The sequence below is a fragment of the Kiloniella litopenaei genome, from assembly GCF_000982415.1.
GTDB classification, from domain to species: Bacteria; Pseudomonadota; Alphaproteobacteria; order Kiloniellales; family Kiloniellaceae; genus Kiloniella; species Kiloniella litopenaei.
Map to the genome: position 1 here is coordinate 114,351 of NZ_LANI01000002.1, position 57,671 is coordinate 172,021.

The window sequence follows — 57,671 nt, forward strand, 5'->3', positions numbered from 1 at the left end:
CCCATAGTTCAGAATTTTATCCCTATTCGTTATCAATATGCGGATAAAACATTTAATCCGATCTTGAGGGGAAGTCCCGCCCTGTTCCCACTGTGACAGCATCTTGCGGGTTTTATCCAAGCGCGCACTGATCACAGCATCAAGAATTTCATCCTTGGTCTTGAAGTGATAATAAAAATTTCCGCGTGAGATCTTTACGTCATCTGCAATATGGGCAAAAGACGTATGCTCATACCCCTGCTGATAAAATAGCTGGTCCGCAGCCTCTATAATATGATCGCGTGTTTTCTGTTTTTTCATATTAACAAGCCCATGAAAACATCAAGAACAGATGGAATATAGTGACCATTCCTTCACCATAAACAAAAATTAGGACAGTCGCCCTATTTTTTTAGGACACTTGTCCCATCCTGTCAAACAGATTGACCAACACAAAGAAATGATTTTCAAAATAAGTTTTACGTATACGTTATAATATGCAAATGTAAGCTCAATAACGCCCGCAAAAAAATCAAAAAAACACACGTTATTCTGATTCAGGTAAATTGGGTAGGTATGAAAGAAGTAAAATCATTGAACGATAACAAAACACCAAAAGACATTGATAATGCGATGCTAGAATTGGAAAAAGCATATCTTCAGATTTCAGAAAACCTGAAGATGGATCCGAAAAACAAACAGGTTTACGAGAGAAGTATCGCAGCTATTCAGGATGCTAAAAATATAATCGAAAAAATGAAAGATCATTATGGCGTCGCCAGATATTACCCCAAAGAACAGGACTGACGCCAAGGACAGATTAACCCCAGTAATAATGCTCCCCAAGAATAAACAGCCCCTGAGAACAGGGAAACGCTGAGAACTGGCTAACCCAGAAACAAATCTAAACAACACAGCCATATTGTATCTGCTTTTATCTCCGCTGCGTCTGGGTATCCCAAACCTCGTCCTAATAAATGTGCAAAAATCAATAAATCCATAAAAAGAAAAAAAATCTGTCACACATTGCTTTCTTTTGCTGTCTAACTAAGTAGAACAACAAAATGAGACATTGGTGAAATGCACAAGACGTTAGAACAACTGGTTTCAACTGCTCAGGCAGGGGATCAGCCAGCTTTGAGAGAGCTGATACAAGAAATACAGGATCAAATCCATCATTTGGCCATGCGCATGCTGGTCAATCCAGAGGACGCAAAAGAGGCAACACAGGAAATTCTTATCCTGGTGGTCACCAAGCTTTCTACCTTCCAAGGGAAAAGTGCTTTTAGGACATGGGTTTATCGTGTTGCCGCCAACTATCTGATCAATGCAAAAAAGATCCGTGACAAAGAACTTGGCTTGACCTTTGACATCTTCAAACAAGACCTGGAAACGGGTCTTGCCCCCGACGTTTTATCGCCAGGTTCCTCGCTATCCGACCAAACAACAGGCGAAGACAAGATCTGGCTCAACGAATTGCGCGTTTCCTGTACCATGGCCATGCTTCTTTGCCTGGACCTGAAACATCGCCTTGCCTATGTTCTTGGTGACATTTTGGATTTTCCGCAATCAGAAGCCGCAGAAATACTGGACCTCAGTCCCGCAAACTATCGAAAACGCCTGTCCCGCGCCCGCAGCGACGTTGTTGACTTTACCTCCCGTAATTGCGGAATTGCCAACAGCAGAGCAAAATGCAGCTGTCCGCGGCGTCTGCCCGCCGCACGCAAAATGGGGCGTATCCCTGAAAAAGGATCGGGAATATCCCCGGCCTTTGCTCTTCAGGATGCACCTGACTACATCGCGGTTATCAACGATGTAAAGGCACTGGAAAAAGAATTGCAAACCATCAAATTGCAGCGCGCCACGCCGACCTTTTCCTGTCCCCGTGACGTTGCAACCCGACTTGCCACCATTCTCACCCCGAAATTTGCACAGGGTCCGACACCAGGCAAACAAACACACGACCCATTCCATTAACAACCAGACTTAATTAACACCTCAACGTTTCAGGAGTAGCCCATGTTGAAGAAACCCTTTCTTCCGACAGCCTGTTCGCATGCCCAATTCCCAAAGCTGCTTTCGATAGTAGCTCTGTGCCTGAGCTTGCTTTCTTTCCCGCTTTTTGCGGCATCACCAAACCAACCAAAAGGATCAAAACCGATGACAACACTTAATACCTCTGATCAAGATGTAACGACACAAAAACAGAATGTTCTTTCACTCATTCAAAAAATGACATCAAACTTTGAACAGGGAAACCTGGACATCGTCATGTCCACCTATGAAAAAGACGCCGCGATCATGTTTGAACCGGGTACAGCTGTGACGGATGCGGAAGTATCGAAACAGATTTTTGCCGAATTCAAGTCGCTCAATCCCGAATTTTCCTATAGCGGTCACGAGGTCATTGTTACAGGTGATATTGCCTTACACATCGCCCCATGGACCATGCATGGCCAAACCCCAGACGGGCAGGATATTACCGAAACCGGGTTATCTGTCGCGGTCCTGCGCCAACAAGCGGATGGTGGCTGGAAAATGGTCATCGACAATCCCCATGGAAGCTATCTGTTGAATAACTAGTGACATAGGCCGGATCTATTCCAAAGGTCCGGCTTATATCTTTGCCTTTGGCCTTGGGGCACTTGAATTTAGGTCGAAAATATTTGGTCTAAATCATATTTTGAGACTATTTTTACATTATTATACTCAGAGGGGGACGATACTAAGGGGGCGTTCACAGGATTTTTTTACATCACGTTCAAGACGTCGCGCCCTTATATTTACGCAAGATTGCTTCTATCACCCCTTTGTTGTGTAAACTCTTCACACCGGCCACAATCTTTTCCACAATCTCTGGCGTTATATTTTTGGATTTATGAGATACCTGAACCCAAGCAGAACTGTAACTCAAAAAGAATTCTTCCCCTAAAATATCGGGTGATTGCTTTTGTTCGTGCAAATAGTAACTGATGGATATTTCGGGTCCAGCGACCAAATCAACCCGATCTGCCAAAAGCTGGCTAACCGCAGAGGAAAAACCCCTGACATAAACTTTTTTCAACCGATGATCATCATCAAACTTGTCATAATACCTTGTTCCGGCCGGGACAGAGATTGTGTATCCCAAAAGGTCACTGTACCACAGCAAATCTATGCCCGATTTACCGACAACAATATTTCGCAGGGTATAAATCCGGGCTTTGGATGACGCTACTGTTTCGCTTTTTGCTGAACGAAAGAAAATTGCCAAGTCGCTATCGCCCGTTTCAAGCTCATAGTACATACGCTTGTAGGGAACGACCTTTTTCTCAAAGGAAAGTCCAGTTTCCTGTTCAATTTCAGCCAGTATTTCGGGAATAATGCCAACAATGTTGCCTTCGTCATCACGCCCTCCAAAGGGCGGAAGATCAAAAACACTTACCTGTAATGGTGCAGCAAAGCTCACCTCGCCCCACAGCAACAGCAAGATGCTACACATCAAAAGACAAAATGATTTAAAACTCAAAGCGTTAATGTGACATTTCTTTCTTTAGAACAAGATCAAGCCAAACCACACTTTATTACCACTATAAGTGTTAATACTTCACAGAGTATTAACTCAACAAAAAACTATCCCCGCATTACGAAAGACCCTAGCACTCTGTAGCCCAGAATTCCCGCTACCATCGCGATCAAAAACAGATAGATTTCGGTCGATCCGATCAAAAGCCCGGTAAGGGCGGGTCCTGGGCAAAGGCCCGTAATACCCCAACCAATACCGAAGAACACCGCACCAAAGACAAGTTTTTTATCAATATCCAGCGTTTTTGGCAGTTTAAAATCTGTAGAAAATAACGGGCGTTCTTTGGATAATACCAGCCTGTAACCAATCCCCGTTGTTAAAAGCGCAGCCCCCATAACAAGTATCAGGCTTGGGTCCCAATTTCCCGACACATCCAGAAATGCCAATATTTTGGCCGGGTTAATCATCTGCGACACCACCAAACCAAGGCCAAAAATTAGCCCGGCGATCCCAGAGATCAAAACAACTAAAGTTTGTTTCATAATTTAATCCAAAATCAACAAGCTAATAATCAACCGCCCAGAACGTGACGGAATAAGAAAACAGTAACACCCGCTGTCACCATAAAAATCAACGTGGCGGTGATAGAACGAAGGGATAAACGCGAAATACCACAAACCCCGTGACCACTGGTACAGCCGCTACCCAATTGGGTACCAACACCCACCAACAGCCCCCCGATAATGAGCAACGGGGTCGAGGTAGAAAAGGTTATCTCAAGATTTTCATCCCGGAATAAACCATACAAAAGCGGCGAAAGAACCAGACCAGCCACAAACGCGATCCGCCACGGAATATCCCCTGTTTTAGAGGAAAAACACCCCCCCAAAATGCCACTAATCCCCGCAATACGGCCATTAAACAGCATAAGAATAACCGCGGCACTACCGATCAGCCCCCCCCCAATCAATGCTGATACAGGTGTAAAATTTTCCATAACACTCCCCTGTCTGGACAGATAAAACTAGGGAATCGCGGTAAAAGCCCTTTAGCTATCATTTTGTTTTATAGACACCCGACACCCACTAATTCGATGCCCTAAAATGACCTAAACACATACAAAATCACATGAGCATTCGAACATGTATATAGATAGGCAAGTTCAGCAATCCATCAGATTATTCTATCAGGGAGAACAAAATCGACACAATGATATTGATCAAGAAATCTTTTTCTTAAGTTGTGTTAGTGATCCTGTTTTTTCAGGGTCTTTCAAAGGTACGGTTCGCTCTTTTGGGAAGATAACACTGACAATAGTTCCTTCCCCAAACTTGCTTTCCAAAATAAAACGGGCTTGATGCAGGTTACATAAGTCATTCACAATAGAAAGCCCCAGGCCAATCCCATCATTTACGCGACTTAAACTAGATTCAACCTGCCCAAACCGTGTCACAACTTCCGGGATTCTGCTTTCTTCAATACCTATGCCCGTGTCCTCTACCTTAATGACAATTTCTTGCTTCGCCGCACCGCTAATAAAAACCCGGACAACGCCGCCATCCTTATTAAATTTTATCGCATTCGAAACCAAATTTGATAAAATCTGTTTAACCCGTACTTTATCAGCATAGAGAAGAGGTAAATCAGGGGAAATTTCGGAAATTAACTGTAGTTTTTTTCTGTTTGCAGAAAAAGATAACATAGAAAAAACGTCATTTAAGACATGACTCAATCTGATAGGCTCTTCGTACAAGATAATATCTTTTGTCTCTATTTGGGAAACATCCAGAATGTTGTTAATGAGCCCCAATAAATGCGAACCTGATTTATAGATATCCTCGATATATTCACGATATTTAACATTACCCAAAGATCCAAAAACTTCTGACTGCATCATTTGGGAAAACCCGATAATTGCATTCAAAGGTGTTCTTAGTTCATGGCTCATGTTTGCGAGGAATGCACTCTTTGATGAATCTGCAATCTCTGCCTTTTCTTTAGCTGAAACCAGCTCTTTTGTTCGCTCGACAACACGATCTTCCAAAAAGCGATTAAAATTCTCCAGCTCTTCTGTTTTTTCTTGAACCAGCTTTTCCAGTTTTTTCTCACGTTTTAGATTATGCGCACATCTTATCCAATGAATGGCATAAATAAGCCCCGCGACAAAAAGACCAAAAAATACTTTTGCAACGACAGTATCCCACCACGGCGGGGTGATAATAACAGCCAATGACGTGCCTTGATCATTCCAGACCCCGTCATTATTCGCTGCCTTAACCTTGAACACATAATCACCGGGATCTAGGTTTCTGTATCGGGCTCGTCGATCATCACTCCCCACGACATTCCAGTCTTGATCAACCCCTTCTAGCATGTATTTAAATTGATTTTTCTCAGGCGCACTAAAATCCAATGCCGTAAATTTAAAAGCAACATCCCGCTGTTCATGCGATAATTGTATTTCCGTCAAAAAGCTGATTTTTTCAGGAAAAATTCCTTCATTCGAAACAGAGACAGGTTTTTGAAAGAGTTCCAAGTCAGTAATTTCAACCTTGGGAACTCTGTTATTTTTATAATAGTACTCTGGGTTAAAGATATTCAGACCTTTAGTTCCGCCAAAATAGAGAGTTCCGTCTTTGGATTTAAGGTGACTAAACCGATTAAACTCCCACCCCTGAAGTCCGTCAGAAACACCAAAATTCTCAACCCTTTTTGTTTTTGGGTCAAACTTGCTTAGGCCTTTTCGAGTGCCTAACCAGAACCTCCCCTTATCATCCACTTCTATCCCTGTGATAAAGTTATCTGGCAGACCTTGTTTCACCCCATAGACCTCTTTTCTATGAGTCTCTGGATCATACCCAACCAACCCCTCGGAAGTTGCAAACCATAACACCCCGTCATCCGTTTCACTGACGGCATAAATGTCATTCTGTATGTTCAAATTAACTGAACTTACTTGCATCTTGGCTGGGTCAAACATCTCTAGCCCGTCATGCCCCCCAACCCACAAACGTCCTTTTTTATCCTTGTGTTGCAGATTAATATGCCGATTTTTTAGGTTGAAAGATGCTTTGTCATTATCAAGGCTATGATCGGTGAATGCCTCAATAACCGGATCAAAACGCTGCAATCCCTTATCCCAGACGCTGAGCCATAAAACACCTTGATCATCTATGCGAATATCAAAAATATTATTACCTGAAAGACCACCTTTATTCAGACCGTCACTTTTATAGTGAATAAAGCTTTCATGAACCGGATCGTATTTATTAAGCCCCCCGCCCCATGTGCCAAACCATAGAATACCATCGTTACTTTCGGCTATACTGATAACAGAATTACTACTTAAACTATTGCGATTATCCGGATTGTGTTTCAAATGGCGAAATGACTGGCTTTCGGGATCAAAAATACTTATCCCGCCACCATCTGTCGCGATCCAGATCAGACCATTTTTATCTTCGTGTATATCCAGAAGGTTATCAAAGGCAGGTCCTTTTTCAGGTGCGGTAGGCTTCGATTGATAAATCTGAAACTTAAGATCATGTATACTAAAACGGCACACTCCACTATTGAAAACACTTAGCCATAACGCTCCGTTCATGTCTTCTTTGATATCAAAGATAGCACCATTGGGAATCAGGTTGCGCCCAGTACCAGACTGATAGTGTTCAAAATTGTCAGTTGCAGGAACATACTTATTCACCCCCGCTTTATCAGTACCAATCCAGATATTTCCCTGACTATCCTCAAACACAGACCATACATCATTTGTCGCAATCGATTTGGGATCGAATTTTGAATATTGGTAATGGGCCCAGCTATTTATTTCAGGATCCAAAACAACAACACCTTCTGCTGTCGCAAGCCAGAGTTTGCCTTTGGAATCTAATAGAAGGTCCCGTACATAATTACCTGAAACACCAATAAGAGAATTTCTCAAAGAGAAATGAGAAAACTCCCCTGTCGCAATATTAAAATGTTCCAGACCTTTATCTGTCGCCAGCCATAAATCATTGTTTTGTCCGTTAACAATACGATGAATTGTATTACTAACAATCGAATTTCCATTGGCAGGTTCATTAATAAAAACCTGAAGCAATTCACCTGTCTCAGGGTTGATTTTCCGCAAACCAAATCCGACACCTCCAATCCAAAGCAGCCCTGAACGGTCTTGATGAATTGTATAGATGCTATTTTGACTGGAAACGTCAAAATTCTGAAAAACTTCTTTTTTATGATCATATCGGCTAAGTTTGCGTGACCCGACCCAGATGCGTCCCTCTCGATCTGTCATTGTGCTCCGCGCAAGCGTGCCGCCCAAACTGTTTGGGTTTCCAGTATCGTGGGTAAAAACCTTAAAATCATAGCCATCATAACGGTTTAAGCCATTTGAACTGGCAATCCACAAATAACCGTCATGATCAAAGGTTTTCTCTGACACTAAACTCGAAGACAGACCTTCCCCTACGGAAAAGCATCTTAAATTGGATTGACCGCTCGCAGAATGGGTTGCATTGGAAATACTACCGCCCAAACAAACAAAGAAACACCCAAGAGAACAAAGCCCTTTGAACCAACTCATATAAACAAGACTTCCCCCGCCAAACCACTTGAAACTAAAGCAGTTCAGTTATTTATCTTAACATTACGCCTTTATTATTACGTACTTTTATAAAGTACTTTTTCACCTGTTAGGTGCATAATGAACAGAGGAGGTAAGTAAAAGGTTAATTTCAACGAACGGTAATATTTATTTCAACTATCTATATCTTTTTTGGCTTATTTAACAAAAAACAGGCCCACAGCAATGAAACTGCGGGCCTGATCTACACCGAACTACAGAAAAACTAATCCCCCAGAACGGTGCCTTCACGACGGGTGTCTGCGCCACCGACAAGCTCGCCATTAAGGATCTGGATCGCGTGAAGGCCGGAATTCAGATCACGCACATTGATCTCGTGCCCCTTGGCTTCTAACGCCGGGATCATGGCAACGGCATCTGTCCCCTCTTCCACATCTGTCGCGCCATTACGGTTAACCACGTGTGGCTGGCTGATCGCAACTTGCGGGTCCATGCCAAAGTCCAGAATACCAATGATGGATTGTGCCACATAGTTGATAATCCGCGATCCGCCCGGTGATCCGATTGCAAGCACAGGCTTGCCATCTTTCAAAACAATCGTCGGCGCCATAGATGATCTTGGGCGTTTACCCCCTTCGACACGGTTGGCAATCGGCTTGCCGTCCTTTTCCGGTGCGCGAGAGAAATCAGTCAATTCATTATTCAACAAGAAGCCGTTGCTCATAACCCGAGACCCGAAACCTGTTTCAATGGTTGTGGTCATGGAAATGACGTTGCCCTCGGCGTCCACAATAGAAAAGTGACTGGTTCCCGGACGTTCCAGTTGTGTATCTGGCGCATATATACTTGCTTCTTTCCACGGCGGCGTGCCCGCCTCTGCCTTGCCCATAGTTTTTGCCGGATCAATCAAAGCAGCACGTTCTTTCAGATAGTTCTGGTCCAACAACCCTTCGGGCATCTTCACAAAGTCACTGTCTGCCATATAAAGCCCGCGATCAGCATAGGCCAGCTTGGCAGCCTCCAGATAAAGGTGGGTACTCTCGGCACCCGGCCCCATCGCCGGAAGATCATAGTTGGACAGAACGGAAAGAATTTGCCCGACAGTCAGCGCGCCGGACGAAGGTGGCCCCATACCGCAAACTTCATATCCCCGATAGGGTGCACAGGTCGGCTTACGTTCCACAACTTCATAAGCCTTCATATCTTCCAATGTCAGAATGCCACCATTTTCTTCGGTCTTTACGGCCTCGACAATGTCTTTGGCAATCTGTCCTTCATAGAAAACCTTAGAGCCTTCTTTCTGGATCATCGCAAGTGCAGCCGCAAATTCAGGGTTACGTAGCAGGGTTCCCTCTTTCAACGGCGCACCATTCTTGTCAAAGAAATAAGCCCGCGTATGCGGCATAGCTTCCAGCTTGCGCTTGCCAGTTGCGTTGGCAATGGAATTGGCCATGCGGTGGGAAACCTGAAAGCCACCCTGTGCCAAGGCACGGGCCGGTTCAATCAATTCAGCCCAATCCTGATTACCATAACGCTGGTGCACCGTTTCAATCAGTTTTAGCGTTCCCGGCACCCCGACCGATCTGCCACCGACAACCGCGTCGAACCAGCCAACAGGCTGCCCGTCAGTCCCCAACCAATAGTCCGGCGTTGCTGCCATTGGTGCTTTTTCACGCCCGTCAAAGGTCGTCAGGCTTTTGTTTTTGGCATCCCAATAAACCATAAAGGCACCGCCCCCAATGCCCGAGCTTTGTGGTTCAACTAGGTTGAGCATCAACTGTACGGCAACGGCGGCATCCGCCGCTGTCCCACCGCGTTCCAGCACTTCATAACCAGCCTGGGTCGCAATCGGATTGGCAGATGCCACCATAAATTTTTTGGATTTAACCGCCTGCTTTTCAACAATGGCATGGGTTGCCTCTGGCTGAACCGCTTCCTGGGCCATCACCGGACTTGCGAGAGAATAAAATGGTAACGTGGTCGCGAAAGCCAACGCGACCCTTTTCGGACTAATCGACATAAATTTCTTCCCTGTGATCATATTTGTTTTCTGTAACAAACAGGTCTTGTGCAAAACCAATAGTGTAATTTTATTTATGCGCTTAAAGGCCAGCATCAAGTCTGTGAGAAAAGGGTAACATCAACAAACCACTATTAGTGCCAGTTAACACCCTGTTTTCACATCAGATAACAGTAACTTCTTTGTACTGCGCTCAACACCTTAACAATTGGCCTTACAAACCCATAGGTTGTTTTAAAGCATAGCGTGCTTTTATTTCCTATGGCAACGCCGCCAATATTTTATCACCCAGTATTTTATCATAAGAAAATTTTATACGAGCCAAAGTCCGGAAAAATCTCACAAGAAAAACCAGCTAAAATAGCAGAAGAAAATCCCCCCGAAAAGAAAGGTAACTTGTTCAGTTGAACCCGCTTGAGGCTTTTATCACAGAGATAGAAGAGGAAGGATTTAAAGACCTAGATGTATTATACAATTTACAAACTGACATCCCGATATGTTGTAAAACTAGTTATTCATCAAATTATTTTTCATTTCTAAGATAATACAACCTTAAGAATTAAGCCCTGTATTGAGTTGTTTTTTTTGAAAGTTCAAATAATCCTAGTTTATATAACGCTTTTTCAACCGCCTCTGTTGCCGTAGACACATCACAAGAAAATACTTCTCCTATTGGAGCAAGCCTATCAAGGTAATCTTCTAAATATTGATGTGAAAGTAACTCGACCTGCTCGGCAGCCTTTGTATAATAGGCAAAACGAAACTTCCAAAACCCTGGTAGGGGAGAATAATGACGATATTTATTAATACGCTTTTCAAGAGTATTGATCATTCTCGTTACTGATCCTTTTTCACTCCCGTTAAGCTCAGGCAAACGACCCATGAGACTATTTTTGTAAGAAACAGCATGCTCAATATCTTTCTCAAGTGGAAGCTTATTTCCACCGGCACAACTCTTCCCACTTACTATATGGCTAGGTAAAAGCCCCATAAAATTTACCAAGCGACCGCCGCAGATTTGACATGTGACTTTTCTTTCCTGCCATATATCATTCACATCATTGAGCCGATCTTCTACTTTACTTATAGTCATCCCTATCTTTACACGCTTAGCTTCGCTATTCTCAAGAATATATACAGCGCCATTTAAATAGCGAAACTCAGTCAAATTACTCATTCCTCTTTGATTTACCTTAAGTTACTTTACAACTATTAACTACAGACTTGAACAAAAACATACCTTATCTTTTTTTCTTTTCTTCATCTCAAAAGCACACCTTCCAAACTTCCAGATCTTAGGGGCCAGACTCACGAACGTCATGGCTTTCGCCCGTATGTTTTTTATCGGCGTAATTTTTTCCAGTGTTACTTTTGCCAGTTTATTTTTGCCAGTTTATTTTTGCCCGTAATATTTTTGTCTGCGATATCTTAGTGGGCATGTTGATTGCTGCGACGCCAACCACAGCGGCTAGGATTCCTATCGCCACGATAAAGGAAATCTCTTCCCCCAGAAAAATCACCCCAAGCATAACCCCAAAACCAGCGCGTAAATATGCCTGACTGGCAACGCCCAGTGAGCCAAGAGTTTTGATCAACCTGAAATAAATCAAAAGTGCAACCCCGGTACAAAAAATCGACAAGACGGCCAAAGCCCCCATTGCCTGAACAGACGGTGTTAACGTCCAAGGCCGATCAACAATCAAACTGACAGGCACCAGAACAACCGTCGCCCAAAGCATTGTCCCCGTGGCAATGACCGAGGAACTAAGATGCGTAAATCGTTTGCCATAAATTGCGGCACAGCCATAAAGAAAGGCGCCCCCAACGGCACAGACTTGCCCCAGAACTTCCTTTCCCAGACCATTCAAAGCATCTACACCAACGATGAAGACCACCCCCAAGAGACCAAGTGTTGCACCAAATAACTTGAGGCCCGTTATCGTTTCATGGCGCGTGAAAAGCAGTGTAATAAAAAAAACAAAAATCGGGGATGTTGAATTAAGCACGCTGGCCAGTGCGCTATCCACATACTGTTGCCCCCATGCCAGAATAGTCCATGCGGCAATAGAACTCAGAACCGATTGAACAAAGAGCATACGCCAGCTTCGTCCATCCCTCGGCAATGGTTCCCGTTTCAACGCAATGACAATCACCAGTAAAATGGCTGCCCCACCGACACGTACAGCAACCAAAGTCAGGGGCGGAATTTCTGTGACCGCCACCTTGGCGAACAAATAAGATGATCCCCATAACAATGCCAACAGGCACAGAAATCCCAATTCAATAAAAAGAACAGGTTGCTTTTGTTTCACCACGTTAATCGACCTTTATTTTATTCAGCAACAACATAGTTGCATTCCATAAGAATAAGGAAGAATAGATGATTTCGCCACACAATGCTTCGCTACGGAACGAACAATAAACCCCTAACACCCCCCCAAGAACGTTAATAAACACCCCTACAGGCAACGACACCTAACCCTGTTAGTAAAAAAGTCGCATTTTCTTCTTCTTTGAGTTATGGTTACCAAATTGTTACCAAAAAACTGGCAACAAACGATCTACGGATCCAAAAGCAAAAACACTAAGCAGGGGGGCTTCGCAGTAGTGTTCTTAGCCCCGAACTAAACAGTAAAAACCAGAGGGGAATTGTATGTCCGCTACATTGATTGTAGGGCTTGACGGCACAGAGTCCGGTAACCGTGCCCTCGCCTATGCTAAGAAATTAGCCAGCCTTATTGGCAACTGTGAATTGCTTGTGGTCTATGTCATTGAATGGTCACCCTATTCATTCCAGACTGCCGAAGAAAACTCTCAACGACACAAACGGCGCGAAGAAGAAATTTCAATGGCCATGGAAAGAGTCATTGAACCTGCTGTTGCATCGCTAAAGGCCGATGGCCTCAATGCACGTGGCATTGTGCGTCATGGTGACGTTGCAGAGTTGATCGACGCTGTCGCCGTAGAAGAAAAAGCGGAACAGATTATTGTCGCGCGGTCATCCGAAGGTGGCTTTGTAAAGCGGGTATTTGGCACAGCAACGGCCAACCTTGTAATGCACGCAAGTGTTCCCGTCACAGTGGTCGGATAAGGAGAGCAATCATGAATAAGATTTTTAAAATTCTCATGCCTGTGCTCGCCTTGCTGAGCATAACAACAACCGCTCTCGCCCAAGATGGCGGGGGACTTGACGCAACCATTAACCAAGGCTTTGCCGCCGCAACAGGATGGTTTGTCAATTTCATCTTTGCCCCCTTCCCCGGGACCAGTTTCCCCTGGATTGTTATGTGGCTCGTTATCGCAGCCTCTGTTTTCACGCTCTATTTCGCCTTTATTCAGTTTCGTCTTTTCGGACACGCAATCTCGCTGGTCAAAGGTGACTATTCTGACCCGAATGATGCGGGTGAAGTCAGTCACTTTCAGGCGCTGGCAACTGCTTTGTCCGGGACTGTCGGACTGGGTAACATCGCGGGTGTTGCCGTTGCGATCGGCATTGGTGGCCCCGGTGCAACCTTTTGGATGATTCTTGCTGGCCTTTTGGGGATGGCATCTAAATTTACCGAATGTACCCTGGGCGTTAAATACAGAAACGAATACGAAGATGGCACCGTTTCAGGTGGCCCCATGTATTACATTTCCAAGGGTTTCACAGAACGTGGTTTACCCGGCGGCAAGTTCCTGGCCGTTCTGTTTGCCGTGTTCTGTATTTTGGGCGCTTTGGGCGGTGGAAACATGTTCCAGGCCAATCAGGCACATGCGCAAATCGCGGGTATTCTTGGTGACTATCCCGGCTGGATCACTGGTTTGATTTTTGCCGGTGTTGTTTTTGCGGTGATCGTCGGTGGTATCAAATCAATTGCCAATGTTACGGAAAAGGTTGTTCCTTTCATGGGCATTCTCTACGTAGCGGCAGCCTTGGTGATCCTGATCATGAACGCCGGGCAAATCGCCTGGGCCTTTGGTCAGATTTTCGAAGGTGCTTTCACGGGTCTGGGCGTTGCCGGTGGTCTGGTCGGTGCATTGATTCAGGGCTTCAAGCGGGCTGCTTTCTCAAACGAAGCCGGTGTTGGCTCTGCTGCGATTGCGCACTCTGCCGTACGAACAAAAGAGCCAGTGACAGAGGGCGTGGTTTCTCTGTTGGAACCTTTCATCGATACAGTTGTTATCTGTACAATGACGGCCCTTGTCATCATCATTACCGGACAACTTACGATCAATCCTGAAACAGGGAACTACATTGTAGAAGGTGGTTCAATCGTGACAGCAACGGGTGCATCCGGCGTTGCCCTGACATCTGCGGCCTTTGCCTCTGCCTTTGACTGGTTCCCATATGTTCTGGCCATTGCCGTTATTCTTTTCGCTTTTTCCACCATGCTTTCCTGGTCCTACTATGGCCTGAAAGCCTGGACGTTCCTGTTCGGGGAAGGAAAAGGCGCAGAGCTAACCTTTAAAATTATCTTCTGTATCTTTGTAGTTATCGGTGCTGCGGCCAGCCTTGGCCCCGTGATCGATTTCTCTGATGCAGCGATATTTGCCATGGCCGTGGTAAACATCACCGGTCTTTACTTCCTGATGCCAATCGTCAAACGGGAACTGAATAGTTACCTGAGCCGATTAAAATCTGGGGAAATCAAAAAATTCTCTGGTCAAGAAAGCAAAAGCGCTGCTGAATAAAAAGCAGGGAAATTGAACCAGAACTTTAAAAGCGGGCGACACAACAGTCGCCCGCTTTTTCTTACTAACAACGTGTCTGAACATAACAAGGCATATTATTTTCAACCATCAAAACAAAATAGCTATACACATCCTTATCTTTGCACTACGCAGTGATAATTAGAATTTTATTCAGAGAAACTTTCTTGACCATCAATAACCTGTTAAAATGATAGCGGACTGCATGGCTATGAAGACAAAAAAACGAAAGATCATTGAAATCGGGTGGCGTGAATATGTCAGCCTGCCAGAATTTCAAATAGAGCACGTAAAGGCCAAGATAGATTCAGGCGCAAGAACATCTGCACTACACGCCGAAGAAATCACCCCTTTTGATCAAGACGGGATCAGTTTTGTTTCTTTTCTCATACCCTTTATAGGCTGTGAAAAAGGAATGCGATGTTCTGCAAAAATTGTTGATCGACGTCCGATAAAAAACACGGGTGGCGTTGCTGAGGAACGCTACATTGTCAAAACCCCGCTGATCTTGGGAAACGAACACTGGCCCGTCGAAGTTTCCCTGACCAGTCGACAGTCCATGCGGTTTCCCCTCATCATCGGGCGTACTGCGATCAGGGAAAAAGGCTTTCTGCTAAACCCCGGCCGTTCTTATCTGTCAGGGCGCCCCGGTTACATATCACCCCAACCGGAATAAGACGACAGAGAATCATTTCATCTGGCACCAGCCTCAAAAAGACACCCTAAATCCATATCATATTAATGGAGAGAAACTATGAAAATTGCGATGTTGGCACGGAATGCCAACCTCTATACGCACCAGCGCTTGAAATCAGCAGCTGAAGAACGCGGACACGAGCTGGATATCATCAATACCCTGCGGTGTTACATGAATATCGCATCCCGCCGCCCCGAAGTTTATTACAATGGCGAAAAGCTAACGGGTTATGATGCTGTTATTCCCCGTATTGGTGCCTCGGTAACCTATTACGGTACCGCAGTTCTCAGACAGTTTGAAATGATGGGTGTCTTTCCCCTGAATGAATCCGTTGCCATCGGACGATCACGGGACAAACTGCGTTCCATGCAGCTTTTGGCCCGTGATGGCATTGGCCTCCCCGTGACAACATTTGCCCACGACCCCAAACAGACAGATGAAGTTCTCAAGCTTGCAGGCGGCGCCCCTCTGGTGATCAAACTTCTGGAAGGAACCCAGGGCATCGGTGTTGTTCTGGCAGATAGTGATAGATCCGCGACCTCTGTCATCGAAGCATTCCGGGGCGTAAAAGTGAACATTCTCGTCCAGGAATTTATCAAGGAAGCCGGGGGAACCGATATTCGTGCGCTGGTCGTTGGCGGCAAAGTGGTGGCCGCCATGCAACGTACCGGGGCCGAAGGTGACTTTAGGTCCAACCTCCACCGAGGTGGCAGTGCAAAACCAATTAAGATTTCTCCGGAAGAGCGTTCCACGGCCATTCGCGCAGCAAAAGCCATGGGCCTCAATGTCTGTGGCGTTGACATGTTGCGTGCCAACCACGGTCCAGTTGTGATGGAAGTCAACTCGTCCCCGGGTCTTGAGGGTGTTGAAAAGGCAACAGGTATTGATATCGCCGGTAAAATTATCGAGTTTCTGGAAAAGAAAGCCAAGCCCGGGAAAACCAAGACCAAGGGTAAGGGATAACCGGGGGTAAGGGAAAAATGTCTGTTCGTCCTGCTTTTCAACTGGGAAAGTACAAAATCGAGGCTGGAACCCGGCAAACCGTGGATCTGCCTGTCAGTACTCTCTCGGATCACACGCCAGTTTCCATGTCCGTCCATGTAATCCACGGCAAGAAACCGGGGCCGACGCTGTTTGTCAGCGCCGCCATACACGGTGACGAGGTTATCGGCGTCGAAGTCGTCAGGCGCCTGCTTCGTACTACAGGCTTAAATAAACTGCGGGGAACTCTGCTGGCGATACCCATCGTCAATTCTTTTGGTTTTATGAACCATTCCCGATACTTGCCGGACAGACGCGATTTAAACAGATCTTTTCCGGGTTCATCCAAAGGATCATTGGCCGCGCGCCTTGCAGATATTTTCATGAACGAAATTGTTGCTCATTCTGATGTCGGTATAGATCTCCATTCCGCCTCATTCCATCGAACCAACCTGCCCCAGATCCGCCTGACGCCTTCAAAGCCGGAAACCATGGCATTGGCCAAAGCCTTTGCTGCGCCCCTTATTCTAACATCAAAAATCCGCCCGAACTCTCTGCGACAAGCGGCACAGGAAAAAGGTGTTGATATTTTGGTTTATGAGGCTGGTGAAGGCTTGCGGTTCGACGAAATGGCCGCGCGTGTTGGAACTGCCGGTATTATTCGGGTCATGCGCCATTTGGAAATGCTCCCCGCGAAAAGCTCTGCCAAGGCAAGGGTCGACCCGATCATATCATCATCCAGTTCATGGGTACGCAGCCCCGCGGGCGGTTTGTTACGTATGTTCAAAAGCACAGGTGAAGAAGTCAAAAAAGGTGACATACTGGGGATGGTTTCCGATCCGTTCGGTGAAATAGAAACCGAAGTTATTGCAGATGTCGAAGGGTTGATTATTGGTCGGACAAACCTGCCCGTTATCAATGAAGGTGACGGTCTGGTCCACATTGCAAAGGTCAACCGCAAAATCGACACCACCGCAACCATCGACAGCATGACAACCCAATTAGAACAAGACCCCTTGTTCGACGAGGATGAAATTATCTAAGGATTCTTAGGCTTGATCCCGTATGACGGTCAATTGATCAGTACCTTTAACGCGACATCCTGTGTTATCACAAGATACTTTTTGCCCTTTGGCATTTGTAATACCTGCCGATATTTCAGGAAAAACAATCCATCCGGTTCGCCACACTTTTGTGATCTGCTCAAAGAACCCCTGAGTCAGGGGGAAAGCGGCAAAATCTGTGTCGAACAAACCCCCGGTTAGCTCTAAATTCTGAACCAAAGTACAAATCACCATTGCATCCCCTTTGAAAGAGGCGCAAGCTAAAGAAAATTTCAACCCGGCATCTGCCGTCGGGTTTTGTCTGTGCAGTTCATCCCCGCAGACCATTTTGTTCATATGCCCACACTGGCGCCTGTACCGGTTCTTGCCATTCTCTGATCAGAACCATCCTTGCCAAGACCCTTGCTTTGCCGGAATCTTAATTCCCTCTGGCAGCTAAAGATCTGACATTGCTCATCTTAACAGGACGTCACCAGCCCTGTCCTGTACGGAACAGGCCCTCTATCACGCGTTATAGAGGTGGGAAAATAAAGGATTTTGTCACGATGCAGTTCGTTCCAGAACGCATAACAACATACTGGCTGGAAGACCTTCTTCCTGAATTTTCAGGACGGTGGAATTCTATACCGGGCAATGTGCGCGGGGCCATTCTCGTTATCCTTGCCACGCTGAGCGGCTCTGTCATGGGCGCAATGATCAAGGTTGTGGGGCAACGCGTCCCCGTATTTGAAATCCTCTTTATTCGTCAGCTTTTTGCCCTGTTAATGGTCGCCCCAATTATCATCAAATCAGGGACCTCGGCCTTAAAGACCACTGTTTGGAAACTTTATCTTGTACGCGGGGCCTTTTCTTTTATCGCCATGAGCGCAGGCTTTACCGCCGTCGTTTATATGCCCCTGGCCGAAGTCACCGCCATTGGCTTTGTCCGAACCCTTTTCACCACATTACTTGCAATTGTTTTCCTGCGCGAAGTTGTAGGTATTCGCCGCTGGTCGGTAACAATTATTGGTTTTATCGGCGTGCTGGTGATTATTCGCCCCGACACAGGCGAATTTAACATTTATGCCATTCTGGCGGTGATCTCGGCCTTTTTTGTTGCCGCTATTATGATTATCCTGCGCAAGGTGTCACAGATCGACAAGCCATCAACCATCATGGTTTACCAGTCCCTCCTTGTAACACTTTTTATGGCTGGCCCTGCGTGGTGGTATTGGACAACACCCACCCTGAGCGAAGTCTTGCTGATTATCCTGATCGCCCTGTTACTGTCTGCCATGCAATGGTTTTACATACAGGCCTATCGCGTGGCAGAGGCCGTGACAGTCGCACAGGTCGAATACGTACGCCTTCTCTTCGCCACCGGGATCGGCATTCTCTTTTTCGCAGAGATCCCCACCCTCTGGACCCTGCTGGGCGCCAGCATCATCGTTGGCTCAACCTTCTACACCGTCCACCGTTCCGCCGTACGCAAAAAAGAACGCGAAGCAAAAGAGGAAAGTTGAAGCAAACAGAAAATTCCTTTCACTATTTTGTAACGGGCGCGCTATTGGTGCCTTGCTTATGGTGCTTTGAATGCAGGGATTAATTTTTTGATAGTTATGTTTAAGACACATTGTGATAAACATAGCTAAGCTTATGATACACTTATCAAACACCTGCCAAGGCATGAGATAGCGACATGAATGAACATATCCTGATATCTTACGATTTTGACGGCAAGGGTGGTGGCAAAGAGGTACTTGATACTGATGTCATCAGCCAGAAGTTACGGGATGACAAACTTGCGTGGATACATCTGGATTTAAACCACCCCGATACACAGCCCTGGCTGGAAAAAGAGATCGCCTATCTAGACCCCTTTATTGTCGATAGCCTCACCGCCGAAGAAACCCGCCCCCGGATTACAGAAATCGACGAAGGGGCACTGGTAATTTTACGCGGGGTCAACCTGCATGAAAATGCCGACCCGACCGACATGATCTCTATCCGTTTATGGATTGATGCCCACCGCATCATCAGTGTCCAAAAAAGACAGCTTAAAGCAGTTCAGGACATCCAAGAAAAAATCAAACACGGCAAAGGCCCCAAAAGTGCCGGACAGTTTATTTCTCTTTTAATCGCACGTCTGTCAGAACGCATGGAACCAATCCTGATTGATCTGGACGAACAGGTTGATAATCTGGAAGAGGTCATCATGGAAAAGGCTGATAAATCCTTGCGTGAAACCGTCGTTAATATTCGCAAACAGATCATCATGCTTCGACGCTATATCTCTCCGCAACGCGATGCCATTCTTCAACTGCGCGGGTCGGATCTTGGCTGGCTCAGTAACGAAGACAAACGCCGGGTACAGGAAAGTTATAACCACGTTACACGTTTTGTCGAAGACCTCGATGCTCTGCGTGAAAGGGCACAGGTTATCAAGGACGAGCTTATCAACAGCCTGTCAGATAAGTTGAATAAAAACATGTATACCCTGTCCGTTATCGCGGCGATCTTTATGCCGCTGGGCTTTTTAACCGGACTATTGGGAATAAATGTCGGGGGGATACCCGGCGGCGGAGACGAAAACGCCTTTTGGCTGTTCAGTGGACTTTTGATTTTAATCGTCTCTATACAGATTTACATATTCAAGAAGCTTAAATGGTTTTGATGAAACCCCGGGCTAAGCACCATTATCAGCCTTATGATTGCACCCAGCTAACTAAGCTTGCCAGCAACTGTTTTTAAAGTCTTTTGAAAAAGAAAACTATAAAGCACTGGAATTACACCACCATAGATAATAATATACCCTTATCGTTCAATCCTGATAAGAGGCTGCCGCGTGGGTTACAAACTGGATTTTAAGAACCTGGAATGCTGTATAGTAGATGATGAGCCCTTTATCCAACGCATCGTAAAATCTATTCTAACGTCTTTAGGCGTGCGGGATATCCGCATGGCTGGCGATGGTGCCGGTGGGTACAAATTACTAAAAAGAAAACCCGCAGACCTTATTTTCATCGACTGGACGATGAAACCTATCTCGGGCATAGATCTTGTCAAAAAAATCCGTTCCTCTGACGATCAGAACATTGCCAATATACCGATTATTATGCTGACAGCACATTCGGAACGCGAATACGTAGAGCAAGCAGTTCAGGCGGGTGCGAACGACTATCTGGTTAAACCCGTATCACCAAAACTCTTGCGCCAACGTATCGAAGGAATCTTCAAAAACCGACTGCCCTTAAGCGAAGAAACCAGACGCACGAAACCCAAACCCCTAAAGGCAAAACCGGAAGAAACAGAAGAAGACGATTTCTTTGAAATCTCTGTAAAAGAAGAATAGATAGCTGTCTGAATAAAACTTGGTCTCACGATGGCCAGACTTGCTATTTTTCAGAACACTATTCAGACCGGACATAATTCGGGCCTATATCTGTCGCCAAGACCTATATCTCTCACCAAGAAATGAGTGAAAAACGACCAGAGAGAAATAAACTCCCTGGTCGTTTATTATAAGCAACAAGTATTACCCCTGTGACAAGTACACCTGTTTAACTCTATTCTACCATGCCAAGGGATTTCAGGAATTCGTGTTCCGTCATGCGGGGGTGATCACCTGCAAAGTTGTATCCGGCTGGCTTACTGTCGATATAGATTTCATTGGCAAGTGAAAAGCCGTCATTTTTATCAAAGGCCCCCGCCCATACAACTGTCATGCTGCCGTCGCGCAAGCGATAGAAAAGGTGTGTTCCGCAGTTCTGGCAAAATCCCCGCTCAGCCCAATCTGAAGATACATATGACTTTACATTATCTTCATTTTCAAATTCCATGCCCTCAACATGAATAGCCATGGTTGGACCACCCGACCATTTACGACAAGTTCCGCAATGACACACCCCGTGGTCACCACCAACACCCGTTGCCGTAAACTTCACTGCCCCACACAAACACCCCCCGGTCTTTGTTTGACGGTCATCATTCTGGGCTTGCCCATTATCATGTGTTGCATCTGACATAATTTTCCCCTTCTGGTTCACATAACGGCCGTTCTTTTTTGGCTAGGCGCCGACCACAACAACAGCCTTCATAATATATGACGAATATAAACACCCCCTACTGACAACATTATGTCAGTAGGTTTCTTATCCTTAAAATTTACCAGATATCTGCCCAGAGTATCCCCAAAAACATGTGAACCAGAAACATGTGTTTCAGAGATATATGTTCCAGAAATATATGTTTCGGCAGCTATAACAACTATGGGGGTTAGAAACTGCGAAACTCTCGCCCAAAAACCACAAACTTAAACAATATGTCCCCAAAAACAGCCACAACTTCCATAGATATCTAACCGATTCCACACATAGCTAACAAAAAAACGACACCATAATGTGGAATTAATGGCATTGCATACAATATAAATCACCTGACAACGCCACAAATATCACATTTGAATCAATTAACTAAAAAACACAGCCCACACCCTATAAGAGCATAGCTTCTTTTCACGTTTTTTTCACTCCACATTAATATGAAAAAAGTGTTCAATACACCCACGCAAGCAACTGATCCCGATTTTTGAAGCGCTCGCACTGCGCACCATCTATTTCAGAAATCGGGATTTGCTTTTCCGCTGAAATGCTATTCTTTAACTGCCCCAGTTTATGGTGCGGGCTATTCTGTGATCTTTTTTCCAATCGATCTTTTTTTACTGCTTTTTTATTCTGTATAGCCGGGGTCAGACAAACCCAAGCCAACGCCCCCTTCAATTTTGCGCCTTGCTGTATGCTCTTACAGAGCTTATCAGCAAAGCATCCAACGGGCCTTCAAACAGAAAATCCTTAGATGCCTTCAGCGTGATATTTTTTTCACGTTCTTTTCACTCACACCTTTCCGAGCAATTAGGTTTAAATACTCATGCAAGCAACTTCCCCCGGATTGACAATGCGTTTTATTGCACCACGCCTGTTAGTTCGGGGGTCGTATTAGGTTATATATTCAACCTTTTTATCCCTGGCTTTGTTTGCACATACTTTGTTGCTCGCTGATATAGCAACTTTTTCAGTACACCACCGATATTATTGATCGGTACACCCTGTATTGCCTTACCCAGCCGGCATTTATGTGCCAGCCTTTTTGGCTCTTGTTGATTTTGTTAGGGGGACAATTTCAACAGGAGTCATTTTTTTATCTGTTTTCTTGGTTTTCCCGCCCTGACATCCTTGTCACGACATGAACCCCGACATATACGAAGAAAATTCATCCCTAATTCATAGGTATTAAAATCATAGGCACAAAAAAAGCCCGGAACAAAAACTGTCGCGGGCTTTTTTGAAATATAAAGCGATTAGAAACTAAGCCGCAGCCATCCGTTTTTGAATTTGGTGTGCATCTTCTTCCAGACCGATTTTCCAATAGGCCGATACATATGTATCTTCCTTTGGTATCCCCCGTTCTTGATACAGATGGGTACGCAGTTCTTTCACGACACCGGACTCTCCGGCAACAAAAACACTGGGATAACCGGGGCGCCAGCGCATTTTGCGGATGAAATCACTTTGCTGATAACTTCTTTGCGCAGGATTAGCGTGAACCAGCCAATGGATATCAATACCCGCGGGTGCATCAATCTCTTGTTTATCTTCTTCGGATGTTACTTCGAAAACGGCCGTTCCAACAGCATCTTTTGGCAACGCTTCCAGCGCCGCCGCCGCCGCGGGTATTGCCGTCATATCCGCCGCAAGCAAAAACCAGTCTGCATCCAGATAGGTCATCTTCTTGGGACCTGGCCCAAAAAGGCCGATATAGTCCCCCGGCAAAGCAGCCTGTGCCCAATTACTCGCGGGGCCACCATCGCCGTGGATCACAAAATCAATGTCCAATTCGTTTTCCTCTACCCGATGCTGACGAACGGTATAGGTCCGCATTACCGGGCGCTGGCCATCAACAATCCGAGAAACAAATTCAGCCGGGTCGATATCCCCTTGCGGGATCAAAACTTTTACATGTGCCCCTTCCTGATCTTCGGGAAAGCCCTGTAGTCCGACGCCACCAAGTGTTACACGCAACATATGCGGCGTCAGCTGTTCCTTTCGAACAACAGTCAAAATTCTTGGTGGTTTACGCTTACTCATTTAATCCCCCATTCAGCAAGGTGACTATACCCATCAATTTGTTCATTGACTGCCAGTAACGGTAAAAGTCTTTTAACGGTAAAAGTCTTTGCGAGCCCTTTTACGCCATTACCAGCGCGGGTATATCTACAGGGAATATAAGACGTAATTATGACAATGCAATGCGAATCATTCTTAATTAGAAAATTTTTCTAATAACAAATTGTTTTTTAATGGAAATTTATTTTATTATATTTAGAAGTTTTACATAGAGAGAAGCACTCTATTCAACAGAGCAGCCAAAAAATAACCCCGAGATCACGGACCAGGTCAAGATATTTTCGCCCCATGGCTGTAATACATTCCAAGTTTACCGCGCTTGCCATACCAGATAGCGCCCCCAAAAAGCCGCTTGACATCCAACATATTTCTGGCTGATTTCGGGATGACTTTGATGCTTACTTTCCCGTGACAGGAAATTAAATCCTACAGGCGTTTATACATATAGGTTGTGGGATCAAACCTTGTTTTATCATGCGCATCCCGACAAAAATCCGGGATAACACCCGCGATTTCATACCCCAATTGACGATAAAGTGGTTCGGCATTATCCCCCGTGCGCGTATCCAGCGTAAGCAGGCTTTTTCCCCGCATTCTTGCCTGGGTTTCCAGTTCTGCCATTAATGCCTTGGCAATACCGCGTTTTCTAAACAGAGGTGATACCAACAGCTTGGAAACATCTGCCCGGTGGCTTTGATTTGGCATCGTACTGCAACATAGCTGGACCGTACCAATAACCTGTTCCCCCACAATATAAACCATCAAAAGAGTCTGACAGGACACAACCCCGGGGCGAACATGATTGCGCCAGAACTGCAAACTGTCCTCTTTTGAAAAAGGCAATACAAACCCGACACTGGCACCATCCAGAACACAGGCGTGCAGCAAATCCGCAAGCTCCCCAATTCGGGCATCAAAACCTGTGCTATCAAGACACAGAATTACTTCTCTATTTTTCATACTTTTATATACCATTCAAAAGATATCATTCGCTTATTGCCCTAACTGATTACCCAACTGATTACCCAACTGATTACCCAACTGATTACAGGGCCAACTGATTAATGGGCCAACAACCAATCATCCGTTAATCCGGTAACAAAACGGCACCTACAAAATGACAAGTGTATAGAAAGCCCCCTTTTTATGATGGGCGCGAAACCGATTTGGCCCTTGTAACTTATATCGCAGACAATCCCCCTGTCGCAGGACATAAGACTGCCCGTTCACAGTCATCTCAAGCTCGCCTTCTCTCAGCACAAGGTGATGCTCCAAAGCCCTTTGGGGTGCGTTATCTTTTGGGACAGCGGGATAGTCAATTTCAGTTCCAGGCTGCAACCGACATTCAAGTACTTCACACCCCAAGCTCGCCGAGGGTGGTGAGACAGAGCGGCGCTCAAAGCCCGTATCCTTATCATTCCAAAGCGTCTGATCATCCCGCCGAACCAACGGAAGAAAATCATCCTCAACCATAATCATCAAACGCGACATGGTCATGCCATAGGCGGCACACAACCGCCCCAATACAGCGGTCGTAGGGCTAACGTCCCCCTTTTCCATACGCGACAGCGTTGCGCGACTGACATTACTCTGATCTGCAAGCTGATCCAAAGACCACCCCTTCTCAACGCGCAATGTCTTTAAACGTGCGGCTAGAACTTTGTCCTTTTGCCTTTCTATACCTTCTCTCATGTAAGAGAATTATTCCCAAAAAAGAGAAACGTCAAGACTTCAGAGGAAAACAGACACACCTGTTTTATACAGTAGATTTAACCCTCAAGCGGAAACTCTGATATACTCACACCAAGATCGAACCTGAACCCTTTCAAGGTGCCATAACAAGACACAGATTTCAGGTCTTCCAAAGGAGAAAAGAGAAAGACACAACGCAATCCCAATACCTTTCCACAACAGGATTAATTGAAAAAAACAAATGATCCCCTCACCACGCCCCCTTTTCGCCCTCTGTTTTGTCCTGCATTTCATTCTGCTGTCCGGTGTCCTTTTGTTTATTTCCCCCACAGCCATTGCAGGCAGTTACGAAGACGGCATAGCGGCTTATCGCGCCGGTAAATACAATCAGGCGATAGAACTTCTGACCAAAGCTGGCGAGGACGGACATGCAAAGGCCCAATATTATCTCAGCGTCCTTTACGAGGGTGGTTCAGGAATAGACAAGGATATGCAGGCCTCTCTCAAATGGCTTCAGCGTGCAGCAGAGGGTGGCATGGTCGAAGCACAACGTAACCTGGGGGCTTTTTATCACGATGACATAGATAATCCCGACGACGACCTTGATCAGGCGATTTATTGGTATCAACGCGCCGCAAGTCAGGGCGATTTAACCGGGCAATTAAGATTGGGTATTTTGCTGGATCGGGAAAAGAATACCACGCACTATCATCGCGAAGCCATTCGCTGGTACTTGCTGGCTGCCCGACAAGGCGTCGCCCAGGCGCAATACAATTTGGGCATGATGCACAGCCTCGGCCGAGGAACCCCCGTCAACCCTGACAAGGCCCTGGACTGGTTCTTCAAGGCCGCAAAGCAACGATATACCAATGCCATGATTACCATCGGCGAACAGTATCTATCGGGCAAAGGGGTCGATGTGTCGCTTGTTGAGGCCTATAAATGGTTTCACCTTGCCGATATAAACGGGCACGAAACCGCCGCAAAAAGGATGAAAGAAATTGCCACGGAACTGACCAGCGAAGAAATCAGACAGGCCGAACACTTGGCCGGTGTATGGCTGTCAGAAAACTAAATCCAGATGGTTCCGGGTTATAGCAACATCAGGCTGCCACCGCTTTACGACTGACCATGTACATAAAGATCCTTGCGATAAACAAAGATCATTTGCCACGTAGTTTCATTTCAAAACTGGTGCGGTCGCGTTGAATTTCTTCCAGTACATCCCGCTTGGCGTTTTCCCGGTCGTCGTGTTTGCCGCTCCAGATAATCAGCTCAATTAATATCGGGGCAAGGTCATAGCCTTTGTCCGTGAGGTTATAGACAAAGCTGCGGCGGTTTTCGGGGTCTCTTTTTTTCTCGACAATGCCATTGCTCTCAAGGTGCTTGAGTCGATCAATGAGGATATTGGTCGCGATTCCCTCCTCGGCCTGCAAAAACTCACTATAAGTTCGTTTGCCCCCCAGCATGATTTCGCGGATGACCAGCAAAGTCCAGCGATCCCCAAAGGTATCAAGCCCGAATGCCACGGGACATCCGGAACTGCGTATCTTGTTTTCAGTCTTCATTTCAGCATCGTAAAAAAATAACTTGCTTTATGCAATACGTAACGCTAACAATTTACGTATTGCAATTTGCAAGCTAATATGGAGTATAACAAAATGCCAATCACACTTACCCTTACAAAAGGGGTTCTACCCGCTGGACAGGAAGCAGAAGCCATTTCAAAAATCACCGAATCTTTCCTTAGACATCACGGTCTGGGCGGAAACACGGTCATGACACCGAATGTAACTGCACATGTTGTCTTTGTTGAAAAAGGACACTCCTTTGCAGGCGGGAAGCCAGTCGATGGAGCATGGGTCGAAACCAGAACGCCGTCTTTCGCCCTCGCCGATCATGAGGTGCAAACCGCCTTCTTCGGCGAAGCAACACAAATTCTGCATGATCTTTCCGGCGGAACCCTCTCCAAGGACCGGATCTGGTCAAACGGCGTCCACGCCGTTGACGGCACCTGGAACATGGACGGTATCGCCATGAGCAATAACGCTCTGGGCGAAGCAATCTCGGCAGGTTAAGGGCCGGGGCCCCTAAACCAGCCCCAAGCTGAACAGGTGTGACAGGGCAGTCCCTGTCCTGTCACACCCCTGTTTCATCCCTGTCCCTTACCCAAAGACGTCAACTCAACGGGCCAACAAAAGCGGGCAACAAAAAAGAAACTTTCGCCAGGAAGATATAAGGAAGATATCATGCAAACCTACTCAGCATCGCCCCCAAAAACGGGCCTCTTACCGACAACTATTCTGCACACCATGATCCGCGTTCGCGATCTTGACAGATCGGTCGCCTTTTACCGCGACGCCCTCGGCATGACCGAATTCAGGCGCGAAGACTATCCCGAAGGGCAATTCACCCTGTCGTTCATGGGCTATAGCAAAGCCACAACAATCGAACTGACATACAACTACGCCCCTGTCGAATACACGCACGGTTCCGGCTTTGGCCACATCGCGCTTGCCGTGTCCAATATCAATGCCGCCTGTGAACGCCTGACCTCCATGGGCGTAGAAATCAGCCGCCAGCCCGGCCCCATGACCTATCGTGCCAGCAATGGCAACCGAGATGTCATCGCCTTCATTTCAGATCCTGACGGCTACCAGATTGAACTCATAGAAGACAGCAGAGGCTAAATCCTCCGCCACAGGAAAACCAACTTATCTCTTCAGACACCAAGGAGTACGCCATGCCATTCGTTCGCATCCATCACCCCTCAGGAAACGATCCGCTTTACCCCACCGCCCTCAGCAAAGGGGTACACCGCGCATTGGTCGATGTCTTTGGCATTCCACAGGATGACTATTTTCAGGCTCTCACATCGCACAACGCTGGCACTGAACTGATAGGCCCCGCAGAGTTTATGGGCATCACACACTCGGACGATCTCGTCATTATCCAGATCACCTGTGCCGAAGGCAGAACAACCGAACAGAAAAAAGCACTTTACGAAGCCATTGCTGAAAACGTCAGTAATGATGCCGGGGTCCCGAGAGACGACGTGATCATTAATCTGGTCGAAACCAAACGGGAAAACTGGTCATTTGGCAATGGCCATGCGCCCTTTGCCTGACGTAAAATTTCAAGAACAGAAACCACTTGAACAAACACGACCTTTTACCAAGATGACAGACAGAGGCTGACAACAGCAATGAGTAATAGAGGCAGTATCTGAACGGATAAGAAAGGCCTTGGCTGTTGCCGCTTATACCAAAGGCAGGTCGCGGGAAGAGATCAGGGAAACATTTGGCATATCAAGTCAATCAATAACAAATCTATTACGAAACAGCTCTCGCCCAACAAAAGACCTGACACGATAACAAGTGGTCAACTAACGCTTGTTTTGCCCAATGTTATCGGTGCGCATTTTAAACACCTTGCCGCCGCGGATAACCGTGCGGTCCTGCCCACGGCGCGAGGTAACAGACAAACGCTGTCGCCAGTTTGCAACGGTTTGCGGGGATGTTCCAACCTGCCTCGCGATTTCACGATCAGACCAGTTTGTTCGCTCTGGGTCGGTCAGGTAGGCGGTTATTGCTTCCCGTTTTTGAGCATTGGTCAGCCTGGGTTCATCACCGGCTTCGCGCAACAGACGGGTTTCTAACGCCTCTACCCGTGCCTGCAAGGCCGCAATTTCATCATCGCGACTTTCGATCAGACCTTGCGCCCAACTCCCCCACTGTTCCATTTGGGCGACACTTTGGCGCAAACTCTCTTGCAGGGTCTCGAATTGCCCTTTTGATTTGGTCAAATCGCCCCTTTTGTTACCACTTGTTTTTGCTGACGCAGATCCGCCATCTTTTCCTTTGGAAGCCATTGTTCTGATCTATACGCCTTGTTTAAGCTTCCGCTCGCAGGCCCATCGCCCGCTCCAATGCGTTAAGTTCGGTTTCGTCGTTTCCCACTTCTGAAACCACTGCCATCACCTGATGACGATCTTCCAGTTTCGCCCAACGGTATTCCTTTCCGATAGACCTGTCTTTACCACCAACAAACTGAAAAGCTGTCTGTTCGACCGTATCTGTCACCCTTCTGGATGATCGCACTCTGGTGACATCATCACTGCGGGCGCCCCCCTTACGACGATCAATTCTGGAAGAACGAACCTGCTGTGGAGATCGCTGGCTTGTACCCGCAGTCTCTTTCATCCGTTGACGCAACGAAGCCTTTGGACCAACACCTGTTTCCTTTTCAAAAGCTTGATATTGCGCCAATTGCGCCGTCAACTTTTCAACCTCTTCCTTTCGGTTCAAGGCCTCTTCCATCTGCACGGCATGAGCTTTGCGCAGTCCGGTCAATTCCCCCTCCTGAGCATGACGCCTTGCCTGCTCGTTCTGGATAATTGCGGATTTTTCTTCCACCGACTGACGTAATGCGGCGACCTGCAGCTCATGCCGCGCAAGGGACCATCGTAGAGATTCAAGTTCCTGCTCCAGCCTTTGCACCCGGGTTGTATCAACCTCTTGTACAGGTTCTTGAGCAGCCCCTTGAGAACTGGAGATCCCCACCTTTAGCTCTCGAAAGCTAATATCTGCACCAGCGAGCATATGTTTTGCTCGTCCCAGAGCGGCAAGAGCCTCTCCTTCGACGGCTGAGTCCAGCAAAGCCAAAACCTTCTCAAACCGATGCAAATCCAGTTGCGATCTCTTCACGATGTCCCCCTGCAGAGCGTTTGTACACTCATCTATATAATTTATTAGATGATATTATTTATTATCATTTAATTAATCAACTATAAAATTTGATAGATGAGCAAAAAAAGCAACAAGATCAATATGCAACAACTGAGAACTCACCGAAATTCCTTTGAAACCCCTTTGAAATCCTAACGAGATGCGCATAAGAAAATTTGATCAGGAAATTATATCCGGGGAAAAAATCACCCGGAATTTCACCCGGAATTTCACCGGAAAAATCACGGGACTGATCAGGGATTTTTTTTATAAAAGACAATAAATCGAGAAAACCCGCCCCAAATAACTGTCCACTCATGCAAAATTGGACAGTTAAGTAAGGTCAGTTATATTTGGGCTTTTATATTTGGGCTTTTGACATTCTGATCCGTCATTTTTTAACCGAAACCCAACAGGGTCTTGGATAGATATTAATCAGACGTGTCGTCAAAACATCTCTGTATTGTCCTGTGTGTCTGATGGTTTGGAAGGTTGAATCAGGTCAGGATAAAGCACGTCGAGGGGCCGTAATTAGCCACATAAGGTGGTAGCCGGGCTGATTTTTTGGGGATGAGTCACAGGGAATGAGCCACAGGGGATAGGCAGCATCAATTCCGCCCAATTCAATTTTATTGCCGTCGTACCTATTCAGTAAGCCGTCGTTATTCTACGGGAACCAGAAGGGTTCGTTCCTCTTCGGGTACAGGCTGTTCATAACAATCCACATTGGCAAGGGAACGATAGCAATAGGTCGTTGGCTGGGGTTTTGAAACAACAACCACTTCTTCTTTCTGAAATACATTTTGCCCGCACCCGGATAGCGTCACGATCACCAACAGAGTAAAAAAGGATTGAACAATACGCATCATAAGTTCCCTTGTTTTCATAAAATAACCTGCCCTGATTATCCCTTACAAGAACCACGCCAGTTTACGCCATCCGCAGCCAAAGACAAAAAATGGTAACAATACCCCTGTTTCATTTTGCTAAAATACACACTAACCATTTGAATAGTAACCATAAAATATGACGATAAATAACTTATTAACCCTTTAATGCCATTATTCCTATAGTCGTAAAACAAACGGACCTTTTCGTCCCAGCAGGCATAAACACGGGGTGCCATCGGCAAAAAACACCAGAATGGTTCTGGTATTGCCCGATACACAAGATACGTCCCGAACCAGTCTGCGTGGATTAACTGGCTCGCAGAAGCCTTTGTTAAATTGAGGTGCCAATGATTGATGAAGATGAAGAGTTTGAGCATATAGAAAGCTCTCTTGATGATCTGAGCCACGCGGAATTTTTGATGATCTATCGCGAGGCCGGAAATAATCTTCTTTTTGCCAAGCGCCAGCAATGGCAGGCCCTTGCCTATCTCAGCCTGGCTTTTGTTGCGATATATTTTCTGGCAAAGGCCAATGCCTATGATGCCAAGTTCATCAACTACCTGATTGCCAGCTCTCTTATCCTTACCGTATTCGCGGTTGCATCTGAAATTTTTCTCCAGTTTTGGCAAATCAACGAAAAACGTAAAATTCGTGAGATATCGAAACATCTGTCAACGTCAACCCAACGGGTGCGCGCCCTCAAATCCCGGGGGGAATCAAACGCACACCGCTACACCATGCTTTTTATGCTTATGGCCTATATCCTGATGGCACAGATTGCGCTTTTACGCGTGTTGTGGAACATGGCGAATTGATCGCTCCTTTTCCCATTCCATTTCCCAACCGCCAAGGCCCGCCTGTACCCCCCAAGAACTGCCCTCAACAAGGAATTCAAACCCTTGAAAGCAGAGAGATTAAATGCCTTCATCGCCGATCATATTATAATAAAGCACATAAAATCATGAATGAATTTTTTCTTCTTGAGATTTAGGTATAGCGACTAAGTATGAATTTATTGCGTCTTCAAGTTTTTCACGTTCACCACTTCCTGTTGTAGAAAACCGCAACAACCGAATGCCTAACTTCTTAAATACAGTATTTTTACATTCGTCCCGCTCTGACTGTTTATCGTTAAGATCATGATATTGATATCCATCGACTTCAATAGCTAAGAACGGTATTTTGTCGAGTTTGTTATACAACAATAAATCCACATGACTGTGGGGATGTAATACAAACTCTTTTTCACGATCGGTAAATTTACTGAAATCTTTTACTAATAAGTTAAGTGAATAATTTATCTTATACGCGAATGAGCTATATCGCTCATCACTCAAAATACCCTCAAGTAAAGCTATCATTAAATTTTCAGAAGTGAACTTGGAGATTTTCTTAACTCTTTTGGAGAAATCTTTCAAAACATCTGAATAGTCAGCATACAGACAATCAAAAATGGAAACCGTTTTGCTCTCAAAAACACTATCTGACACCGATTGATATTCAATATGCCGGATCAAGTCGCCAATATTAGATCCCTGCTCTTTAAAGATATTACCTGATGTGACCACAATAAATTGTCGCTTAGCGCGTGACACCGCCACATTAAGTAAATTGGGATCATCGACAAATTTATTAAGACTATTCGATACGGTACTAAGAATAATCGTATCCTTTTCTCTCCCCTGATACTTATAAACAGTATCGATTTGCACCTTATTAGCTGAAAAATTTTGCCTCGCTCTATCTGCTTGTGCACGATAAGGTGTGGCAATTCCAATGAGATCCGGCCTTTTTTGACTTAATTCAGAATTAAGTATTTCATTTTCGATAACATCTAATTCTCTTTGATTAAAAAGACTTTTATCGTCACTGGGTTTACGTGCATGATTACCGGGGGCTGTTTTAAATACCTTAAACGGTTCACCAACTGCTTCCGTCATGATCACGAGTTGGCCGCCGTAAAATTTTTGATTACAAAAATCAATAATCTTGGGATGGCAACGATAATGCTCTTTAAGTAGCGTTAGAGGTACAGAACCACTAAATACAGTATTTAGTGAAGATAAAAGGTTATGATACAGATAACTATACCCAGGCTGAACATCAAATACCCGGTCAATATCTTCATTAACTAATTCCGCCGGGATATGAGGTAACTGTTTCAAGTCCCCTACAGCTACAATATTTTTAGCACAGGACATAGCTAAAAAGCCTGAAACCAAATCCACTTGTGAAGCTTCATCAACAATCAAATAATCAAATATTTCGTGCGGAGATTTATTATTAATAATAGAATCCGTTGTACTCAGTACAACAGGAAATCGTTCTAAAAACTTGGGGAACACGTTCTTGTACGAGTTAACATGAAATTGTTTTTTGCCACCATTTTCTTTGTAGTACCTTGAAATATATCCTTTGAATATTCGAAGAGAGAGCTCTTTATATTCTGTTAGCAATGAATCAAAATTCTGCCTATCAAGTGAAGCTTTCAAAAACTGCTTTTGGCGACTTAACTCTTCTGTTTTTTGAAAATAATATCTTCCAATAATTCCTTTTATAAGATCATCATTAATATTTTCTAAGTCTTTGAATTTAAATATTCTGTATTTATAAAACCAGCTTAACTTAACAAGCCAACTTAAAGATTTATTCTGAGAACAATATTCCAACTCTGCCAAAAATTTTAACAAATCTGATATTAACCATTTATTTGCAAAAGACCATTTGCGAAGGTCAACCGATTTAACACCAAAGTGCCGCTTAAAGTGTTGCCGTTCTACCGAAAGCTTTTCTATCGCCTCTTGAACAAAGGCTAATTTGTTTTTATCACGAAGTAACTGACTTAACTGGCTATCCAAAAAGTTAAGCCTTGCCTTAAATTTTAAATTACTTTTGTCATCTAACGCCCAACTAGAAACATCGGGGATTGTACAATCAGTTGCAAAAAATTCATCTTGCAAATCCTTGTTTCCAAGCTTGGCTGTAATAAAATCAATGTCTTCGTTTTGCAATTTCTCATAGATATTTGCCGTTGCAGAATTATTTCCGGCAACAATTGCAACAGTCTTATCCTGAACAAATAAATTCGCGATAATATTCAAAATGGTTTGCGTTTTACCGGTACCTGGCGGCCCTTGAATTAAGCTAACCTGATTTTCAAGCGCATTAATAATTGCCTGACGCTGGGATAAATTAACTCCAAAAGGAAAAATGGGTGCTTCTTTTTGCTCGTAACTAAAAATTCCAGATTTATCGATAAATTTTTTAGCAACAGAATCTTTTCTGATAAATTCAAGCTTTTTATTATAATATATACTTAAGTGACGACTCTGGCTCTTAATAAGATCAGCTATATAGCGATAATATTCAACAAGACATTTTGTTTTATTCTCTTCCGAAACATTAATAATAATTTGAATGTTGTCGAATAGGTGATGATACGAATTACCATTACGAAACAAAACAATATACGGCCCAAATTTAAGCGCTGAATCCCACCGTTCGTAGTTACCATTCTCCATGCGAATAACAGATTGGCTAACATCGATTATTTTGGGTTTTTTGAAATATTGAACCTTGTCTTTGCCATAGGTATAGGATTTATTGTTTTTAAAGGTTATTATATATTTTTCTGAGCCTAAAACAGGTTTTTTGATCTTAATTATATCTTTTGTTTTATTTTCAAATTTCCCGTTTTTTTGCTTGGTCAATATAAGCGCTTGTTTCTCATTCATAACCCCTCCTAGCACCAAATGCGGTTCGTTCAGTCTAGGCCAGACTGAACAATGATAAAGCTCCAATTCATTACTTCAAATTACAAAGCCCCCCTGAATAGAAATTTCATAATTTGACCAAAAAATAAAATTTAGGGATACAAATACCCTATAAAAGTGTAAACTCTGATACTGAGACAGAATTATCCGCAAAGCAACGGAGTGTATCACTTGAAGCTATTGCCCCTGGTTCTACTCTTTTCTATCGTGCCGGCCATGGTGATGGCTGCACCCCTAAAGCTGGCTTTCCCAGAACATTACGCCCCGCTTGTCTGGACCGAAAATGGCAAGATGAAAGGTGCAGCCATTGATCTTCTGAACATCATATTCAGAAATAAGCTAGATGTGGAAACCCAGTACAATGGCTACCCTTGGTCCCGGGCACAGATAAATGTCGAAAAAGGGATAGCAGACGCTTTTGTCACCACCCCTACGCCCGAAAGGCTAACCTACACAACCTGTAGCACCGAACCTGTTTTCGATATCGACATCGTCATCTACACCTATTTAAATCACCCCAGACGCGATGAAATCCTGGCGGTCAGCACACCCCGTGATTTGCTAAAATTCATTCTGGTGGATTACAGGGGAAACGGCTGGCTCAAGAGCAGGTTGCCAGATGCCCGTGTTGTGTGGACCGACACTCTGGAGCAAACCTACAAACTACTGGCCAACAAACGTGCAGACATCATTGTTCGGGACACTGTCAATTTTGACTATCATGCTCGTGATCATCGCTACACAGATCGCATAGAGAAAACATCTGTGGTGGTCGATACGATCAATATCCACCTTTGCATTAACAAGACCTCGGAATATACCTCTATCTTGCCCGATTTTGACAGGGTCGTACGAGAGCTACGCAAAGAAGGTGTCATTGAATCGATTGTTAAAGATTATACCCATCCTTCAATCGCCCTGAACTAAAACCAGCGCACTTTGCCCAAAGCGGAATAATTTCCGAGCTAAATACTTCTCCAGAAGTATGTGCCCCAAAAGAACATTCCTTAACAAAATATCCCCTGATACAGAATAGTAAGGCCACCGCTTAGCCAAGGCACCTTATCAAGTTATGTACTCAAGGACTGAAAAGAAAGCTCGGCAGCCTTTCAAAGCAGGATGATCAAGCCAGGCATTAAAGCCCCAGACATTAAAGCCAGGGACAATCAGACGGTAGCAATCAAGATTTAGTCCCGTGTCTCTAAAACGGAAACGTAGCTCGCCACACCAGCGCCCCCCATATTGTAAATGCCACCCAGTTTAGGATTATCCACCTGTATTTCAGCAGGCGCAGTTCCGCTTAACTGCATTGCCGTCAGAACATGCATGGACACACCCGTCGCCCCCACCGGATGCCCTTTTGCTTTCAGACCACCAGAAAGATTTATAGGAAGCTTGCCATCGGGATAGACCCACCCCTCTTCCAGCGCGCGGTATCCCTGCCCGGGTGGGGTAAGACCCATTGCTTCGTATTCAATCAGCTCGGCAATGGTGAAACAGTCATGCGTTTCAACAAAAGACAAATCATCCAGTGTCACATTTGCACGCTGTAACGCCTGTTGCCAAGCCTTGGTGCACCCTTCGAAATGGATAATATCCCGTTTACTCATGGGTAAAAAATCACTGACATGAGACACGGATTTAAAACGCACTGCATTGGCCATTCCCTTGGCCGTTTCTTCGTCTGCGAGTACAATTGCGGCTGCCCCGTCAGATACCAACGAACAATCGGTCCGCTTTAAATTCCCAACAACCGTCGGGTTTTTATCAGACAGTGTTCGGCAAAAATCATAACCAAGGTCCTTTCGGATCTGGGCCAAAGGATTATGCACACCATTTGCATGGTTCTTTGCCGCAATCCGGGCCAAGGCATCAGATTGATTGCCGTATTTCTGGTAATATAGATCACAAATCCGGGCGAATACCCCGGCAAAGCCCCCTTTAATATCGCTTTCTTCCTTGAGATAAGCAGCCTTGAGCAAGGTATCCCCGATCTCCGGCCCTGAAAGCGCGGTCATTTTCTCTACACCGACAACCAAGACCAATCGCGCCTGACCAGATTCAATGGCCCGCAAGCCATGGTGGATCGCGGCCGATCCCGTAGCACAGGCATTTTCCACCCGCACAGCGGGTTTGAATCGCAGGTCGTTATCAGCCTGTAAAATCAAAGACGCCGGAAATCCCTGGGGCGAGAAACCTTCATTAAAGGTCCCCAGTACAACTTCATCAACATCCGATGCAGACAGATCGCTATGTGCCAATGCGTCCTGCGTCACCTTTACCACAAGACTTTCCACATCTTCTTCCGGATGTTTGCCAAAAGGCGTGTGCGCCCAGCCGACGATACAAGCTGACATAGCGTGCTCCTGTTATTCATTATTATAGCGAATGACAAATATAACCGGGGGCCTGTGCGGTAAATTATCTGTCACCTGTTTGGTGTGTAGATAATTACCCTAACATACCTCAGATTGATGCCAACATATTTTTTGCTGCATTGCAGCATTCGCGTTGACATAAGGAAAACGGAAATTAAGCTTTTCTTATCAAACTTATATCATAGTGACACTTATATCATAGTGACAGGGCAAGATCTTATGCGCAGTTATCTGATGCGGATCTTGCCCAGCAGATTATGTTTTTTTGTGATGTTTAAATCCTGGGAATTCATGACAAAGCAATCGGAACAGGGACACAGGACGGTTGATATCCTTGCTTCTGAGCGGGGTCACGATACGCAGAATTATAGCGCAAGTCATTCTGAGTGCTTTGCTATTTTCAACAAAGCAGGCCTTTTGATTACCTATAGCACGAACCTTCAGCAAGTACTCCATTTACCAGATGATGTGGTTGCGCCGAACCTCCCCCTTGCAGAGTTGATGAATCATCTTGTCTTAGATACCGACAAGCACACGAACCAAAAGCAACAAACACCTCATGATAATAAAACATCTGTGCACAATGCATTTAAAGACATTGAAAAAGGCACCATCAAAAGATGTGATCTGATTAATCCGGTAAAGCAACAAATGACCGTTGAGTGCCACCATTTGCATGATGGCTCCATTCTCTACACCTTTAAAATAACTCCCCCCCTTCCCTACACACGTGATGAAACCTACGAGATTACAGAACAGGTTTTCTCTGCACTCGAAGACATCAGCGTCGGCTTTATTCTTTACGACAAGCATGGGAAGTTTGTCTTTTGCAATGCACGTCACCGAGAGCTTTATCCAGAAGTTGCGCACATGTTTCGCCCCGGAACCTCTCGGCAAGATATACTTGATGCCTATTGGGATAAGGTCGGTGATAAAGTTTCTCAAATGCAAAAAGGGGCAAAATGGAATCAAAACAGTCTTTCCCCCCGTGGAGACAAAGAACGACAGCTGCCAAACGGACACTGGATCCAAATAAGTGAAAAAAAGGGAAAGGCAGGGGGAATTATTGCCGTCCGCACCGAAATCACAGAATTGAAAGCCCATCAATCAGCCTTGTTCAAAGTCAATGAACGTCTGCTGGAACAGGCTCAAGAGTTAGAGATTGCTTCGGAAGCAGCCAAACGGGCAACCGAGGCAAAATCCAACTTCCTCGCAACCATGAGCCACGAAATTCGCACACCGTTAAACGGTGTCATCGGAATGGCACAGCTATTAAGGGATTCAGATCTCAATAGTGATCAGAATACACAGCTGGACACCATTATTACATCAGGACAAAGTCTGCTGGAAATCATCAATGACATCCTGGACATGAGCAAGATCGAAACGGGCAATATTGAATTAGAAGAGACAACTTTCAACTTGCACGAAACCGTTGAGGTCGTGACCGCGCCTCTTCTTTCCCTTGCACAAGACAATGGCCTTTATCTAAAAACAAACCTTGATGAGAACTGCCCAAAGTACATCAAGACAGACAGTACAAAATTACGTCAAATTCTAACAAATCTGCTAAGTAACGCGATCAAATTCACCCTTAGCGGCGGCGTCAACCTGTCGATAAAGAAGCTTGCACCTGATGATCCGCGATGTTGTGACTTCATAAAAAAACAAGGGCAGAATTTAGACACGCAAGGTTTCTTGAATATCAACATAAAAGATACAGGAACTGGCATTGCCGAAGATAGGATTGAGACTATTTTCCAATCCTTTACACAAGCAGACAATACCATTACACGCAAATTCGGTGGCACAGGGCTAGGTCTGGCTATTGTAAAAAACCTCACCGAAATTATGGGCGGAGAAATAAAAGCAACCAGTAAACTGAATTTCGGCAGTGAATTTGAAATCATTCTTCCACTCAATCCCCCCGATCATGAAGAAATTGCCGCTTTGGAAGAACAGCATGTAGAACAGAGCGAGGCAAATTGCCCTGCTTTGGATATTCTGGTGGCAGAGGACAACATTGTTAATGCCACAATCGCGAAAGCATTTCTTGAAAAATTTGGCCATCGGCCCACGATTGTAATGAACGGACAACAGGCTGTCGAAGCTATTGCTAAAACCAGTTTTGACCTGGTCTTCATGGATATTCATATGCCCAAAATGGATGGTATGGAAGCAACCACCATAATACGCAGCGGTGACAACCAGCCCAATATACCCATCATCGGTCTAACAGCAGAAGCATTTAAAGAGCGCCACGCGCATTTTAAAGAAATTGGTATGAACGACGTTCTGTCAAAACCCTTTACTAAACAACAACTAAAGGGCACTATTATTAAATACATGGGCACAATTAACCAACAAAGGAAAGCTGACCCGTCCCAACCTTCACGGTTTTCATCAAATATGAATGAAGCTGTATTAGAAGAAGAGCTCGCAACAAAGGTATCGCCGAAGATGACAAATTTACCCGATGAAACTGGTATGCCAATTGGCTCTGACGAAGAATACGAGCTGATGAAATCGCAAATTGGTGACGAGGTTATTGTTGAATTGATCGGTATGGCTCCGGATACAATCAATACCCAGCTTGATAAAATCAAAGAAGGCTTGTCATCCGGTGATAATGACGTGATCTATCAGGCGGCTCATACGCTAAAGGGTTCAGCCAGTTCCATGTTTGCCCCGCGATTGGCAGAGAACGCAAGAATAATGGAACAGCATTCCAAAGACATGACTGCTGCTGGCGATTATCTACCCGTTATTCTACAAACCGCAGAAGAAACAATTTCCTGGTGGAACAGCAAGTTAAACTAGGAAATACAGCTGCATAACAACAATTCATCATCTCTGTATTTTTCCAAATCCCGCATTTTACGATCAACAGAGCAGAATCTTCACTTAAGACTGTAGGTTAGTGCTCTTCTGGCATCCCGGTGTATTCTATCCCTTTATCAGTGATATTTCTGAGCTCAACCGTTTTTTTCAAGATATCCACTGGCCATCAAGATGTTGGGACAAGCAGGGATAAAATCGGGACGAAGAAGCGATGATCGGCCCTGACATCCTTGATACCCTTGATATAGGACCGATCCCTAAAAACATGACCTTTAGAATATAACTGTTACTGTTACGCGATTAGTGCATCTGCCCCTTGGAAATGGCCCCTGTCGAAAACCCCGTTAGCGCCCCTCGACCTTGCCCATGTTGTCGTTCTTCGGGAAAGACTTCATTCAAAACACTGCCCAAATGCCTGGCTTTGACTAGTAATGCGTCTAACCCCGACCAGTACCCAGCCCTGTCCAGAGTCAATCGACCGGCCGTTTCCATCGCCAAAGTGTTTCCGGTCCTTGCGGCCTGAACCAACCACAGGGCATTTAGCTCGGTCACGCAAACCTGTTGCCGACAAACTTCGCAACAGGAAACAATAAACTCAAAGGCTGTCTTGCGTTCATGTCGAATTGTGCCAATGTACGAAGCCGTAGCATTTACAACCCACGCCCCATCATAAGGGCCAAGCTCCTTTTCCCCCAGAACAAAGGCTTTTTCCCACGCATGGGAATCAGGATCAGCATAGGATTGGCAATAGTAACGCAACAAATCCAGCACCAATAACTCTGATGGTTCAAATCGATAATTTTTCAGGGGATAGCTTTTCGATAATCGTGACCAATTTTCATGGCCGGGTGTTTTTGAACAGGTCATTCTCTTCACTTTCCAGCCTGTTTATTCGCTGCTGAGAACAAAGCCTATTATCTTCACTTTGTTCTGATGCAACAATCAGACCTTATGTTTCAAAATGTCCTGACGTTTTAATTGCGATCCATTCTTATGTGGAAGCCACGGGATTATTGAAAATCCCTTGCCGAAGGTCAAGCGTTACCATTGAAATTAATTGATACCCCTGTTCTCATTAAGATAAATTTCCCTGATATAATATAATATTAACGATTGCGGGGTAAAAATGCAGGATCGTAAATATATAGATATCGTAAATATATAGCTTCAGTGGGTTTTGGTCTGATTGGTTGAACAAGATTGCTATCACAAAATGGTTGTCGGAAAAATGGTACATGCAAGAAATCCATTTTTTCTGATGTAAAAGCATAAAATTCAAACCGGATACAGGCCCGTTATAGGTTTAGGTTGTTACAAAAAACGAAAACAATAATGGCATTGCCCGGAAGAATGCCGCACAGAAAATTATATCCCTGTAATCCATGGGATCTACAATCCAAAACAGGGGACTGGGTTGCTTATGGCTGATCTTGTCTCGCATGAATGGCAACATCTATGTGCAACTGCACTGCCCATCCCTGTACTCTATGTTGATGATGACGCCGACTTTGTCGAAGAGGTAAAACAAACTTTAAAACCTCTGGGGTATAAACTGACCTCTGCCCCCACAGCCCATGATGCACTTGATTTACAAAATATATCACCTGCATTCCTCGTCATTATCAATCACACACTTCCCGATGGTTCAGGCCTTGATCTTGTCAAAACGCTGCTTGCGGGAAATCCACAGCTTCAAACCGTTTTTATCACGTCTCAGGCCACAGAAGCCAAAGCAGCCGAAGCCCTGCGGGCTGGCGTCACCTGTTATATAAACAAAGACCCAAAATCCATTTTCTTTGACGTCCTGCCAGCTATTCTGGAACGCGCATTGTTGCGCGCCGAAACAGCAAAAACACAACAAAATCTGGAAACAGAAATCAAACAATCACAGCTCCGTTTGTCACAGGCCGTAACGATGGCTGAATTGGGGTTCTGGGAATGGGATGAAACCAGAAACACGGCCCTTTACTACTCGCCAGAGCTTTTAAAAATTTATGAAATGGACGCCAGTCAAATTGATCTGGGGTCCTGGACAGCAAACAAGGACTTAAAACACCTCCACCCGGACGATTTTGAAAATTATCGATATAAATCGCACTTTCACGATGGCACAGCAGATCGATTTGATGTCGAATTCAGGATAATAAAAAATAACGGATCAATCGCTCATCTACGTGAAATTGGACAGGCAATTAAAAATGATGAGGGCAAAATAATTCGGTCTTATGGGACGGTACAGGACATCACCAGAACAAAGAACACGGAACAAACTCTGCAACTTGCCCTGAGCGAAGCAGAAAAAGCGAATACGGCCAAGTCATCATTCCTGGCAACCATGAGCCACGAATTGCGCACCCCTCTAAACGCCATATTGGGCTTTAGCGAAATTTTGACCGAAGAACATTTTGGGCCTCTGGGTTCAGATAAATATAAAAATTATGCCAAAGACATTCATCACTCTGGCAGCCATCTTTTAAACTTGATCAGTAACATTCTGGAAGTTTCATCAGCAGAGGCCGGACAGTTAGAATTGGAAAAAGAAAGCCTGTCCCTTTGTCGGGTCGTCCAGGAATGTTACGAGGAAGCAGGCCCTCTTTTTGCGAAGGCGGCGTTACAGACAAAGCTGGAAATACCGAACAAGGCACTATCAGTAGAAGCAGACGCAAGAGCGCTCAGACAGATCTTGTTTAACCTCTTCACCAACGCAGTTAAATTCACCCCGGCAAATGGTTCTCTTGCCGTTGAATTGAACAAAGTGACACTTGTGCCATCCGATACCCCCCCGACAAAAACAAACAATGACCAGATTAGTGAACAAACGAATAATGATTTTGGTAATAACAACAAAATGGTCCGGCGCAGTCATGCCCGTATTAGCGTCACCGACACAGGCATAGGGATGACACCCAGGGATCTTTCCAAAATTCAACAGCCCTTTGCCAGAACGAATATTAACCCGCACTTATCCCAGGAAGGAATGGGATTGGGCCTGACAATTGTAAAATCGCTGATTGAAGCACATAACGGAACTATGGAAATACAAAGCAGCCCTGGCGAAGGAACAACTGTACAGGTTTTCTTGCCGCTGCAATAACTTTAGCAAATAATATCAGTCAGCTAGAACATACTCAAAAAATTCCACATGACCACGAAATTGCAACAAATTAACAATTAATAGTATAAATTCTTCAAAAAATACCTTACCCTGTTGGTAAAAGAGCGCCCCAAATAAAAAGGGGTGCCATATGTCTTCAGGGAAAAAAGAATGGCGAACAATTCAGAGGGAATCAATCCAACCAATCAAAACGAGAGCCAATCGATTGGGGATAATTCCGCCGTAAAAAAAAGAAATCCAAACTGGCCTGATGTTTATCAGATTACCCCAACAATCATTCCGAAAATACTCCGTGCGGGCATATCAGACTTTTTAAATTCGATAACATATGGCCTGTTTTTTGGTGGTATCTACGCCGTTGGGGGGTGGATACTGATCCTTCTTTTACTGGAACTGGAACTCCCTTATCTGGTTTATCCCCTTGCAATCGGGTTTGCCCTGATTGCCCCCTTTGTCGCCAGCGGGTTTTATTTTATAAGTCATCAATTGGAAGAAAAACAACCGCTCAGCTGGGGCCGTGCATTCGGGGTTGTGGCATCAATGTTCAACCGCGATCTAGGGTGGATGGCCCTGGTCACAGGTTTTTCTCTCTTCATCTGGCTGGACATGGCCGCCTTTATCACGCTTAGCTTCTTCGGGTTCAAACTTTTCAGCATGGCCGAACTTCTCGATATGATACTCACGACAGAAAAAGGGTTATTGTTTCTGTTTGTCGGGCACGTGGTCGGGGCCATTATTGCTTTAATTGTGTTTTCCTTTTCTGCTGTTTCCTTTCCGATGCTCTATCATAGAGACATTGACTTTGTGACCGCGATGGTCACGTCCGTTCGATTGGTGAAAAACAACCCGAAAACAATGATATTGTGGTGTATTACCATCGCTGCACTTACTTTACTATCCATAGTAGTCGGCCTTATGGGATTGTTTGTCACCCTGCCGGTTCTGGGTCATGCAACCTGGCACCTCTATAAACGTGCGGTTGGACCCAGCCCATTAAGCCACCCCAATACAAAGGCTCTCTGAATAAAAATCGCCCTTTTCTCTCCCTTTTGATAATTCAACAATGGCGAACCATTGATATTGGCGGCATATAACATTCGGGAATCACCTCGAACGTAATGCCCCCATACTTAAGTTCCGCAAACAGGCCTGTATTTATCTATCCGACATCTATTGATCTGGGGAATCTGTATTAATGGACTAATGTTTTACAGAAAAAAACCTGTTAAATAATTCAACTTTAACACTGCGTTAATTGCAACTGACTAAACTTTTAAGGATGAGGGGTAGTGTGGTGAACCTGAAACCCGCACAGAAAACAAAGGAAAATATTCTTAAAAGCTCTATCTATGTGTAATTTTTGTGTATAATCATACACCTGAGAATATCAACTCCTTTCCCTGCATAACGCATGTAGGGTTCAGATTTTGGGACAAAATTTAACATGGCACTTGCTGGATCAGACCAACGCCTTCACAAAGAGCTTGATAAATTAATTCTCTATGTTGAACGCTTTCGTCAAGAACTGGCCGATACCACGCGTAAAAAGGGCGAAAGAACCGACTTTGAAAACGTTTCGGACCAACTGGATGCTCTTATCAGGAACACAGAAGAAGCCTCAAACGGTATTCTAAAATCATCCGAAGATATTCTGGATGTTGTTGAAAAGCTACGCGGGGAAAATAGTGAAGAAGACCGCAACGCACTTTGTGATCAGATTGTCACCCATGCAACGAATAACCTAGAGGCCTGTAGCTTTCAGGATATAACCGGACAGCGTGTCACCAAAATTTTGCGATCTATTCAATTCGTACAGGATCGCGTTAATGCGATGGCCGAAATTTATGGAAGGTCAACGATCCATACACTGGGTATGGAAATTTCTGCGAATGAGGCACCAGAAGAAGAAGTCGCTATGGATGGGCCGGCAATAGAGGCCGAAGAAGCAATCTCACAGGATGAAATTGACGCCCTGTTTGATTAACTCTGAATTTTCTCGACAAACCCAGAAGATAAAGCCCGAAGATCCCGCCGGAAGATAGTCGCTGAATTCCCCTGGGTAATCCCCAATTATCTGGGTAATCCCGAATTATCCGCAAAAAACTTATAGCCCAAAGAACCTTGAAACAAGAAAGAACCTTGGAACAAGAGATCCTCCCAGAACAATAGCTAACCTTTGTCTATGGTCAGCTATTGTCCCGAGTTATCCGCAATTCAGCGTAAAACCAAGTTCAGAAGGTTACCATTAACCGACCACATCAAATGGTGAGCATACCAAAATCATTGTGGCTCACTCTGCCGCAACCTTGTCCTGTGTCTTGAGCTCAAAATCGCTGGCATCATGACGTTCATGCAGCTGGCTATCCAGATCACCCCAAGTACGGTTTACTTTTCTGCCACGTTGCACAGCTTCACGCTTGTCGATCTGTTTGGCCCAACGCAGCACGTTTTTGTAGCTTTCAGCTTCTAGGAATTCAGCAGCATCGTAGCTTCTGTTCATCACTAATGACCCGTACCATGACCAAATGGCAATATCAGCGATGGAATATTCATCGCCTGCCATGTATTCATTATCGTTCAGGTGTCGATCCAAAACATCAAGCTGACGCTTAACTTCCATGGTAAAACGGTCAATGCAGTATTCTATCTTGAAAGGTGCATAGGCATAAAAATGCCCAAATCCGCCACCAAGATACGGTGCACTTCCCATTTGCCAGAAAAGCCATGACAAACATTCTGTACGTTTTGCTGGATCTTTCGGTAATAACGCGTCAAATTTTTCTGCCAAATAAAGCAAGATAGCGCCTGATTCAAAAACCCGTGTAGGTGTTTCGGTCGTAGTATCAAGCAACGCAGGAATTTTAGAATTAGGGTTAACATCCACAAATCCGCTGGAAAACTGATCACCATCGCCAATCTTGATCAAATAGGCGTCGTATTCAGCCCCTGTATGCCCCATGCTTAACAGTTCTTCCAACATGATCGTCACTTTGATCCCATTTGGCGTTGCCAGGGAATAAAGCTGCAAAGGATGTTTTCCAACTGGCAAGGCTTTGTCGTGGGTCGACCCGGCAATCGGGCGGTTGATACTGGCCCATTCACCGCCATTTTTGCTATCCCACTTCCATACTTTTGGTGGGGTATAGTCTGCGGGATGGTTCTCGGGATTAGTCGCAGAATTGCTCATTGAATTTCCTTACCAGATTTTTATTACTAATAATTATAACCCATGGGAAAGGGCACTGACGATGGTATGATCAAAGCATATAATTGATTGCCCCCTAAGTCAGGGCGCAAACTAGCTGCTTAAATGTTTCCAAACCACTTAGCGACTGTTTCTTCTTTTTCAAGAACCCCCGCTTGCGATAATACCATAAGACAAGAAAACTGTACGTTGGGTAATGGAAAATTATACTTGTATCAACATTATATTGGGATCAACAAAAGACTTCCCAGAACAAAAGAACTCCGGAACAGAATGGTGCCAGAACAGAGCACGGCTCTTCCAGACAATTTCATCAGCATTCTCACCTTTTTGCATAACAGTACTTAACGCTTTTATCGTCTTGTTAAATACGCTAGATCAATATCGGCATATAAAATAAAGCTGAACATGATATTGTGGGACAAGGCACAGCAAAGGCCCTTACATCTCGCGCCCCAATTAGCCGTAATATCCTAAGGACCCGTTTTGAAACTCTTTATCTCTGATCTCGACTTCACCCTTTTGGATACTGTTGGTGACTTACCCAGAAGCTCGGCTCTGCGCCTGAACAGACTAATAGATACGGGTGTGCACTTTACCATCGCGACAGCACGGGCAACCCCATCAATAAAGCACTTGATGGAAGGCGTGAACCTAAGGCTACCGATCATAGAACTCAACGGGGCGATTATAAGGGACCTCAACACAGATCACATTCTTGACCACAAAGGTCTGGGTCTGAACGATGCCAGCAAGGCCTTTGATTGTTTCCAGGAAGTTGGACTAACACCTTTTGTGTCAGGGCTGAAAGGGGACGCGACACCTCTCTATTTTCCTGAATTGAAGAACAAAGGCATGCAGTGGTTTCACGATGAAAAAATCATCCGCCAAGACCCTCGATTGTCCGAATTGCCCGCCAATTTGTTCGCCCATCCTCTAGTTACCGATCCTACCAATAGTTCTCTGGCCTTGCCACACGGTGCGGCTCAGACAACAGGGGCAAACCCTTTTTTAGATGATGTTCTTTGTTTTGTTTACCTCGGCACAAAAAAAGAAATCTTCACAATTAAAAATTTGATTGAAGAAAAATTACCTCACCTGCTGATTACGCTTTACCCCAATCACTATATCGGCGGTTGGGAAATCGTTATTTCAGCAGCCCAAGCCAATAAAGGTTTCGCGATAAAATCTCTGTTGGGGCACATAGAACAACATCACAACTTGCTGATTAAAGAAACCACCGCTTTTGGGGACAGCTCGAACGATCTGGAAATGTTGCGTAGCGTCACCACACCGATCGCTGTTGCCAACGCCACGACAGAGATCAAAGCCCATGCCCACGAAATCATTGGGCATCACAGCGAAGAAGCCGTGCTCAGCTACATAGAAGCATTATATACCTAGGCACCGTCTTTTTAACCTCTACCTCCTTTTTAGGCCTTATTCCTCAAGCAAATCCGGATATAATTCTGAACCCAACCAATTCGGGGGCTCTCTCCTCGATTTTTAAAGCCTTCATCATGTCAGACAACACAATCAAAGAATGCAATCAAAATTGTGGTACGATTCTATTTTCAAGATCTGCTCATCACGATGACCTGTCTTCCCTTTTCAGCTTGAAAAAACAGGCCTTTGGGGCAGAATCTTTAACCTTTTATTAGCCATAAAGTCACCATTTTGTGATAGCGACACAGCCATAGCGAACATTAAATCCGGCCTTAACAACCAAAAAAATAAATAAATTCAATAGCTTTCAAAGCAATCCCACGAGAAACATACCCCACCTCTATCCCGCAGAAAATGTCGGTTTTGTGACATGCACTTTCTGCATATCGGCGTTGTAGGAATGCCACTCGTAAAAATAAATCACTGGGACTATATCTTTGGCTATCGGACGAACACGATAATTCGCGAAGCGTCTAAACTTTATTTACCTACTGTTTAGGAGTTAGAACAATGGCAACAGTAACATTCACAGAAACACTTCCTGTAAACCCAACTGCAACTTATGCAGAACGCATTGGTTTTGCCCTTGGTAACCTTTTTGTTTCCGCGTTTGACGCCATTGAAAATTACAAGCTTCGCCGGGAAACACTTATCGCGCTTGAAAACTGCAGTGATGCAACTCTTGAAGACATCGGTCTGGCACGTTGCGATATCGCCGGTATCGTTTCCAAGATCTAATAGATCAAGCCGACCGTGTTCATAGAAAGTTCGCGTTTTAAACGAACCTCCCATCGTTTTTGATGCTTGTAGCTTTCTCGATAAAAAGACCCCAAAGATTTGATCTTTGGGGTCTTTTTTACGCAGTTCAACCGCCTCTGTTCCCGCCAGACGGTAAAATAACTCTCCTGTTTCACGACTTTTCTCAACCAAGGTAATACCAGACAAATAATCCTTTAGATCAAGCGGATCAAAATCCCCGCGAGCGGGCATTTTTCGACCGTGTTTGCGTGAACAATACTCTTGATAGAAAGCTGCAATTTTCGGATCGCATTGGTCCAAAAAGCTTTCATCATAAATCTTGTTCCGTGGATGCTTTATCTCAAACATAAAGGTTGTTTCCAGCTCACAGATAAAAGAGGATATAAGGGATTATCGCCTTCAATTATTATTCTTTTGTAAAAATACAGCCATAAAATCAAGGTTCATAAAAGAAGGTGGAACAAACAAAAAGCCAGGGGATAAATAAGGACGAGGAAATAAAAACCCCAAAAAAACAATAAAGTTATAAATTGCTATTGGTCACAAAAGCTATTTCCCAACAGATAGGAGCAGACGCCATATTTCTATTTGTTTTGGTCGTACTGTTGCACGGAATATAACAAAATCATATTAACGTCAGTATCGTTATTCGAAAGTGGCAGAAACAAGGTTTCATCATGAATGATTTTACTGGATTTCTCTGCTTCATTGGTATGATCATAAAGGAACGTTTTATATTCTTTTACATACCTGTAATTCTCTTCGGCCTCTTCAGCCAATTCCCCATAGAATTCTTCGCGTATGCTTTTTCCAGTCGGGTCTTTTCCCCGTATTTCCACCTCTTTTGTACCGACAAGACGATAGATAAAGTCATTCGTTTCTGGCTTCACATCAACCAAGGTAATACTGGGCAAATATTCTTTCATTTCCAATGGATCAAAGTCAGAACGGGACGGCATTGATCGCCCTTGTTTTTTAGCACAATAAAAATCAAAAAAAGCGCGAATGTTTACATGACAAACGTCAAGAAAAGACTCATCATAAATCTTGTCGGTCTTATGCTTGAGTTCCATCATTACTCCTGATTATTCATTTCTTGTTATTCACTAAGTTTTATTTTCTGACTTTTGCTGTTTCCACTCTTTTAACCTCATTTTACCATTTCGGCTAGACAACTCTACTAGGGATCAGCAGAAAAACATAGACAGGCGCAAGTGCCCTTACCCGGTTCACTTTCGATTTCCAGAGTACCACCATGTAATTCCATAAAGGATCGAACCAACGGCAAACCAAGTCCTGTGCCGTTCTCTGTATTGGTGGAAACATCACCAACTTGGTGGAATGGAAGCATCGCCAGACCCAAATCGGCCTTATTCATTCCAACCCCGGTGTCTTTGACCCCGATAATTTTCCTATTTTTATCATCTTGTTTAAAAAACAGTTCGATATCGCCGCCTTCCGGGGTATATTTACAGGCGTTAGACAGCAAGTTGACAATCATTTGCTTTGTCATCCTTGAATCAGCAAAGATCGTTGCATCCTCTTTCTCGGTTTTTATACTAATCGTTACCCCTCGTGTGACTGCCAAGCCCTTCATCAAACGAGCACTTTCCTCAACAATATCAGCCACACAGATCTTTTCTCTATCCAGATCCATCTTGCCTGCTTCTACTTTTGCAAGATCAAGGATATCATTGATGATGGCCAAGAGATGCTGACCACTTTCGTGTATCAGGGTCGGGTATTCTTCGTACCGTTCATTGCCAATTGCCCCGAAAATCTTTTCGGTCATCATAGATGAAAACCCGATAATTGCATTCAAGGGCGTTCGCAATTCATGGCTCATCATAGCCAGAAATTCACTTTTACTTCTGTTTGCCTGCTCGGCCAGGACTTGCGCCTTTAAAGCATCGGCATGTGATTTTTTCATGGCTTTTGCAACGGTCGCAAGCTGTTCGTTTGCCTGGGACATTTCATCCCGGAATTGCTTTTCAACCGTTATATCGCGCCGCAGATTAACGAACCCAACCCCGGGAATTCGCATCTCACTCACCATATGCCAACCGACGCCGGTGTTTTGTTCAAAAGGGCCATCAGGCGGGTTATGCAAACGTTTCAAGCGTTTTTCAAGATATGCTTCGGGATCAGAAACACTAAGGGGATCAGTAATAACACCCGGGGCCTTCATGGTCAGCTTGACGACATCAAGATAGTGTTTCCCGACCATTTCTTCCAACGGCGGCATGTAGGAAAAAATCTGACGATATGCTTTGTTAAAATACATCAAACGATCGTCAATATCATAGACGATCATAGCATCGGGCATATGTTCAACTGCCAACCTTAATAATGCCCCGATCTTTAGCAACTTTTGGTCGTGCGACACTGGGGACAAGGTCACGATTTGCTGTGCACAACCACCGATTTCAAGACGACCAGACGATACATGACAGAAAATAGACTGTCCATTTGCATGCCGCAAAGTAACTTCGTCCTTAGCCACACACCAAGGGTTAATCACTTTTCTGTTACTGCTATCTTTTTCGTTAGAAATACGGGATGTATCAGAAGGGCAAGGGGAAACATCTATTAATTCATCAGGGGTTAATGCCTGTAACTCATCACGGGTATACCCCAGCATTTCCAGAGCGCGAGAGTTTGCATCAAGAAAAGACAAACAGTCATCTGAAAGCACCAGAATAGCAGCTTCCAGCCTGTCTGACTGATTTGTTTCTGCAATCCCCCCCAAATCAGGTCCCTTGATTTCTACTGACATCCCCTAAACCTACTCACCTTTTGCCAGCATTTGACATTACATTCCTTAACTTCGGAACGAAACACAAACGACATATCTTGTCCATACAACTTGTTGTGAAGCAAATCTAACACAAAACAACCTAAACAACTCTTAATCTCAACGATAAGAAGTATCAGAGTTTGATTTTGGTATTTCGCATAGCTTGCCCGCCCCCCCAGAAATCCGGCACATCCCACCACAAGGTTGATACTCAAAGCGTTTCCAAAAAATAAATTTAAGTAATAATTTCAATGGAAACAAACAAATCACTCACAACACACAATTAGGTAAAAGAAAAATTTAATCTTTTCCCCCTAGGCTTTGATATCAACGGAATAAATGCAGATCAATGGCAATAACATGACCAGGTTTTCAATGTTCTATACAACATTTTCACGACATAAATCCTTTCCTTTTTCGGGGCGATTACTTCGTGCAACGTTTTTTTTGTTGATAACAATTTTCTTTTTCCCCGCTTTTGCAAAGGCATCTGTTCCGGAAAGCAAAGATCCTATCAGGATTATTTTGAACAACTGGACCAGCCAGATTGTTATGGCAAAAATTTATGGGAAAATCCTTGAAGCAAAAGGCTATGAAGTTGAATACAAGGAACTAACGACCAAAGATCAATGGGCCAGACTTCACCGCGGCCTTGAACACGTTCAGGTTGAAGTGTGGGAAGGCACCATGGCCGAAGATCTAGAACGGGTAAGAGCCAAAGGACAAATAGTCGAGGTCAGTGATCATGATGCGAAAACACGCGAAGAATGGTGGTATCCCAGCTACGTTGAAGAACTTTGTCCCGGATTACCAGATTGGAAAGCCCTGAAGAAATGTGCATCACTGTTTTCAGATAGCACAACAGCTCCCCGTGGAAGGTATGTTGCGGGACCTTGGGAAAAGCCAGAAAAAGCGCGGATAAGGGCACTTGAAATGGACTTCACAGTGCGTCCTGTTAAACAGGCTGACGACCTATGGGTTGAACTGGAAAAATCCTATCAAAAGAAAGAACCGATTGTGCTTTTTAACTGGAGCCCCAACTGGGTTGAAGACCGGTTCGAAGGCAAATTCATTGAATTCCCCAATTATAGCGCAGAGTGTGAAACGAACCCCGCCTGGGGCGTTAACTCTGAACGTATCCACGATTGTGGGAACCCAAAAGATGGCTGGCTCAAGAAAGTTGCTTGGGTGAAAATGGAACAGACTTGGCCTTGTGCCTATGGTGTCCTCAGCGACATGAACTTTACAAATGCCATGATTAGCAAGGTTTCGGCCCTGGTAGATGCCGATGGTATGACCTATGACCAGGCAGCGGATCGCTGGTTAAAAGAAAATCATTCATTACAGAATTCATGGGGTCAGCATAGTTGTGGGAAATAACCGGAACCTCGTGACGACATCAGAATCTTTCACCAGTAAATGCATTGTATTTTGAGCAGATAACGTGAGCGCAAAAGACCTACAGCCCCCAAAGGTTCAAAAACGACTTGCGACCAAGGTCGCCAGATCAGTCATTCTTGTCGCCCTTGTTATTGGATTGATGATGAGCACTATCGTCGCCTATCTGGATCTGCAAGAAACGAACGACAGTTTCAGAAAAACGGTCGAACAGGTCATAAAAACTGCACACGAGCCAGCAGCAAGGTCGGCCTATAACGTCAATGATGAATTGGCGGGCGAAGTTGCAAACGGTCTTATGGAATATGATTCCTTGATATCAGTGACAATTCTGGATGACCTGCATAATACACTGACCAGTCGATCCCGTGTCCTGGAAACCTCGCCCCATCGCTGGATAGCCGACGAGGGATTTGGCGGGTTACAATCTTTTGAAATAGAACTGCGCACCATTGATGATCCCGAAGTAAAGGCCGGCTATCTTCAGGTCATTGCCGATCCCATAGGTGTCGCAGAAGAATTTGTGCAACGGGTCACACTCGAAGCCTTGGTGATTATCCTGCAGAGCTTAATAATCGCAGGGATATTCTCGCTGATCTTTTATCGCCTTTTAATCGGCCCACTGCAAAATATCTCTCATGCGCTTGCGACAACTGATCCAGATAATCCCCTGCAATCACAACTGAATGTTCCCAAGACAAATCAGGGCGATGAGCTTTATGTTCTGGCGGAATCAGGGAACCGCCTTTTACAGTCAATCGCAAAGCGTACCCAGGAACGCGATACGGCCGAGGCAGACCTTAGAAAAGCTGCCCAAACTTTGGAACAACGTATCGTAGACAGAACTGTAGAGTTGGCCAAACAATTTGAAGCCGCAAAAGCTGCCAGCAAAGCCAAGCAAGAATTTCTTGCTTCCATGAGTCACGAAATACGCACCCCTATGGCAGGCGTACTCGGCTTGGCCGACATGTTACTGGATGACGATATAACGCCAGATACACGCGAAAAAGTAGAAAAGATGAAAGAGACAACTCAATCGTTGCTCGTTATCATCAATGACATACTTGATCTATCAAAAATTGATTCAGGTAAGCTCAAGCTGGAAAATATAGATTATCGGTTACGGCATGAGCTATATAAAGCAATAGAAGTGGTAGAACAGTCAGCACAACAAAAATCACTGAAACTGAATATTCAGATTGATGATGATATTCCAAATAATTTACATGGTGATCCCAATCGACTGCGACAGGTTCTAATCAACCTGTTGGGAAATGCGATTAAGTTTACAGAAAAAGGCCACGTTACCCTTTCCGCCCAACAAACAGTTCACGAAAATGACAATCGGTTTCTGATTATTAGCGTTACAGATACCGGTATTGGCATCCCTAAAGACCGCCTCAAAGATATCTTTGATGAATTTACCCAGGCTGACGCGTCGATTTCACGACGATACGCAGGAACGGGTTTGGGGCTCGCGATTTCAAAACGCTTGGTCGATATCTTGGACGGAAGCATTTCAGTATCATCCGAAGAAAACAAAGGTACTGTTTTTACCGTCAAACTTCCCCTTAAAAAATCTGACGATACCGCAGCACCCCCGGCAGAGAAAAAAGTTGCGGCCCTATACGAAGCTCAACGCAGTCTGTCTATCTTGGCCGTTGATGATAATCCTCTCAATTTACGCATTGTCTCAGTCCTAATGGCTAAATATGGCCATGTTGTCAGACAAGCAGATACCGGGAAAAAAGCGATCGACATTCTATCTGATCCAGCACTTGCCCCTGTCCCGGACCTTATTCTTATGGATATTCGTATGCCGGAAATGAGCGGCCCCGAGGCAACAGAAATCATTCGGGGTTTTGACAACAATATTGCCAACGTTCCCATTATCGCCCTGACAGCGGACGTTGTTGAAGAACATGTAAAAGAATTTATGGATGCAGGCATGAACGGATTTGTTGCCAAACCCATAAATCCGGGTGTACTTCTTGAAGAAATCAACAACGTTATGCTGGAAAAAATTCACGAACCAGTCGTTGAAAAAGAACAAAGTGCATGAACAGGTATTAACCGTGCCTTAATCACAGCGCCCTAGGATATGCTATATGGTTATCAGGTGCTTTTATATGTCGATCCTTATACGGGTTATTATCGTCTTTACCCTTCTAATGCTGTTGCTGGGGGCAACAACCGTTACGCTTGGATTTATATATAACCAATCAACAAAATTAACCCAACAAGAGACACAGCGACTAAACGCTTTGAAACTCGCCGATAGATTACGCCAGTCATCTGATGATTTAACACGCATGGCACGAAGTTATGCTGCGACAGGTGACCAACGATTTGAACAATACTTTAACGATATTCTGGATATTCGAAACGGACTAAAACCAAGGCCCGAGAATTACAACAGTATCTATTGGGATTTCCTGATTGCCGGAACCTCGGACAATAGTTCTCCAAAACCAGCCATTTCGTTGTTATCACTCATCGAAGCCCTTGGGGTTAGCGATAAAGAACTCGCTTTTCTCGAAGAGGCCAAATCAAATTCTGATGACTTGGTGTTTTTAGAACGCAAAGCCTTTGCTGCCCTTAAGGGTCTGTTCACAGACGAAAACGGAAACCTCACCCGAAAGGGACCTCCCGATCAACAGCTTGCCATAGACATCCTGTTCAGTGCTGACTATCACGATGCCAAGGCTAAAATTATGCTGCCGATTAAGAACTTCGGTTTGGAAATAGACAGGCGAACAGCCAACGAAGTTGCAGTGATAGAACAAAGAATTAATTTTTTGACTTTTCTCGCAGCAATCCTTGATCTTTCAACCATTTCCTTTGTCCTTTTAAGTTTTTTTCATCTGCGGGACAGGCTTATCAACCCTATTCTTTACCTTGCGGATGTAAGTAATGAAATTAGATCCGGCAATCTTGATATAAGACTGCAAGATACACATACCGACGAAATCGGCCAGCTTGTTGTTAGCTTCAATGCAATGCTTGAAACGATCCAAGAAACCCTTTCCTCCTTACACGACGAGATAGCAACCCGCCGGGAACTTTCCGAACGGCTTGATAATAATAACGATAACCTGCTTCGGGCACAGCGAGTTGCAAAAATGGGACACTGGTTTTGGGACTTGACCACGGGCTATGAAGAATGGTCTGAAAACCTGCCGAATATTTATGGCCTGCCAAGGGATGCAAAACCGGGATACGATACCTTTATCGCCTGTGTCCACCCGGATGACAGAGAACGGGTTGAAAAGATACAGGCAGAAAACCTTGAAAAAGGAACCAAATTTTCACTTGGCTATCGCGTGGTTCACCAAAATGGGGAAGTACACCATGTCATCAGCCATAACGACCTGAACTGTGACCCGTCAGGCAAGGTTCTTCAGGCCACAGGTCTGGTACAGGATGTAACAGACCTGAAACACGCAGAGGAAAAACTGGAACAGTCAAAAAAAGAGGTTGAAGAACTCAACCGCAATCTGGAAAACAAAATAAAACAGCGAACCAAAGCATTAGAAAAAGCAAAGAACGAGGCAGAAACCGCCAATTCTGCAAAATCTGACTTTCTGGCGACTATGAGCCACGAAATCCGGACACCTTTGAATGGTATGATCGGCATGGCGCAACTGTTAAAAAACACACCGCTCAATTCTGATCAGGAACACAAAATTTCGACCCTGATTTCATCCAGTCAAAGCCTGTTGGAAATTATCAATGACGTTCTGGATATGAGTAAAATCGAAAGTGGTGCGCTGGAACTTGAACATAGAATTTTTGATCTGACAGAAATGCTTACCCCCCTAGAGGCCACCTTTGGCTCACTTGCCAGTGAAAGGGGCATCAAGTTTGTCACTGACATCGAGCTACACAACCAGAAACTGATTTTGAGTGATCAGACGCGATTGCGCCAGGTACTGAACAACTTGCTAAGCAATGCATTTAAATTCACATCTGAGGGGCAAATCAGCCTGTCAGTCTTGATGAGTGATCGTCCCCAACAGGGCAACAAAACATCTGCTCAGTCCCGTGACAATGCTCCCAGGTTGATGTCCAACCTGCAAATTCGGATCGAGGATACAGGAATTGGTATCGCCCCAGACAGACTTGACAGTATTTTTGATGCCTTTAGTCAAGCGGACAACACCATAACCCGTAAATTTGGCGGAACAGGTTTAGGCCTTAGCATCACACAAAACCTGATCACACTAATGCAAGGCAATATCAAGGTGAACAGCACCGAAGGCAAGGGTACAACTTTTACCATAGACCTGCCAGTTGCCTTACCTGACGAAGAAGAGAAAAAAGACTTTAGCAATCAGCAAAACCGCCCGCAGGCTGTTGATCTCGGGCGACTATCTGTTTTGTTGGCCGAAGACAATCCCGTCAATGCCATGATCGCAAAAGCCTTTCTTGCCAAGTTCGGGCACGATACCATCCGGGCCGAAAACGGCGAAGAAGCCGTTAAGCTTTTTGCCGAAAATGACATTGACCTCATTCTAATGGACGTGCACATGCCTGTTATGAGCGGCATTATCGCAACTGAACAAATCAGAGCCACGCAAAAGGGCGCAAACATACCTATTATCGGCCTGACAGCCGAAGCCTTCACAGACCGTCACGAAGTCTTTCGCAAAGCAGGCATGAACGATGTTCTGACCAAACCCTTCAAAGAAGAACAGCTGAAAGCCTTGATTGAAGAGATCTATCTGTCATCTCTTGATTCCCCCCAAATAGCATCTGCATAAGCCGGATTGTCCTATCCGCCTAAACTGAATATATTTACGCAGCTATAAACAAGAGCTGACCAAACATGCAGGATCAAGCCCCCAAAGATCATTATCATGATCCCCTTCTTACCCGTCTCTACGATCTCCAGAATCCCTGGGGACCGGATTGTGATTTCTTTCTGGGTCTTACAAAAAGAGATTCAGGGGTACAAAAAGATTTA

50 protein-coding genes and 1 pseudogene (2 of these 51 cut by a window edge) are annotated in these 57,671 nt (G+C 44.8%); 27 read left to right on the forward strand and 24 right to left on the reverse strand.

From position 1 onward, the window contains the following. On the reverse strand, positions 1-300 hold the 5' portion of the coding sequence (locus WH95_RS02210; RefSeq protein WP_046502437.1) for a TetR/AcrR family transcriptional regulator. The gene continues 273 nt to the left of window position 1, outside the view; 300 of the gene's 573 nt are visible here — the first part of the coding sequence; it begins with the start codon at positions 298-300; the stop codon falls past the left edge of the window. A gap of 255 nt (positions 301-555) precedes the next feature. Between WH95_RS02210 and WH95_RS02215 the strand changes: the two genes are divergently transcribed. The 3 genes from WH95_RS02215 to WH95_RS20350 all read left to right on the forward strand — a co-directional run bounded on the left by WH95_RS02215 (position 556) and on the right by WH95_RS20350 (position 2,562). Continuing rightward, positions 556-786, forward strand: a complete 231-nt coding sequence (locus WH95_RS02215; protein ID WP_046502439.1) for a hypothetical protein — start codon at positions 556-558, stop codon at positions 784-786. A gap of 273 nt (positions 787-1,059) precedes the next feature. After that, positions 1,060-1,956 (forward strand): RNA polymerase sigma factor, encoded by an 897-nt coding sequence (locus WH95_RS02220; protein WP_052741719.1) that lies wholly within the window; start codon positions 1,060-1,062, stop codon positions 1,954-1,956. Between the two features lie 42 nt (positions 1,957-1,998). Beyond that, complete coding sequence (locus tag WH95_RS20350) at positions 1,999-2,562, forward strand: YybH family protein (protein ID WP_052741720.1); 564 nt, start codon at positions 1,999-2,001, stop codon at positions 2,560-2,562. A 178-nt stretch (positions 2,563-2,740) separates the two neighbouring features. Here the strand turns inward: WH95_RS20350 and WH95_RS02230 are convergent, their stop codons facing one another. The 7 genes from WH95_RS02230 to WH95_RS02260 all read right to left on the reverse strand — a co-directional run bounded on the left by WH95_RS02230 (position 2,741) and on the right by WH95_RS02260 (position 12,401). Next, positions 2,741-3,427, reverse strand: a complete 687-nt coding sequence (locus WH95_RS02230; protein WP_046502441.1) for a substrate-binding periplasmic protein — start codon at positions 3,425-3,427, stop codon at positions 2,741-2,743. Between the two features lie 164 nt (positions 3,428-3,591). Further along, the gene (locus WH95_RS02235) at positions 3,592-4,026 is read right to left on the reverse strand and encodes a DUF6691 family protein (protein ID WP_046502443.1); all 435 of its coding nucleotides are present in this window, start codon (positions 4,024-4,026) and stop codon (positions 3,592-3,594) included. A gap of 29 nt (positions 4,027-4,055) precedes the next feature. Next, a complete protein-coding gene (locus WH95_RS02240; RefSeq protein ID WP_046502446.1) occupies positions 4,056-4,481 on the reverse strand; it encodes a YeeE/YedE family protein in 426 nt (141 codons plus the stop codon). 222 nt (positions 4,482-4,703) lie between these two features. Further along, complete coding sequence (locus WH95_RS02245) at positions 4,704-8,069, reverse strand: sensor histidine kinase (RefSeq protein WP_082113944.1); 3,366 nt, start codon at positions 8,067-8,069, stop codon at positions 4,704-4,706. Between the two features lie 265 nt (positions 8,070-8,334). After that, entirely contained in the window at positions 8,335-10,089 is a 1,755-nt protein-coding gene (gene ggt / locus WH95_RS02250; RefSeq protein ID WP_046503215.1) for a gamma-glutamyltransferase, read from the reverse strand. 559 nt (positions 10,090-10,648) lie between these two features. Further along, positions 10,649-11,266 (reverse strand): hypothetical protein, encoded by a 618-nt coding sequence (locus WH95_RS02255; protein WP_046502452.1) that lies wholly within the window; start codon positions 11,264-11,266, stop codon positions 10,649-10,651. Between the two features lie 202 nt (positions 11,267-11,468). Next, positions 11,469-12,401, reverse strand: coding sequence for a DMT family transporter (locus tag WH95_RS02260; RefSeq protein ID WP_046503217.1), 933 nt, complete (start codon positions 12,399-12,401; stop codon positions 11,469-11,471). 341 nt (positions 12,402-12,742) lie between these two features. Between WH95_RS02260 and WH95_RS02265 the strand changes: the two genes are divergently transcribed. From WH95_RS02265 to WH95_RS02285, 5 genes are all read left to right on the forward strand, one after another. Then, positions 12,743-13,180 (forward strand): universal stress protein, encoded by a 438-nt coding sequence (locus WH95_RS02265; RefSeq protein WP_046502455.1) that lies wholly within the window; start codon positions 12,743-12,745, stop codon positions 13,178-13,180. A gap of 11 nt (positions 13,181-13,191) precedes the next feature. Then, positions 13,192-14,763, forward strand: a complete 1,572-nt coding sequence (locus tag WH95_RS02270) for an alanine/glycine:cation symporter family protein (protein ID WP_046502456.1) — start codon at positions 13,192-13,194, stop codon at positions 14,761-14,763. A 229-nt stretch (positions 14,764-14,992) separates the two neighbouring features. Continuing rightward, positions 14,993-15,457: an ATP-dependent zinc protease family protein gene (locus WH95_RS02275; protein WP_046502460.1), complete on the forward strand. Its 465-nt coding sequence runs from the start codon at positions 14,993-14,995 to the stop codon at positions 15,455-15,457. Between the two features lie 78 nt (positions 15,458-15,535). Next, entirely contained in the window at positions 15,536-16,441 is a 906-nt protein-coding gene (rimK, locus tag WH95_RS02280) for a 30S ribosomal protein S6--L-glutamate ligase (RefSeq protein WP_046502462.1), read from the forward strand. Between the two features lie 17 nt (positions 16,442-16,458). After that, positions 16,459-17,502 carry a succinylglutamate desuccinylase/aspartoacylase family protein gene (locus WH95_RS02285; protein WP_046502465.1) on the forward strand — a complete coding sequence of 348 codons (1,044 nt, stop codon included), beginning with the start codon at positions 16,459-16,461 and terminating at the stop codon, positions 17,500-17,502. Between the two features lie 6 nt (positions 17,503-17,508). Here the strand turns inward: WH95_RS02285 and WH95_RS02290 are convergent, their stop codons facing one another. Then, on the reverse strand, positions 17,509-17,859 hold the full coding sequence (locus WH95_RS02290; protein ID WP_046502468.1) for a hypothetical protein: 351 nt from the start codon (positions 17,857-17,859) through the stop codon (positions 17,509-17,511). Positions 17,860-18,068: 209 nt separating this feature from the next. Between WH95_RS02290 and WH95_RS02295 the strand changes: the two genes are divergently transcribed. The 3 genes from WH95_RS02295 to WH95_RS02305 all read left to right on the forward strand — a co-directional run bounded on the left by WH95_RS02295 (position 18,069) and on the right by WH95_RS02305 (position 20,854). Continuing rightward, a complete protein-coding gene (locus WH95_RS02295; RefSeq protein WP_046502471.1) occupies positions 18,069-19,025 on the forward strand; it encodes a DMT family transporter in 957 nt (318 codons plus the stop codon). Between the two features lie 176 nt (positions 19,026-19,201). After that, on the forward strand, positions 19,202-20,176 hold the full coding sequence (locus WH95_RS02300) for a zinc transporter ZntB (RefSeq protein ID WP_046502473.1): 975 nt from the start codon (positions 19,202-19,204) through the stop codon (positions 20,174-20,176). A gap of 171 nt (positions 20,177-20,347) precedes the next feature. Then, a complete protein-coding gene (locus WH95_RS02305; RefSeq protein WP_157845865.1) occupies positions 20,348-20,854 on the forward strand; it encodes a response regulator in 507 nt (168 codons plus the stop codon). Positions 20,855-21,068: 214 nt separating this feature from the next. Here the strand turns inward: WH95_RS02305 and WH95_RS02310 are convergent, their stop codons facing one another. The 4 genes from WH95_RS02310 to WH95_RS02330 all read right to left on the reverse strand — a co-directional run bounded on the left by WH95_RS02310 (position 21,069) and on the right by WH95_RS02330 (position 25,376). Then, on the reverse strand, positions 21,069-21,527 hold the full coding sequence (locus WH95_RS02310; protein ID WP_046502475.1) for a GFA family protein: 459 nt from the start codon (positions 21,525-21,527) through the stop codon (positions 21,069-21,071). A 1,338-nt stretch (positions 21,528-22,865) separates the two neighbouring features. Beyond that, a complete protein-coding gene (locus WH95_RS02320; protein WP_046502481.1) occupies positions 22,866-23,645 on the reverse strand; it encodes a siderophore-interacting protein in 780 nt (259 codons plus the stop codon). 465 nt (positions 23,646-24,110) lie between these two features. Then, a complete protein-coding gene (locus WH95_RS02325; protein ID WP_046503222.1) occupies positions 24,111-24,644 on the reverse strand; it encodes a GNAT family N-acetyltransferase in 534 nt (177 codons plus the stop codon). Positions 24,645-24,794: 150 nt separating this feature from the next. Then, on the reverse strand, positions 24,795-25,376 hold the full coding sequence (locus WH95_RS02330) for a helix-turn-helix domain-containing protein (protein WP_046502485.1): 582 nt from the start codon (positions 25,374-25,376) through the stop codon (positions 24,795-24,797). 241 nt (positions 25,377-25,617) lie between these two features. On the opposite strand from WH95_RS02330, the gene WH95_RS02335 reads away from it, so the two are divergent. Further along, a complete protein-coding gene (locus WH95_RS02335; protein ID WP_052741722.1) occupies positions 25,618-26,451 on the forward strand; it encodes a tetratricopeptide repeat protein in 834 nt (277 codons plus the stop codon). Positions 26,452-26,539: 88 nt separating this feature from the next. Here WH95_RS02335 and WH95_RS02340 read toward each other — a convergent pair whose 3' ends face one another. Then, the gene (locus WH95_RS02340) at positions 26,540-26,905 is read right to left on the reverse strand and encodes a winged helix-turn-helix transcriptional regulator (RefSeq protein ID WP_204247677.1); all 366 of its coding nucleotides are present in this window, start codon (positions 26,903-26,905) and stop codon (positions 26,540-26,542) included. A 132-nt stretch (positions 26,906-27,037) separates the two neighbouring features. On the opposite strand from WH95_RS02340, the gene WH95_RS02345 reads away from it, so the two are divergent. The 3 genes from WH95_RS02345 to WH95_RS02355 all read left to right on the forward strand — a co-directional run bounded on the left by WH95_RS02345 (position 27,038) and on the right by WH95_RS02355 (position 28,503). Then, positions 27,038-27,454, forward strand: a complete 417-nt coding sequence (locus WH95_RS02345; RefSeq protein WP_046502490.1) for a 4-oxalocrotonate tautomerase — start codon at positions 27,038-27,040, stop codon at positions 27,452-27,454. A gap of 171 nt (positions 27,455-27,625) precedes the next feature. Then, positions 27,626-28,066 carry a lactoylglutathione lyase gene (gloA, locus tag WH95_RS02350; RefSeq protein WP_046502492.1) on the forward strand — a complete coding sequence of 147 codons (441 nt, stop codon included), beginning with the start codon at positions 27,626-27,628 and terminating at the stop codon, positions 28,064-28,066. Positions 28,067-28,119: 53 nt separating this feature from the next. Next, positions 28,120-28,503, forward strand: coding sequence for a tautomerase family protein (locus WH95_RS02355; RefSeq protein WP_046502494.1), 384 nt, complete (start codon positions 28,120-28,122; stop codon positions 28,501-28,503). A gap of 258 nt (positions 28,504-28,761) precedes the next feature. On the opposite strand, the gene WH95_RS02360 is transcribed toward WH95_RS02355, so the two are convergent. The 3 genes from WH95_RS02360 to WH95_RS02375 form a co-directional block, all read right to left on the reverse strand. After that, a complete protein-coding gene (locus WH95_RS02360) occupies positions 28,762-29,247 on the reverse strand; it encodes a helix-turn-helix domain-containing protein (protein WP_046502497.1) in 486 nt (161 codons plus the stop codon). Positions 29,248-29,269: 22 nt separating this feature from the next. Beyond that, positions 29,270-30,082 carry a hypothetical protein gene (locus WH95_RS02365; RefSeq protein ID WP_046502501.1) on the reverse strand — a complete coding sequence of 271 codons (813 nt, stop codon included), beginning with the start codon at positions 30,080-30,082 and terminating at the stop codon, positions 29,270-29,272. A 683-nt stretch (positions 30,083-30,765) separates the two neighbouring features. Beyond that, positions 30,766-30,990 carry a hypothetical protein gene (locus tag WH95_RS02375; RefSeq protein ID WP_046502506.1) on the reverse strand — a complete coding sequence of 75 codons (225 nt, stop codon included), beginning with the start codon at positions 30,988-30,990 and terminating at the stop codon, positions 30,766-30,768. Positions 30,991-31,340: 350 nt separating this feature from the next. On the opposite strand from WH95_RS02375, the gene WH95_RS02385 reads away from it, so the two are divergent. Then, complete coding sequence (locus WH95_RS02385; RefSeq protein WP_046502513.1) at positions 31,341-31,808, forward strand: hypothetical protein; 468 nt, start codon at positions 31,341-31,343, stop codon at positions 31,806-31,808. 144 nt (positions 31,809-31,952) lie between these two features. Here the strand turns inward: WH95_RS02385 and WH95_RS02390 are convergent, their stop codons facing one another. Then, positions 31,953-34,727 (reverse strand): AAA domain-containing protein, encoded by a 2,775-nt coding sequence (locus tag WH95_RS02390; protein ID WP_046502515.1) that lies wholly within the window; start codon positions 34,725-34,727, stop codon positions 31,953-31,955. A 210-nt stretch (positions 34,728-34,937) separates the two neighbouring features. Between WH95_RS02390 and WH95_RS02395 the strand changes: the two genes are divergently transcribed. Further along, the gene (locus tag WH95_RS02395; protein ID WP_157845866.1) at positions 34,938-35,693 is read left to right on the forward strand and encodes a substrate-binding periplasmic protein; all 756 of its coding nucleotides are present in this window, start codon (positions 34,938-34,940) and stop codon (positions 35,691-35,693) included. Positions 35,694-35,953: 260 nt separating this feature from the next. On the opposite strand, the gene WH95_RS02400 is transcribed toward WH95_RS02395, so the two are convergent. After that, positions 35,954-37,123, reverse strand: a complete 1,170-nt coding sequence (locus WH95_RS02400; RefSeq protein WP_046502520.1) for an acetyl-CoA acetyltransferase — start codon at positions 37,121-37,123, stop codon at positions 35,954-35,956. Between the two features lie 312 nt (positions 37,124-37,435). On the opposite strand from WH95_RS02400, the gene WH95_RS20355 reads away from it, so the two are divergent. Further along, on the forward strand, positions 37,436-39,964 hold the full coding sequence (locus WH95_RS20355) for an ATP-binding protein (RefSeq protein WP_162199369.1): 2,529 nt from the start codon (positions 37,436-37,438) through the stop codon (positions 39,962-39,964). 321 nt (positions 39,965-40,285) lie between these two features. On the opposite strand, the gene WH95_RS02410 is transcribed toward WH95_RS20355, so the two are convergent. Continuing rightward, positions 40,286-40,852: a hypothetical protein gene (locus tag WH95_RS02410; RefSeq protein WP_046502522.1), complete on the reverse strand. Its 567-nt coding sequence runs from the start codon at positions 40,850-40,852 to the stop codon at positions 40,286-40,288. 553 nt (positions 40,853-41,405) lie between these two features. Here WH95_RS02410 and WH95_RS02415 point away from each other — a divergent pair. From WH95_RS02415 to WH95_RS02425, 3 genes are all read left to right on the forward strand, one after another. Continuing rightward, positions 41,406-43,079 carry an ATP-binding response regulator gene (locus WH95_RS02415; protein ID WP_046502525.1) on the forward strand — a complete coding sequence of 558 codons (1,674 nt, stop codon included), beginning with the start codon at positions 41,406-41,408 and terminating at the stop codon, positions 43,077-43,079. A 171-nt stretch (positions 43,080-43,250) separates the two neighbouring features. Beyond that, complete coding sequence (locus tag WH95_RS02420; protein ID WP_052741724.1) at positions 43,251-44,123, forward strand: DUF2189 domain-containing protein; 873 nt, start codon at positions 43,251-43,253, stop codon at positions 44,121-44,123. A 421-nt stretch (positions 44,124-44,544) separates the two neighbouring features. Next, a complete protein-coding gene (locus WH95_RS02425) occupies positions 44,545-45,084 on the forward strand; it encodes a hypothetical protein (protein ID WP_046502527.1) in 540 nt (179 codons plus the stop codon). Between the two features lie 306 nt (positions 45,085-45,390). Here WH95_RS02425 and yghU read toward each other — a convergent pair whose 3' ends face one another. After that, positions 45,391-46,287, reverse strand: a complete 897-nt coding sequence (gene yghU, locus WH95_RS02430) for a glutathione-dependent disulfide-bond oxidoreductase (protein WP_046502530.1) — start codon at positions 46,285-46,287, stop codon at positions 45,391-45,393. Between the two features lie 504 nt (positions 46,288-46,791). Here yghU and WH95_RS02435 point away from each other — a divergent pair. Both WH95_RS02435 and WH95_RS02440 read left to right on the forward strand, forming a co-directional pair. Further along, on the forward strand, positions 46,792-47,709 hold the full coding sequence (locus WH95_RS02435; protein ID WP_046502531.1) for an HAD hydrolase family protein: 918 nt from the start codon (positions 46,792-46,794) through the stop codon (positions 47,707-47,709). A gap of 552 nt (positions 47,710-48,261) precedes the next feature. Then, positions 48,262-48,489, forward strand: coding sequence for a DUF1127 domain-containing protein (locus WH95_RS02440; protein ID WP_046502534.1), 228 nt, complete (start codon positions 48,262-48,264; stop codon positions 48,487-48,489). A gap of 150 nt (positions 48,490-48,639) precedes the next feature. On the opposite strand, the pseudogene WH95_RS21845 reads toward WH95_RS02440, so the two are convergent. The 3 genes and pseudogenes from WH95_RS21845 to WH95_RS20365 form a co-directional block, all read right to left on the reverse strand. Beyond that, positions 48,640-48,741 (reverse strand): annotated as a pseudogene (locus WH95_RS21845) (hypothetical protein); the annotation flags it as partial. Positions 48,742-49,094: 353 nt separating this feature from the next. Continuing rightward, entirely contained in the window at positions 49,095-49,586 is a 492-nt protein-coding gene (locus WH95_RS20360) for a PAS domain-containing protein (RefSeq protein ID WP_082113947.1), read from the reverse strand. 104 nt (positions 49,587-49,690) lie between these two features. Further along, positions 49,691-51,286 carry a PAS domain-containing sensor histidine kinase gene (locus tag WH95_RS20365; protein WP_052741726.1) on the reverse strand — a complete coding sequence of 532 codons (1,596 nt, stop codon included), beginning with the start codon at positions 51,284-51,286 and terminating at the stop codon, positions 49,691-49,693. A gap of 381 nt (positions 51,287-51,667) precedes the next feature. Here WH95_RS20365 and WH95_RS02455 point away from each other — a divergent pair, with 381 nt between their 5' ends. The 4 genes from WH95_RS02455 to WH95_RS02470 all read left to right on the forward strand — a co-directional run. Next, positions 51,668-52,687 carry an ABC transporter substrate-binding protein gene (locus tag WH95_RS02455; RefSeq protein ID WP_218044428.1) on the forward strand — a complete coding sequence of 340 codons (1,020 nt, stop codon included), beginning with the start codon at positions 51,668-51,670 and terminating at the stop codon, positions 52,685-52,687. Positions 52,688-52,751: 64 nt separating this feature from the next. After that, complete coding sequence (locus tag WH95_RS20370; RefSeq protein WP_052741727.1) at positions 52,752-54,767, forward strand: ATP-binding protein; 2,016 nt, start codon at positions 52,752-52,754, stop codon at positions 54,765-54,767. Positions 54,768-54,834: 67 nt separating this feature from the next. Further along, entirely contained in the window at positions 54,835-57,468 is a 2,634-nt protein-coding gene (locus WH95_RS20375; RefSeq protein ID WP_052741728.1) for an ATP-binding protein, read from the forward strand. Positions 57,469-57,533: 65 nt separating this feature from the next. Next, positions 57,534-57,671: the 5' portion of a class I SAM-dependent methyltransferase gene (locus tag WH95_RS02470; RefSeq protein WP_046502537.1), read on the forward strand. 774 nt of this gene lie beyond the right edge of the window; the window shows 138 of its 912 coding nt (coding positions 1-138); the start codon lies at positions 57,534-57,536; its stop codon lies beyond the right edge, outside the window.

What these genes read in the sequence shown, in the direction of transcription:
- WH95_RS02320 (WP_046502481.1), bottom strand. Translation starts at nt 23,645, where the DNA reads ATGAGTAAGCGTAAACCACCAAGAATTTTGACTGTTGTTCGAAAGGAA.
- WH95_RS02265 (WP_046502455.1), top strand. Translation starts at nt 12,743, where the DNA reads ATGTCCGCTACATTGATTGTAGGGCTTGACGGCACAGAGTCCGGTAAC.
- WH95_RS02245 (WP_082113944.1), bottom strand. Translation starts at nt 8,069, where the DNA reads ATGAGTTGGTTCAAAGGGCTTTGTTCTCTTGGGTGTTTCTTTGTTTGT.
- WH95_RS02330 (WP_046502485.1), bottom strand. Translation starts at nt 25,376, where the DNA reads ATGAGAGAAGGTATAGAAAGGCAAAAGGACAAAGTTCTAGCCGCACGT.
- yghU (WP_046502530.1), bottom strand. Translation starts at nt 46,287, where the DNA reads ATGAGCAATTCTGCGACTAATCCCGAGAACCATCCCGCAGACTATACC.
- WH95_RS02415 (WP_046502525.1), top strand. Translation starts at nt 41,406, where the DNA reads ATGGCTGATCTTGTCTCGCATGAATGGCAACATCTATGTGCAACTGCA.
- WH95_RS20350 (WP_052741720.1), top strand. Translation starts at nt 1,999, where the DNA reads ATGTTGAAGAAACCCTTTCTTCCGACAGCCTGTTCGCATGCCCAATTC.
- WH95_RS02270 (WP_046502456.1), top strand. Translation starts at nt 13,192, where the DNA reads ATGAATAAGATTTTTAAAATTCTCATGCCTGTGCTCGCCTTGCTGAGC.
- WH95_RS20365 (WP_052741726.1), bottom strand. Translation starts at nt 51,286, where the DNA reads ATGTCAGTAGAAATCAAGGGACCTGATTTGGGGGGGATTGCAGAAACA.
- WH95_RS02275 (WP_046502460.1), top strand. Translation starts at nt 14,993, where the DNA reads ATGAAGACAAAAAAACGAAAGATCATTGAAATCGGGTGGCGTGAATAT.
- WH95_RS02355 (WP_046502494.1), top strand. Translation starts at nt 28,120, where the DNA reads ATGCCATTCGTTCGCATCCATCACCCCTCAGGAAACGATCCGCTTTAC.
- WH95_RS02240 (WP_046502446.1), bottom strand. Translation starts at nt 4,481, where the DNA reads ATGGAAAATTTTACACCTGTATCAGCATTGATTGGGGGGGGGCTGATC.
- WH95_RS02335 (WP_052741722.1), top strand. Translation starts at nt 25,618, where the DNA reads ATGATCCCCTCACCACGCCCCCTTTTCGCCCTCTGTTTTGTCCTGCAT.
- WH95_RS02410 (WP_046502522.1), bottom strand. Translation starts at nt 40,852, where the DNA reads ATGACCTGTTCAAAAACACCCGGCCATGAAAATTGGTCACGATTATCG.
- WH95_RS02385 (WP_046502513.1), top strand. Translation starts at nt 31,341, where the DNA reads ATGATTGATGAAGATGAAGAGTTTGAGCATATAGAAAGCTCTCTTGAT.
- WH95_RS02300 (WP_046502473.1), top strand. Translation starts at nt 19,202, where the DNA reads ATGAATGAACATATCCTGATATCTTACGATTTTGACGGCAAGGGTGGT.
- WH95_RS02310 (WP_046502475.1), bottom strand. Translation starts at nt 21,527, where the DNA reads ATGTCAGATGCAACACATGATAATGGGCAAGCCCAGAATGATGACCGT.
- WH95_RS02345 (WP_046502490.1), top strand. Translation starts at nt 27,038, where the DNA reads ATGCCAATCACACTTACCCTTACAAAAGGGGTTCTACCCGCTGGACAG.
- WH95_RS02390 (WP_046502515.1), bottom strand. Translation starts at nt 34,727, where the DNA reads ATGAATGAGAAACAAGCGCTTATATTGACCAAGCAAAAAAACGGGAAA.
- WH95_RS02325 (WP_046503222.1), bottom strand. Translation starts at nt 24,644, where the DNA reads ATGAAAAATAGAGAAGTAATTCTGTGTCTTGATAGCACAGGTTTTGAT.
- WH95_RS02290 (WP_046502468.1), bottom strand. Translation starts at nt 17,859, where the DNA reads ATGAACAAAATGGTCTGCGGGGATGAACTGCACAGACAAAACCCGACG.
- WH95_RS02255 (WP_046502452.1), bottom strand. Translation starts at nt 11,266, where the DNA reads ATGAGTAATTTGACTGAGTTTCGCTATTTAAATGGCGCTGTATATATT.
- rimK (WP_046502462.1), top strand. Translation starts at nt 15,536, where the DNA reads ATGAAAATTGCGATGTTGGCACGGAATGCCAACCTCTATACGCACCAG.
- WH95_RS02285 (WP_046502465.1), top strand. Translation starts at nt 16,459, where the DNA reads ATGTCTGTTCGTCCTGCTTTTCAACTGGGAAAGTACAAAATCGAGGCT.
- WH95_RS02360 (WP_046502497.1), bottom strand. Translation starts at nt 29,247, where the DNA reads ATGGCTTCCAAAGGAAAAGATGGCGGATCTGCGTCAGCAAAAACAAGT.
- WH95_RS02455 (WP_218044428.1), top strand. Translation starts at nt 51,668, where the DNA reads ATGACCAGGTTTTCAATGTTCTATACAACATTTTCACGACATAAATCC.
- WH95_RS02215 (WP_046502439.1), top strand. Translation starts at nt 556, where the DNA reads ATGAAAGAAGTAAAATCATTGAACGATAACAAAACACCAAAAGACATT.
- WH95_RS20355 (WP_162199369.1), top strand. Translation starts at nt 37,436, where the DNA reads ATGACAAAGCAATCGGAACAGGGACACAGGACGGTTGATATCCTTGCT.
- WH95_RS02235 (WP_046502443.1), bottom strand. Translation starts at nt 4,026, where the DNA reads ATGAAACAAACTTTAGTTGTTTTGATCTCTGGGATCGCCGGGCTAATT.
- WH95_RS02440 (WP_046502534.1), top strand. Translation starts at nt 48,262, where the DNA reads ATGGCAACAGTAACATTCACAGAAACACTTCCTGTAAACCCAACTGCA.
- WH95_RS02420 (WP_052741724.1), top strand. Translation starts at nt 43,251, where the DNA reads ATGGCGAACAATTCAGAGGGAATCAATCCAACCAATCAAAACGAGAGC.
- WH95_RS02375 (WP_046502506.1), bottom strand. Translation starts at nt 30,990, where the DNA reads ATGAAAACAAGGGAACTTATGATGCGTATTGTTCAATCCTTTTTTACT.
- WH95_RS02425 (WP_046502527.1), top strand. Translation starts at nt 44,545, where the DNA reads ATGGCACTTGCTGGATCAGACCAACGCCTTCACAAAGAGCTTGATAAA.
- WH95_RS20360 (WP_082113947.1), bottom strand. Translation starts at nt 49,586, where the DNA reads ATGATGGAACTCAAGCATAAGACCGACAAGATTTATGATGAGTCTTTT.
- ggt (WP_046503215.1), bottom strand. Translation starts at nt 10,089, where the DNA reads ATGTCGATTAGTCCGAAAAGGGTCGCGTTGGCTTTCGCGACCACGTTA.
- gloA (WP_046502492.1), top strand. Translation starts at nt 27,626, where the DNA reads ATGCAAACCTACTCAGCATCGCCCCCAAAAACGGGCCTCTTACCGACA.
- WH95_RS02400 (WP_046502520.1), bottom strand. Translation starts at nt 37,123, where the DNA reads ATGTCAGCTTGTATCGTCGGCTGGGCGCACACGCCTTTTGGCAAACAT.
- WH95_RS02220 (WP_052741719.1), top strand. Translation starts at nt 1,060, where the DNA reads ATGCACAAGACGTTAGAACAACTGGTTTCAACTGCTCAGGCAGGGGAT.
- WH95_RS02295 (WP_046502471.1), top strand. Translation starts at nt 18,069, where the DNA reads ATGCAGTTCGTTCCAGAACGCATAACAACATACTGGCTGGAAGACCTT.
- WH95_RS20375 (WP_052741728.1), top strand. Translation starts at nt 54,835, where the DNA reads ATGTCGATCCTTATACGGGTTATTATCGTCTTTACCCTTCTAATGCTG.